Genomic DNA, 56,958 nt, shown 5'->3' on the forward strand with positions numbered 1-56,958 from the left:
CTACCCACCCGCACGCCAGCGGGGCGCCGGCTCGCGGGTCTTCATCGAATGGACGATGGAGCTGTTCGCGAGCCGGCCGGACCTGTGGCGCCATGACGGGTAGCCGCCCACAGGCGCGTCGCTACTCGAAGACGGAGAGCTGCCCCAGCGAGCGAAGCTCTCCCGTCGTATCTCTCGGGGTGGCTCGCACGCGGACGTGCGACACCTGCGTCGTGCCCGTGAGGTCCACTTCCATGAAGAGCCGCACGCCAGCGCCGCCGAGCAGGTTGGCCAGGGGCAGCCACTGGGTGCCGTCGGTGCTGCCCTCCAGCACCAGCTCGGTCATGGTGCCGGACACCTCGAAGTTGCGCAGCACGGCCTTGCGCGGCACCACGGGCCGCGAGAGCTGCACGGCGACTTCCCGGACTCCCTGCTGGAAGAGCACGAGCCCGCTGAGGTCGCCGTTGGTGACGCGGCAGGGCGTCTCCGCGTTCAGGTAGGTACACGCCGCGCCACGGCTCACCGGGACGAGCGCGCGGCGAGGCAGCGCCACGAAGTTGCTGGAGTAGGAGAGGCCGACCGTCACGCCCCCCGCATTCGCCTCGCGCTCGACGCTGACGGAGGCCTTGAGTCCTTGTACGTCCTCGAGGACGTAGTCGCTCAGGTGGACCGGAGAGGTGACCTCGAGCACCTGCCAGGCAGCCCTGAGGGAGGTGGTGTGAACGGAGAGCACGTGGTCGTCATCCCCCGCACCGTGGGTGGCGGACAGGGGCCGGAAGCCCACGCCCACTCCCTGAGTCTCCACGTTGGCCGTCAGCGTGCCGGTCCACTCCTGGAGGGTGGGCAGCGCCACCCCTGACTGCTGGATGAGGAAGAAGGCCGAGAGGCTCCTTCCCTGGGAGTGCTCGGGCGAGCGGGCGACGAAGCAGCGCGCGATGCTCCCGTTGCGGGTGTCCGCGCCCAGCAGGTCGAGTTCGAAGGTGCCATCAGCCCGGGTCTTCACCGACTTCCAGCTCGACGTGAAGCCCGCGAACGCGCACGAGGAGTTCTCGCTGCGGTAGAGCTTCAGCAGCGCTTCCGGGAGGGGTGCGCCGGCCTCGTCGATGTATCGCCCACTCAGGGCGATATCCTGGTCCGCATCCACCTTGCTCTCGGTACAGCCACCCAGCATCACCAGCACACCCAGGGACAACGTGCGCGTCCATCGCATGAGAACCTCCTTCACTTGTGAGCCGCGCTGCCAGTGCAAGACTGGTGCACGGCCCGGCTCCCTCTGAGGACGCGAGCCCGGGCCTGTCCTTTCCGGACAAGGCCGTCGTGGCGCGTCCCTTACGCGGGTGCCACCGCCACTTCGCAGTGCCCTCGAACCCGCCACGGCGACGCGCGTCAGGGTGGCTCGGGACCTCCACGCGCTTCGAGGAGCCGACAAGAAAAAGCAGGGGTGTGTCGATCTCCCAGTGGGTCATTCGTCGCCAGGGTGAAGCAGCGAACCGAACCCAATCAGGGGAGCACCCACCCGATGGCTACCGCGAAGAAGTCCTCGCCCCGAAAGGCGGCGATGAAGACCTCCACGTCGAAGAAGGACAAAGCGCCCAAGAAGGTCGCGCCCCCGAAGAAGGCCCCCTCGGCGAGGAAGTCCTCGTCGAAGGACAGGCCCGAGCGCCCCGTACCGAAGCTCGCGCCGGCGCAGGTCACCCCCCAAACGTCATCCGCGCAGGGGTCGGCGGTGGACGCCTTTGTCGCCAGGATGGAGGGCTGGCAGCAGGACCTCGTGCGCCCGCTCGCGGCGCTCATCGCGAAGGAGGCGCCCGGCGCCTCGGCCTACATCAAGTGGGGACACCCCGTGTGGGACCATGCGGGCCCCTTCGCGCTGGTGAAGGCGGCCAAGGCGCATGTCACCCTCGGGTTCTGGCGTGGCGGGCAGATGCGCGATGCGGACGGCATCCTGGAGGGTGACAGCGACGGGATGCGGTACGTGAGAATCCAGTCGGGCCAGCGGCTCCCGGCTTCGCTCGCGGCGCTGGTGCACGAGGCCTTGGCGCTCAACCAGAAGCACGGCGACCCGCTGAAGCGCTGAGCGCTGGAATGACGGTCCATCCAGTCGCCTCGACAGCTCCCTCCTGGGCACCTTCAAGAGGCGCTGGCCAGGAGGGAGGAATCGAGGCGGGGGTCCCGCGCTCGCTCCGCGCTACTTCTTCGCGGCCTTCCCCTTCATCACCTTCTTGCCCAGGACGACGAGCAGGACCAGCACGGCTCCGGCGCCCAGACCCACCGCGGCATTGAGCAGCATGGGGGCGAGCCCCCCCAGGAGGCGGCCCACACCCGGCACGGTGGTGACCCAATCGGTGAAGGATGTCTCCGCGTGGTGCAGGAGGGAGACGCCGTGCACGAGGATGCCGCCGCCCACCAGGAACATGGCCGCCGTCCCCGCCACGGAGAGGAACTTCATCAACCACGGCGCGGCGCGGAGGATGCCCGCGCCCAGGCTGCGCTGGAAGGCCCCGGACTGGCGGCTGAGATACAGCCCCGCGTCGTCCAGCTTCACGATGCCCGCCACGAGCCCGTACACGCCCACGGTCATGATGAGGGCGATGCCCACCAGGACCGAGACGCGGGTGGCGAAGCTCACCGTCGCCACGGTGCCCAGCGTGATGGCGATGATTTCCGCGGAGAGGATGAAGTCGGTGCGCACCGCGCCCTTGATCTTGTCCTTCTCCAGCGCCACCAGGTCCACGCTCGGGTTCACCAGTGCCTCGCGCAGCTCGGCGCGGTGCGCGGTGTCCTCCTCCTCGCTGTGGAGGAACTTGTGCGCGAGCTTCTCGAAGCCCTCGAAGCAGAGGAAGGCGCCGCCCACCATCAGCAGGGGGGTCACCAGCCAGGGCGCCAGCGCGCTGATGGCCAGCGCCGCGGGGACCAGAATGGCCTTGTTGACCAGCGAGCCCTTCGCCACCGCCCACACCACCGGCAGCTCGCGGTCCGCGTTCACGCCCGTCACCTGCTGAGCGTTGAGCGCCAGGTCGTCTCCGAGCACACCCGCCGTCTTCTTCGCCGCCACCTTCGTCAGGATGGAGACGTCATCCAGGATGGTCGCGATATCGTCGATGAGCGCAATCAGACTGCTGCCTGCCATGGAGTTCTTTCGGGCTGGAGGGTGAAAAGTCGCTGTGCGGTCAGCGCGGATTAGCACAGGGCGGCGCTCGGGGCACGGCCTCGGACGGTCGCCTGCCCCATGGAGCCCTCCGGAGGTCGGGGCACCGGTTCACGGCACTTCGGCTTGACTATTATTATTCGCGAGTAATAACAGCGTCCATGAACGCGGATGAAGGGCTCGTGGCCCTTGGGTTCACCGAGGTCGAGGCGCGGGTGTATTGCGAGCTGCTCAAGGGAGCGCCCGCCACCGGGTACCGGCTCGCGCAGGCGCTGGGGAAGGCGCCGCCGAGCATCTACCAGGCGCTCGCTTCGCTCGAACACAAGGGGGCCGTGCTCGTCGAGGAGGGTGAGCCCCGCTCCTTCCGGCCCGTGCCTCCGGACGAGGTGCTCGCGGCGCTCCAGCGGGGCTTCGAGACGCGCAGCCGCGAGGCCGCGAACGCGCTGCGCAAGCTCCACGCCCCGGTGCAGGACGACCGCATCTATCACCTCAAGAGCACCGCGCAGGTGATGGAGCGCGCACGGACGATGATTGCCGGCGCCACCGAGCGGCTGCTCTTCGACCTCTTCCCTCCCCCCTTCGCATCCCTCACCCAGGCGCTCACCGAAGCGAGCTCCCGGCGCGTGGCCATCGCGGGGCTCGTCTACGACGAGACTCCCAAGGTGCCCTTCGACTGCGTGCGCTCGTCCGAGGCGGACTTCGTGCGGGAGCGCTGGCCGGGCGCGCAGCTCACGCTCGTGGTCGATGCCCGCGAGTTCCTGGTGGCGCTGCTCACCCCGGATGGCACCGGCGTCAAGCAGGCCATCTGGAGCGACAGCGGCTATCTCTCCTGCCTGCAGCACAGCGGGCTGTCCGCGGAGGTCCGGCTGAACGCGCCCCAGTCCGCGCGCGCACGGCTGGCGCGGTCCTTCTCCCTCATCGCCTCGAGCCCACCCGGCCTGCGCCAGCTCGTGGGCCAGACCTCTTCCACTTCCAAGCGCGGAGACACTCCATGAGATTCCTCCTCCCGGGCCTGATGGCCCTGACCCTCGTGCTCACTCCCGTCGCATCCAGGGCGGACGCGCTGCGGTCGCTCGTCGACATGCACCTCGCCTGGCGTGGCGGGGACGCCTTCACGCGACTGGAGAGCATCCACGCCCAGGGGAAGACGGCGACGGGCGGGCTCCAGGGCCCGATGGAGTCCTGGAGACATCGGGACGGACGCGTCCGCATGAACGCGGATTATGGCGTGGTGCGCGAAGCGATGGCCGTCACCCCCAAGGGCGGCTGGAAGGTGAACACCAGCGGCCAGGTCGAAGACGCGTCGCCCACCGACGCGCGCGATGCGCTGCACCGGGTGGCGCTCGACTTCGGAACGGCGCTGCGGGGCGGTGCCGGGGCGAAAATCGCCCTGCAACCCGACGCGCAGCGCGACGGCCGCACCTGGAAGGTGGTGCGCGTCACGTTCGGCGACGAAGACCTCTATGACCTGTTCCTCCATGACGCCGACGGAGCCCTCCACGGCGTGCTCATCCGCGAGGACAACGTCACCCGCTTCGTGCGGCTGGGAGACTGGCGGCAGGTGCAGGGCGTGCGCATGCCCTTCCTGGAGGAGGAGCTCACCGACAACCCGGACTCCGACTCGCGGACGGTGGTGGAGACGCTGGAGCTGAACGTGCCCATTCCGCCCGCCGTCCTCGAACGGCCCGAGGACGTCCGCAAGGCGACCTTCGCGAGCGGCCGACACAGCACGGGCTTCATCCCCTTCGAGTTCTTCAACGAGAACCGCGTCTACATTCCGGCCCAGGTGAACGGCCGTGCGACGCAGGTGCTGCTGGACAGCGGCGCGGAGATGACGGTGGTCGACACGGCGTATGCCCGCGAGCTGGGGCTGAAGACGCAGGGGCAGCTCGCGGCGGTCGGCAGCGGCGGACAGGCGCAGGCCCAGTTCGCCGGCGGCGTGGACATCACCGTGGGCAACCTGCGACTGACGGGGCTGACCGTCGCCGTCATCGACCTGGCGGAGGTCGCGCGGCATCTCGGTCACTCGCTGCCCGTCATCCTGGGCAAGGAGGCCTTCAACCAGCTCGTCGTGGACGTGGACTTCCCCAACCGGCGCGTCGCCTTCCACGAGCCGCGAAGCTTCAAGGCTCCGCCGCGAGCGGTGCGCATCCCCCTGGTCGAGTCCGCGGGCGGGCAGCGCGCGGTCCAGCTCTCCATCGAGGACCGGCCCGCCATCGAGGTGCTGTTCGACGTGGGCAATGGAGGGGCGCTCTCGCTCTTCCCCTCATACTGGCAGCAGGCGGGGCTGCTCACGGGACGGCGCAGCTCCAAGACGCTGTCCGGCGCGGTGGGCGGCATGCGGGAGCGAGACGTGGCGACGCTGAAGCACATCCAGTTCGCGGGCGTCACCCTGAAGAACGTGCCCACGGTGTTCGACGACGCGGGCAAGAGCATGTCCGCCTCGGACCGGGTCATGGGCAACGTGGGGCTCGACGTCCTCGGACGCTTCCGGATGATTACGGACTATTCGACCGACACGCTCATGCTGGTCCCCGACGCCCGCGCGCTGCGGCAGCCGTTCCGCAAGGACCGGTCCGGATTGATTGCCCTCCCCTCGGAGGGTCGGCTCGTGGTGAAGCTGGTCGCCCCCGGGAGCCCCGCCGCGGCCGCGGGCTGGAAGCCCGGCGAGGAGATTGTCGCCATCGATGGACAGGCCATCGGGCCCGACTACTCCAGCACGCAGCTGTCGCGCTGGAGGTATCGCGCCGCGGGCCAGACGGTGGTGCTCACGATGAAGGACGGCGGCAAGCGCAAGCTCACCCTGGGCGACTATTTCTAGAAGGCGGACGCGCCCGCGGTGGCGACGGAATGGTCCTGGTCGCCGGAGCCACCGCTGACGCCGACGGCGCCCACGACCTTGCCGTTCTTCTTCAGCGGGACACCGCCCGCGAAAATCATCACCTTGCCGTCGTTGGACGCGTGGATGCCATAGAACGGCCCCCCCGGCTGGGAGTGCTTCGCCAGCTCCTGCGTGGTGATGTCGAAGGCCCGCGAGGTGAAGGCCTTCTTGATGGAGATGTCCACGCTGCCCAGCCACGCCCCATCCATGCGCACATGCGCGACCAGATTGCCGCCTTCGTCGGCGACGGCGATGTTCATGGGTTGACCCAGCTCCTGGGCCTTCTTCTCGGCTGCGGCGATGATGCGACGAGCGTCTTCCAGACGGACCATGGGGAACTCCTGTGCCCCCGTCTCCAATGGAAGACAAGGCCGCGCTCGCGCGCGCTCGTGGGAGTGTTCTGGACGCAATGAGGGTGGACGGAAGTTGTTCCACCAGGCGACGAAAGTGGGAGTCCGCGAATCCCCCGGGTATGCTGCGGGCGTGGCAAAGCCTGGAGAGCAACGGGACATGTGTGGGACGAGCCTCCCGGACCGCCGGCGCCCGCGTTCAAAGGCAGGTCCGGTGCCATGACGCTCGCGACTGAGTTGGGGATGCTCGGCCGGTACCGGCTGCGCTCGCGGCTGGCGAGTGGAGGGATGGCGGAGCTGTTCCTCGCGGTGCTCCCCGGGGCCGAGGGCTTCGAGAAGCCCGTGGTCATCAAGCGCATGTTGCCGAGGCTCGCCGCGCAGGAGACCTACCGGCAGATGTTCGCCCAGGAGGCCCGGCTCATGGCCACCTTCGGGCACGCCCATGTCGTCTCCGCGCTGGACTTCGGCGTGGAGCAGGACAGCCCATACCTGGTGCTGGAGTACGTGGATGGCGTGGACCTGGGGCGCGTCCTGGGCGCGAGGCGCACGTTGCCGCCGCCGCTGGTGCGCTATGTGGGACTGAGCCTGCTGCATGCGTTGGAGCACGTGCATGGCTTGCGAGACGCGCGGGGCGAGCTGCTCGGCATCGTCCATCGGGACATCAGCCCGGCCAACGTGCTGCTCGGCCGCACCGGGGATGTGAAGCTGACGGACTTCGGTGTCGCCAAGGGCCTGCGGACGCCCTCGCACACCGCGCCGGGCAGCACGCGAGGCAGGCTCCGCTACATGTCCCCCGAGCAGGTCCAGGGAGGGCCGCTGGATGGCCGCGCGGACCTCTTCTCGCTCGCGGTGCTCCTCTACGAGGCGGTGGTGGGCCAGGGTCCGTTCTCCGCCACCAATGACGCGCAGCTGCTGCTCGCCGTGCGCGACGCGCGGCTGGCGCCCACCGAGGACCTGCGGCGCACGGCCGGCCCCGCCCTGGCGGACGTGCTGCTTCGAGCCCTGCGACGTCACCCCTCGGAGCGCTATGCCACCGCGGGAGAGATGGCGCGGGCGCTGGCGGCCGTGGACGGCACGGGGGAGAGCGAGCAGCCCTGGCGCGTGGCGGAGGTGGTGGCGGACACGCTCACCTCGGAGGGCACGGCGCCCGCAGCCTCTCGGGGGGCCGGAAACCGCGGTCCGTTCTCGGCGGCCCTGCTCGAGCTGCGCGAGGACGATTCATGAAGCGGCGGGTCCATCGGGCGTCGGACAGGCTCCGCGCCATGACGAGGGGATGAGCGCGAGCATGTCAGAGCATACCGAGGTCATCTCCCTTCAGGACACGCCAGGTGGGCTGTCTGTCCGGCGAGTGCGACTCCAGGTCTCCACGGGCCCGGACACGAACATCGAGGTGTCCTCTTCCTCGGAGAGGCTCACCATCGGCAGCGCGCCCGGAAACGCTTTGGTGCTGAGCGACCCCACCGTGTCCCGGTTCCACGCCGAGCTTGAGAGGAAGCACGGGGGCTACCGGCTGCGCGACCTGGAGAGCACCAATGGCACGCGGGTGGACCACGTCCGGGTGACGGACGCCTATGTGGTGGATGGCTCCACGCTGGCCTTCGGCAACACCACGGTGCGCTTCACGTGGGTGGCCGAGCAGGACGTGGTGCCGCTCCACCCCGAGCCACACTTTGGCAAGCTGGTCGGCGAGGGCGCGGTGATGCGGGCCTTGTTCGCGCGGCTCGCGCGGCTGGCCGTCACGGATGCCACCGTGCTCATCGAAGGGGAGAGCGGCACGGGAAAGGAGCTCGTGGCGGAGGCGCTCCATCAGCGCAGCCCCCGCGCCTCCGGCCCCTTCGTGGTGGTGGACTGCGGCTCCATTCCGCCGGAGCTGGTGGAGAGCGAGCTGTTCGGCCATGAGAAGGGCTCCTTCACTGGAGCCACCCACGAGCGGCGAGGGGCCTTCGAGGCCGCCCATGGAGGGACGCTCTTCCTCGACGAGATTGGCGAGCTCCCCCTGGCGGTGCAGCCCCGTCTGCTGCGCGCCCTGGAGCGCCGACAGGTCAAGCGCGTGGGCGCGGATGCCTTCCGGCCCGTGGACGTGCGCTTCGTGGCCGCCACCCATCGGGACCTGCGCGCGGGAGTCAACCGGGGGGAGTTCCGGGAGGACCTCTACTTCCGCCTCGCGGTGGGCATGGTGAGCGTGCCCCCGCTGCGGGCCCACCTGGAGGACCTCTCGCTGCTGCTCCGACATCTGTGGGAGGAGACCTTCCGCTCGCTCGGGCTGCCGCCGCGCCCCTACACGCCCCCTGGCGCGGAGACGCTGCGCCAGCTCATGTCGCTTCCGTGGCGAGGCAATGTGCGCGAGCTGCGAAACTTCGTGGAGCGCAGCGTGGCCATGTCCGGAGCGCTGGACGCGGCGTTCGTCCAGGGCACTCCCACGCCGGGCTCCATGCCGAGCCTTCCCTCGGTGCGTGTGGATCTTTCGTACAAGGATGCAAAGGAAGCCTGGCTGGACCACTTCGAGGAGACCTACCTGCGCCAGCGTTTGAACTCCGCGGGCGGCAATGTGAGTCAGATGGCGCGCGAAGCCGAGGTGGACCGGGCCCACGTCATCAAGCTCTTGCGCAAACACGCGGTGCGCTGAGGCACATGCCTGGAATGTCCGCGTGCTAACCTCTCGCCCCACGATGCCGCGGTGCTCGAGGTGCCAGAGCGAGTATGGAGAGGGAGTCGTCTACTGCGCCCAGGATGGCGAGGCATTGCTGCCCATGGTGCTCGAGGGGCGCTACCGGCTCCTGTCCCTCCTGGGCGAAGGGGCCATGGGAGTGGTCTACCTGGCCGAGCACATGGGGCTGGGCAAGCGCGTGGCGGTGAAGGTGCTGCGGGGTGAGCTGTCGCGCGATGCGACCTTCTGTCGTCGCTTCGAGTTGGAAGCCATTGCCGCCAGCCAGATTGGCCACGAGCACATCGTCGACGTGACGGACCTGGGGCGCACCGCCCACGGCGAGCTGTTCTACGTGATGGAGTTGTTGGACGGCCAGAGCCTGGGCACGCTGCTGCGGCGTGAGCGCGTCCTGCCGCTGGCGCGGGCCGTTCCTATTCTCGTGCAGGTGTGCAGGGCGCTGGAGGCGGCGCATGCGCGCGGAATCATCCACCGCGATGTGAAGTCGCAGAACGTGATGCTGGTGTCGCGCGGGGGGAGGCCGGACTTCGTCAAGGTGGTGGACTTCGGCATCTCCAAGATGAACCACCCGGAGGGTGAGAAGCTCACGCAGACGGGCGCCATCCTCGGCACCGCGGACTACATGGCGCCCGAGCAGGTGTCGGGCGGCGCGGTGGACGCGAACGCGGACGTCTACGCCGTGGGTGCGCTCACGTACAAGCTGCTCACCGGCACGCCGCCCTTCCATGGGGAGAACTCCTTCGCCACCATGCTCCAGCATCTGGAAGGGACGGTGGAGCCCCCCGGCCAGCGGCGCCCGGACCTGGGCCTGCCCGCCGAACTGGATGCGCTGGTGCTGCGGGCGCTCGCCAAGGAGCCCCATGCGCGTCCGTCCATGGCGCGCTTTCGTGAGGAGCTGGAGGCGCTCGCCTCGGGACACATGCTTGGGTTGGCGACGGCACGGGCCACGACGCCCTCCCCCACTCCCATCGCCAGGTCGGCACGGGTCCTCGTGAGCCCGGAGGTGACGCCTCCTCGCACCTCGCCCTCGAAGCGAGGCGTGCGGTGGGGGGTGGCGGGTGGCGTGCTGACCTTGCTCGTCGTCGTGGCCGGATTGTTCGCTCAACGCGAGCCTCCGGTGACAGCCCAGGTGGCCGCGCCCCCAGCCCCCGTGCGGGCTCCGGCTCCGACTCCAGCGCCCCGGCTTCGTGTGTCCATCGTCTCCGAGCCCCCGGGTGCCACGGTGAGCGCGGGGGGCCAGGTCCTCGGGACGACGCCGCTGGAGCTGGACCGTTCGGATGACGGAGGACCGTGGGTTCTCTCGCTCGCGGGGCATGCTCCGGCCTCCGTGGAATACCTGCCGCCGAGCGGGCGGGTGGAAGTGACGTTGACGAAGCTGCCCGCGCCGCGTGTCCCGAAACCGCCCGCCTCCGAGCTGAAGAAGGTGCGGGAGCTCAAGCCCAACCCCTTTTGAGACGATGATGATCCGTCCCCCTAGAGCCACGTCTCCCCTCCTCCTCGCGCTGGTGCTGACCTTCACGGGCACGACGGCGGTCGCAGCCAATGCCGCCGCTCGGACCGAGGCGCGTCGCGCCTTCGAGCGAGGAACCCGCCTCTATGACCAGGCCCGCTACGCCGAGGCAGCGACCGCCTTCGAGCAGGCGTATCGCCGGGTGCCCAACGGCGTGGTCCTCTACAATCTGGGTCAGTGCTACGAGAAGCTCGGTGAGCTGGACAAGGCGCTGACCTCCTATCGCGAGTACCTGCGGCTGGTGCCCAAGGCGAAGGACCGCGAGGGCGTCCAGAACCGCATCACCAACCTGGAGACCCGGCTCGAGGCGGCGCGGCGGCCTCGGGTGACAGTGGACAGCGAGCCTTCGGGCGCGCAGGTGCTCCTGGATGGTCAGGCCCGCGGGCAGACCCCCTGGAGCGAGCCGGTGGAGGTGGGCGCTCATGAGCTGGAGCTGACCCTGCCGGACCACCTGTCCCTGAAGCGGGGCCTGGAGGTGCGCGCGGGCGAGCCCATCCAGCTGCGACTGGTTCTCGCGCCGACGCCGGTGATGGCCGCCGACCCCGTGCCAGCCATCGCGCCCGTCGTCACGGAGGAAGCTCCTTCGCGAGGGCGGACCTGGACCTGGGTGGCCGCTGGAGCCACGGGGGCCGCGACGGTGGGGGCGGTGCTGCTCGGGAGCATCGCGCGCGCCGATGCCCGGGAGCTGACCACCCGTCCGCACGACGGGGCCGACGTCCGGCGGCTGCGAGACTCGGCGCAAGGCAAGTCACGGACAGCGAACATCCTCTATGGCGTGGCGGGCGTGGCTGCGGCCACGAGCGTCACCCTCTTCTTCATCGAAGGGAGCTTCTGACATGCGCGCGACCTGGATGCTGCTGGGTGTGTTGTGGCTGGGCTGCTCCGTGACGCTCACGCCGGTGCCGTGTCAGGACGACCTCCACTGCCTCGAATCGCAGCACTGCGGGGCAGAGGCAGTGTGCGTGGAGGGCGCGCGGACAGCGCAGATGCTCGGGGAGTCCTGCCTCGCGGCGATACAGAGCATCGCGGTCCACGCGAGCGAGTGCCTCGGCGGGTCCGTGGCGGACTTTGAGCGGATGTTGGGCCCGACCTTCGTGTGCGGGTCGGTCGAGGCGAGCGTGGCGGCGGGGCGACAGGTGTTCCGGCCCGAGAAGTTTGGCGCCTGCGTGCGAGCCCTTCGGACGAGGTCTTGTGGGGAGGTGAACCCCGAGGGGCTGCGTAACGACGAGGGGAAGCGGAACCTTGAGGCATTCGCGCAGGGAACGTTGCTGGAGGGATGCCAGGCATTCGAGCCCCAAGTGACCGCGGGAGGCTCGTGTGCCAACACCGCAGACTGCCAGGGCGGGTGGTGCAGAATCACGGAGGCGTGTCCCGGCGTGTGCCAGGCGTTCATCCCCCTCAGCGGGGCGTGTACGGGCCTGGACCGGTGTCAGAAGGGCTCATCCTGCTTGGGAGGAATCTGTGTCAGCGACGTGGGGCTGGACCAACGCTGCGGCGCGGTGGCGCGGTGCTCGCCGGACTCGGAAACACAGTGCGAGAATGGCCTGTGTATCAAGCGCAGGGAGGCGGGCCCGTGCGAGAACGACGAGCAGTGCGCACTGCGATTTAAATGCGTGAAGACCGTACCGATCCAGGGCGACCGCTCGCCGAAGGAGTGCAGGGCCGCGAAGGCACCGAATGAGGCCTGTGAGCCTGGCGCAGGGGACTGCGGTCCGCTCTCCTATTGCGACGCAGGCTCAGGGACCTGTCGCTCATTGCCAATTATGGACGAGCGGTGTGGCGACTCCAACGGCACAGGGGACTTCGCCGACTGTCTGGAATCAAGCTGCGAGCTGGTCTTCAGCATCCCCCCTAGGTGCGTATCCGTCGCCTCGATGAAAGGTGTCTGTGGGACTAAGAGCTTGGAGTGCGGTCCTGCCGCAGCCTGTCTGAAGAATCACTGCGTTCCCCGGTGGTGTGGCTGAATTCCTGGAGCACCGCGCTCTCGAGCCGCTCTATCTAAACCAACAGCCACGACTCTCGCGTTTAGCTGATTGTTGAGCCTGTCTACTCCTCCGAGAGAGCCCCTGGAAGCAACCGTCCGACCACTGCCGGAGGATTGAGCGACACCGGCGCGGTTGCTATACCCGCCCGTGGCCTTCGTGCGCAGACACGACGCCCGTAGGAGCCAGCCGGATGCGCACCACCAAATCCGCAGATGAGTGAGCCGCGGCGACACGTCAACCGTTGCCGCGGCCCTCTGTCCCAGCTCATCCCGGTACCCGTGGAGAGGCAGAGCGCCGCCAGATGTTCCTCATTTGTGCGGATGCAATCGTGCCTGACCCTAAAACCCTGTCGTGGAAGCACTCGGTGCCAGCAGCGCTGTGGCTGATGGCCCCGTTCGACCTCCTGGCCTCACTGGCCATGGACATCTACCTCCCCGTGGTTCCGGCGATGACCGGAATCCTCAACACCTCCCCCGCCATCATCCAGCTCACGCTGAGCCTCTACATGGCCGTGCTCGGGCTCGGGCAGGTGGTGTTCGGCCCCGTCTCGGACCGCATCGGCCGGCGTCCAGTCCTGCTGGGAGGCGCGCTGTTGTTCGCGACCGCCTCGTTCCTGCTCGCGGGCACGTCCGATGCCGCGATGTTCGTCGGCCTGCGGCTCCTGCAAGCCGTGGGGGCGTCGGCGGCCCTCGTCGCCACGTTCGCGACGGTCCGTGATGTCTATGCGGACCGACCCGAGAGCGCGGTCATCTACAGCCTGTTCAGCGCCATGCTGGCCTTCGTGCCCGCGCTCGGTCCCATCGCCGGGGCCTTGCTCGCCAAACAACTGGGATGGCGAGCCATCTTCATCACGCTCGGTATCCTGGCGGCGGCGGCCCTGCTGAACGCCTTTCCGAGATGGCACGAGACGCGCCCCTCCGGCGGGACACACCACCGCGTGGCGTTCCGGCCCATCCTGCGCAGCGCCGCGTTCTGGACGTACACCCTGGGCTTCAGCGCGGCCATGGGCGCCTTCTTCGTGTTCTTCTCCACGGCGCCTCGCGTCCTCATCGGACAGGCCGGCTTCTCGGAGCTCGGGTTCAGCCTGGCCTTCGCCACCGCCGCGCTCGCGATGATTCTCACGACACGCTTCGCGAAGCGCTTCGTGGCGACCTGGGGGCTCGCAGGAAGCCTCACCCGCGGCATGCTCCTGTTGTTGCTCGGCGCGGCGTTGCTGACAGCCGGGCAGCTCCTCGCGGCCCCGTCCTTCTGGACGTTCGTCGTGCCGATGTGGGTCATCGCGGCCGGTATCGTGTTCGCCGCGTCCGTCACCGCAAATGGCGCACTCCAGGCCTTTGGCGCCATGGCGGGAACAGCGGTCGCGCTCTACTTCTGCATCCAGAGCCTCATCGTCGGTGTCCTCGGTACGCTGATGGTTGTCCTGCTCGACGGCGACACCGCGTGGCCGCTGGTGGGGTACGCCTCGGTCATGGCCCTGGTGACGTTGACCGCCCTGCGGCACCTCCGACAGCGGCAGCACACCCAGGAGGAGCAGGTGTCAGCGACGAGGCCCGACACGCCCTGAGCAGGGAGCCCAGGGTTCCCCAACAAATTCAGGGGCCACCTCTGTCAGGCGAGTCCCTGATTTGTTCATGAACTTCTGACCCAGGCTGGCCGCGTCGCGAAGGCACTCCCCTTCCGGCGCGGCCGGCTTCCGTCGTGCCCGCGTGGGACGGAGGCCGCGCGGAGAGCGGCCATGGGCAGAGTGGTTCTGGCAGTCGGCGCGGAGACTGAGCGCCGAGCCGCCGCGGCAGCAGCGAGCGACCTTGCGCCTACCGCGCCGAGTGTGTCGCCACCAGACGTGCGCGCCACTTCAGCAAGTCGTCGAACTCTCCCGCCAGGGCCTCGTCACTCCAGCAGCGACGCGTCGCGGGGCCCAAGGGCGGCTCTATCCGCGCGGCCGGGGCAATGCCCTCCAGCACCACGGCCATGGTGACATCCGCATAGCTGAAGCGCCCGAGCAGGTACTCACCGCCCGACGCGCGCAACCCGGCGCGGGTTCGCTCCAGCGCCTGTCGCAGCAAGCCTGGGACCACCAGATGCCGATACTTGCGGTCGAGTCGACGCGCGGCATCGCGTGCGACAAAACGCAGGGGGCGGCGCAGCGGCCGGGGCAGCACCGAGGCGGCGGCTTCGTCGAGCGCCTCCGGGTCGGCCAACACGGAGCGCACCACGCGCGTCCGCGCCTCGGCGAGCGCCGCTTCACTCAATTCGTTCCAGGGAGCAATCACCTCGAAGTCACCCAGCCGCCCGTCACCGGCCCATTGCGCCGCATAGCGGGCGATGTCCCAGGAACCGCGCACGACCTGCGCACCAGCCAGCAGCACCGGCACCGACACCTTGCCCGACCATTGCCGCATGCGCCAACGCAGCGCCGGCTCGCTCAGCGTCGGGGTGTACTCCCGATACACGAACGCAACGCCGCAATGCTCCAGGGCCCAGCGCGCCTTCTGGGTCCAGGGCGAGAACGCTTCGCCGAACAGGATGGTCGATTGCGACATGGCAGGGCTCCGTCTACGCAGGCACTCCAGCGCCGGAGAGTCTCACCCGCCTCCGCGCCGGAGGACAGCGGGAGTCAGCCCCGTGAGTCGGCGGAAGACGGTGGTGAAGTGGCTCTGCGAGCTGAAGCCCACCTCCAGCGCGATGTCCCCGAGGGAGCGGGAGGTGCGAAGCAACAACTCGCGGGCCCGCTCCACCCGCCGCTGCTGCACGAAGGCGTGCGGCGTCATCCCCGTGGACTGCCGGAAGGCGCGGGTGAAGTAGAAGACGCTCAACCCCGAGCGCTGGGCCAGCTCCTCCACGCGAATCGTCCGCGCGAGGTGCGCCTCGATGAACAACTGCACGCGATGGAGCGCGGCGGCGGAGAGGCCTCCACGCCGCCGCGCCGCCCTGGAGCCTCCGGGGGCCTGGAGCAGCTTCGCCACACGGGATGCATGGCGGTCCTGGACCGCCCGTGCCGAGGTCAGGAAGCCCGCGATGACCTTCAGGTCCGCGTCCGGCAGGGACGACATCAGCTGGAACCCATCCGTGCGAAAGGGTCCCCAGAGGGTCTCAATCCATTCGCGCGCGTGTCCGGTGAGCACCAGCCGCGTGCCACTTCCCGCCGACTCCCGTCGCACATAGCCCGCGAGCTCCAGCCGCGCCACGTCTGTTCCCCGGGCGACGGCGCTCAAGGGCGTGGGCCCGCCGAAGTGCAATTGCGCCAGACACACCAGCTCCGCGCGGCCGAGCGCGAGCACTTCCCCGACGGCCGCGTCGAACTCCGCGGTGGCCTCCTGGAAGCGGACGATGTCGGCGCCAATCTGCTCGAGGAGGGAGTGTCGGGGACCCATGAGGAACACCGCAGGAATCAGAAAAACAGCACAAGGGCACGAAAGACGCACACGGGCCCCGGACGCATCCTGCCCGCATGATGAACCTGAAGCCTTCGGCGGCGGAAATCTTCCTGTGGCTCTTCGTGCTCAACCTGGGCGTCTCCCTCGGCGCGGGGCTCTATGAGCACCGCATCGTGCTTCCCCGATGGCTCGACGCCACCGGCGCGCACTGGTTCGCGGAGGCAGCGCGCCAGGACAACGTGGGGCTGCGCTTCTGGGCCTTCGTCAGCACGGGACCACTGACGCTGCTCACCCTGGCGAGCCTCTTCTTCGCCACGCGCGCCACGGGGCCGCTGCGCACCTGGTGGCTCGCGGCCGCCGTGGTGGCGCTCGTGGACAGGCTCCTCACCTTCTCTTACTTCATCCCCACGATGATGCGGCTGATGCAGGCGTCAGACACGCCGGCGTCCGTGGAGAGCGCGATGCTCTGGGCCCGGTTGAACCACCTGCGCCACCTCCTGGTCGCGGGCGCCTGGTTCGCCTCGCTCCAGGCCCTGTCATGGCTCAGGCTGCAAGGAGGGAGGTGACAGCCATCAACGTGCGGGCAACGAACCCATGGGGGACTCGTTCCTCCAGGACGCAGCCGCGTTCCGATGGCACGCGGGAGCTGCCGCGCACTGGCATCCCCACACAACCCAAGCGAGAGGCCCGCCGGCCCGGCGCCTGCCTTGCAATAGGCATACGGCATGGTGCCGCGCCCCGCATTGCTCCCTGGTGCTCCTTCCCTACCCCGGGTCATCGAACCGCACATCCGCCGGGCGGAACCCAGGGATGGAGACGCGATGTACCGGTTGGAGCTGGCCTCCATCCACTCCGCCTGGCGTGAGTACTACGACGGCACCCAGATACGAGCCTGGTGCCAGGCGCTCCATCCGACGTACCGCCGCGACGCGCAGTCCGTCCGCGAGTTGCTCGTCGCGGAGCAGGAGGGCCGGGTGGTTGCCTTTGGCCAGCTCCATCCCCGCAGGGCCCGTATCGAGGCGCTGTATGCCGCGCCTGGCCACATGCGGCGAGGCCTGGGGCAAAGCCTCTTGCGAAGCCTGGAACGCACCGCCTGGGATTTGGGCATGGAGGCCCTGGACGTCACCGCGTCCCTGTGCGCCGTCCCCTTCTACCGAGCCGCGGGATATGTCGCACAGGGTCCCTGGGAATTCGAGTTCGACGAGGTCCGGGTTCCCGCCCTCCTGATGAAGAAGCACAGGCCGTCTCCCCACCCTCTCTCCTTCAGGAGGAGCCCATGGACCTGACGCATTACTGCGTGCTCTGCAAGCGCAACGTCGTCGACTTCCGGGGCGACCCATGCGAGCCCTGCAAGCGAAACCTCTGCATCTCGTGCCACTTGTTCCGTCGAGAATCCGAGGACGGGCTCTGCATGGGTTGTGGGAAGAAGTCGAACAGCTCTCGTGGCGGGCCGAGCCCGCAATCGAACCTGCTGATCTTCGGTCAGGCGCCGTCGCTCTGCTCCAACTGCAAGGGACCCATTTCGTTCGATGATGGCTGGTGTTCTGATTGCGGCTTCAAGGTCGATCAGCCCACGCCCAATGACACCGTGCAAGGGCCCCGCACCCTCTCGCTGGAGCTCGTCCTCTCGCTGATTGATCGATGGATCAACACCTATGACTTCTGGAAGGGTTACGAACTCCAGTCGTTCGAATTGACGAGGAAATACCTTGAGTCGCACTCCTGCGACCTCGCCGTCGTGGTCGACTGTCTGCTGAAAACGCTCGCGCGTCCCATCCCCTTCAGCAACAAGCAGGGCGAGCTGGATATATTCCATCAGGCGCTTCGCAAGGTCACCCTCCTCGCGCAGACGCAGGGGCTCCTGAGCGTCAGCCCGAATGACTTCGACCTGCTGTTCCGGCGAATCTTCCTGGACCGCCTGCACACGCTGACGTACCTGCTCAAGCTCCACGAGAACGGGGCCTCTCCCCCGTCGTCCTCGACGACGCAGTCCATCAGCCTGTTGGACAAATGGCGCGTCGAGCAGCGCAAGGTGTGGACGAAAACAATCCAGGAGAAGATCTACCAGGACTACATCTTCATGCACGGGAAAGCCTACACGCTCGCCATGGAGAAACTGAAGCAGCAGCGCGTGCTGGCGGTGTCGTGCGGTTCGCTTCCGGCAACCCTCATCGAGCTGAGCGAGTGCAACCTCTGCTTCGTCATTCAAGAGTTGAATACGAAGCTCCCGCCCAAGGAGGGGGCCTGCGTCACCAAGGAGAAGTTCTATCAATTGCTGTACAGCGGGGAGATCTACGCGGAGTCAGGGTACTCGGCCTGGAAGATCGACCCCATGGAGGTCAAGAAGACCTATACCCGCCTGTCCGTGGAGGAGGACACACGGGAAATCGTCCTGACGTGCGCGGAGTGGATGCTCTACGAGCACTTCATCAAGCTGCCGATGTACTTCAAGCACGGCACCGAGACCGAGGCCATCAAGAGCAGCCACTCGCTGATGTCACCGACGGTCGGCAACCAGAGCGCGAAGTACACCAGCAAGACGATGGACGCCAAGTTCGGCCACATCGAATACGTGTTCGGCCGACTGGAGTTCACGTACAACGCCATGACGGGCGGCTCTCGCTACGGCGACATCGTCCTGTGCATGAACTTCGATGAGATCGGACCGGAGCTGTGCATCTCCCTTCATGACCAGGGCATCCCCTTCGACAACGAGAACACCCACAAGAGCATCTTGTACGACGAGCCGGTCAGGGTGATCGACTTCAAGGAAAAACACTGCAGCGAGTGGACCCAGGTCTACGGCAAGACCAAACACTACAACTGCTTCCTCTTCGAGGTGTTCTACGGGAACTGGGGCTGCCGGGCGGCGCTCGCGCTCTCCCTCATTCGCGAGCTGCGCCGCTATCAAGGCAAGGTCGACCTGCTCGGGATGCTCATCAAGGACCTGTCAGTCGCTTCCGCCACGCTCGAGAGTCCGGAGGATGCCTCCGTGCTCACCCTCCTCCACAAGACCCTCAAGACGTTCTTCCGCACCGAAATCCGGGTGCCGTGCATCCTCAGCCTCGAGGAGCCGACGGTCGTGACGATCTTCGACCAGACGGTCGACACGAACTCCCAAGAGCGAATCGCGCAAAGCAAATGGGCGAAAGCCAGGGCGCTCCCGTACGTGGATTACGGCCCCGTGATGTCAGTCGAACGCCTCACCTTCTGCATCCTGCGAATCTCGCAGATCAACCTCGAGGACGCGGGCTTCGACTTCGCGAAACATGTCCAGCCCAAGTTCAACCTATTGGAGGAGCTCTGCGCGAGGGCGGCGAAAGGCGAGAACGTCCCATTGCGCGACGTGCAGGACTACTTCAAACCCTACAAGGGGAAGCTGGACAAGCTGGACAGCAAGAAGAAGGTCAAGAAGACCAAGAAGCAGACCTTCATCATGAATTGCGACACCCTGTGCGGGGTGATTCATCGGATGTTGCAGACCATGGCGGAAATCGCAAACACGGGACACAGCAACCTGCTCGCGCCTCCGGAGTTGCGCTCGAAGTTCTCCTTCCAGTGAGGCGTGCCCCAGGCTCGGGGAGCAGCGGCGTCAGAACGCGACGCCGACAGCGACCCGATAGTCCGCGGAGAGCCCCAGCTGAGGCCTGCGCGGGCCCATGTCGATGACGATGGGGTGCCACATTCCGTCTTCATTGACGTCCCGCGCCGTCGAGAAGGCGTTGCCCACGCCCACGCCCAGGGACAGCACGAGCCGGTTCCAGAGGAAGAGCGAGTAGCCCACCTCGAGCGCCTGGTGCAGCGTGAAGATGGTCCTGTTGGCCCCATCATCCTTGACCCCCAGGATGCTGATACCCAGCTTCCCTCCGACGAAGAGTCCCTCCGGGGCATTGCCGAAGAGATGGTAGCGGGCGCCCGCGTCGAACCCGCCCATCGTGTAGCTCGTGACGCTGGTCTCCTGCCAGTACGAGGGCTCGAGCGTGAACGCCCAGAACGGGGTGAGGGCGTGGGCGTACTCCATCCGGAACGTCACCGCGAACGCGAGTGCCAAGGGGTGGAGCAACACCATCCGGTGCGGCGTGACCTGGGCCCAGGTCGTGGCGGGGTCCTCGGCCCCCTTGGTCACGATGGGGGCGAAGCTCGCCGGCACCATGTCCTCCTCGTCGAGTTGGAGCGACTGCGCCGCCTGGATGCTGAACTCGCGCACGGCCGGGCGGTCCGGGCCCTTGCGCACCAGCAGGTAGCGCCCCGGGCGAAGTGCCACCTTCATCTGCCGCTCGCCAGCGGGGGTCTCGATGACGCTTTGCCCCGTCGACGTGAGCACCACCTCCAGCGGTCCCCGGCGCTGGACGAGCACGACGACACTGTCGCCCGAGTCCACACGGGTGAGGGCCAGGTCATCGCGCCCCCGGAGGTTCATGTCGAAGCTGGGGTGCTGCAGGCGCTCCACGAACACCGACGTGTCGCGGATGGTGAGCTGCTTCGCATAGGTGAAGGCCTCGACGAGCGACACCTCGCCATCTCCGGCGATGTCGGCGGCGCCGCGCAGCCCCGCCACCAGATGATGGGTGAAGAACGAGCCCTCCAGGGCCTGCGTCTCGTGCGCGTTCTCCAGGCCGGAGCTGGAGGCGATGAGCACCGAGCCCGTGCTCTGCACATGGAGGGGCACCTCCAGCGCGAATGGCGCCTCCGCGTGAAGCCCCTTGGCCTGCGTCCACCCTCCACCACGGCACGCGTCGATGATGCCCACCCGCACCGTGGCATCCGGGCTTTCGATCCGCTGCTTCAACGCGGCGAGCAGGAGCGGTGCACCCTGGGGATACAGGGCCTGCTGGTCCGCGTGCCCGGAGTAGTAGAAAAGCAACATCGTGTCCCCGGACGTCGAGCGCAGGCGCGCAAGCTGCCCGTCGAGCGCCGCGAGCACCGCCGCAGGGGTGGGGTCCAGGAGCAGCGCGACATCCTCCGCGCGGACCTCTCCCACCTGCACGAGGACGTCCGCCACCCGCCTCGCATCATCGTGCGCATAGCGCAGGGCGGCCCGGCCGGGCACCGCCGCGTTGGAGCCCACGATGACGGCCATCCGCCTCGACGCGGGGGGCGTGGCACGCGCCTCCTCGGCCCGGGCCGTGGCGGCCATCAGCCACGAGAGCAGGACGACGAGGCACGCGCGGGTGAATCCATTCATGGCGGAGGACCCTTGGGCAGACGCAGCTCGGTGGTCCACAGCTTCTCAGTCCTGGGCGCGTCGGAGAAGAGCGCCTCGGTCTGGGACGTGGGCAGCGGCTCGCGGCTGAAGAGGACGCGCAGGACCTCTTCGCCCCCCGCCTCGTCCACCCGCCAGCTCGCGGGCAGCGCCATGTCTGGCCCCTCGGAGAGCGGCCCCGCGAAGAGCACCGCCCACCCCGACGGCGCGCGCGCGGCCACGGCGACGTACCGGTACGACTCCGATGACACCTGCAACCGGATGCGGTCCTCGGGCACGAGCGGCGTCTGCCCATCCCAGAGGAAGACCTGCTCGCCGCGCTTGAGATGAACAGCGACAGCGGGCGCGCCCTTGGGGGCCACGTACGGCGTCCCCGGGACGACCACGAACACCAGACAGGCCAGCGCGGCGGTGGCGACGAGGGGCAAACCCCATCGCCTCCACTCCAGACGCCACGTCCCACGGGGCGGCTCGGTGCCGAGCGTCCGCGCCCACGCGGGCACGGACTCGGGCTGCTTCACGCGCTGGAGGTAGGAGTCACATTCGGCGCAGGTCTCCAGGTGCCGCGCGAGCGACGGTGCTGGCGGGCCGAGCGCCGCGCGGTCCAGTTCGAGGAAGGAAGGATGCCGTGGGGTCGTCGTCATGGTCCGAGCGTCCTCCTCAGGTGCTCCACCTGCTCATCGAGCCGCTGGAGGAGTCGCCGCACGGTGCGCTCCGACACCTGGAGCACCTCGGATATCTCCTGCTGCGTCAATCCATCCAGCCGGCTCAGCAAGGCGGCCTCCAGCGCATCCGCGGGCAGGTGCCGCGCATAGGCTTCCAACTCCTGACGCCGCCACAAAGTCGCCTCGGCGGAGCGCTCATCCGACAGCTCCTCCGAACGATGGGCGGATGCGCTGCTCGGGCGCTGGCGGAGCCGGTCCACGGCCAGGTTCGTGCTGGTCCGGTAGATCCACGCGGTCGCATGGCGGGCGTCCTTGGGGAGCCCCGTCCGCCACAGCCGGATGAAGGTCTCCTGCGCGACGTCCTGCGCCTCGTCGGAGTCCCCCAGCATCCGGCGGCACTTCTCCCGGATGAGCGGGAAGTAGCGCAGGTAGGCGCTCTGGATGTCGGTGTCCAAGGCTCTGGGAGGCTCCGGAGGGATTCTCCGAGGGAAACGAACAGGGGCCAGAAAAGCGGACAGGAAATCCCGCGACGAATCTCCGGACGAAGGCCTGGCCGGTTCCGGGCCCCCGCCCCGTTGTTCTGGCGGACCGGAGGGATTCATGTCTCGACTGCCGTTGTACCTGACCATGTGGGCCTTCACCCTGGGGCTCCTGCTCGCGCCCCACGCCACGCTCGCGCAGGAGCCTCCCGAGGCACCGCGAGAGGGACAGGTGCGGGGCACGGTGCGCGCCCGGGGCACGCGCCGCCCCCTGGCCGACGCCGCCCTCCAGGTGTCCGGAGTGTCGGAGGTGGTGCGGCCCGACGCGGAAGGCCGCTTCGTGCTCCAACTCCCAGCCGGCACCCACTCCATCGAGGTGCGTGCCCCCGGCCACAAGTCCGCCACCTTCCTGGAGACTGTCAGCCAGGGCCAGCAGGTCGAGGTCATCTACCGGCTCGACCCCTTGAAGGTGAGCCCCTACGAGACGGTGGTGAGGGAGGACCGGCCGCGCACCGAGGTGACTCGCATCCGACTGCACGCGCAGGAGGTTCGCGAGGTGCCCGGGACGCAGGGAGACCCCTTCCGCGTCATCATGGTGATGCCGGGCGTGGCGAGCCTCGCCTCCGGCCTCGGCTATCCCGTGGTGCGAGGCAGTCAGCCGGCCTCCACGGGCTTCTTCGTCGATGGGGTCCGCCTCCCCATGCTCTATCACTTGATGCTCGGGCCGGCCGTGGTGCAGCCCGAGTTCATCGACGCCATCGACTTCTTCCCCGGGACACCGCCCGTCCAGTACGGGCGACTGCTCGGCGGCATCGTCGAGGGCCGCGTCTCCCGCCCGCGCGAGGACCGGGTCCACGCCTCGGCCACCCTGGACCTCATCAACAGCGCCGCCTTCCTGGAGGTGCCGTTCGCGTCCACCGGCACCAGCATCAGCGTGGGCGGCCGGATGAGCTACACGGGCCTGCTGAGCTCGCTCCTGGTCAACAGTCTCTCCAAGCCAGGCTCGAACGCCGTCGGCGCCGAGTTCTGGGACTACCAGGCCCGCGTCGACCAGAAGGTGGGGCAAGGACGGCTGCGCCTCCTGGCCCTCGGGAGCTCCGATGTCCTGGCGTCCTACGCTCCCGAGGAGGAGGGGGAACTACCGGGCATGCCTGGCATGCCCAAGGACCCCACGAATGGCGGCGGCGGAATCACGCGCTTTCACCGGATGGACCTCCGCGGCCTCCACCCGCTCGCCGGCGGGGAGCTGGAGGTGGGCCTCACGGCGGGCATCGACACGGTGGGCATCTTCTCCGAGCGAGGCCCTCCCCGCGTCCGAATCGGTGAGTTCACCCTGCGGCAGAAGAGCCTCGCGGGGCGCCTGCGCTGGAAGCGGGAGCTGGGGTCGACGATGCAGCTCACCGTGGGCGCGGACGTGGAGCAGCGCCGGGGGACGGTGGTCGCCACCGGGAGCGAGGCCCCCGCCGGCTCCCAGTACTTCTCCGAGGACGACCCGCTCACCCGCCCCACGTCGGACGCCCGAACGAGCGGCGCCTACGCCGAGCTGCAGTGGAGCCCATCACCGCGATGGAAGGTCGTCCCTGGCGTGCGCGCGGACGTCTATCAACTGCTCGGGGAAGTCACTCGCACGGCGCTCGAACCCCGGCTGACGGTGCGCCACGCCCTCACGGAGGCCCTCGTCCTCAAGGGGGGCGCGGGCCTGTTCCACCAGCCCCCCACCGTGCTGCTCCAGCTCCCGGTGATGGAGGCGTCCGGCCTTCGCTACGGGCTGCAGGAAGGCCTGCAGTTCGACCTGGGCGCTGAGTGGAGGCCTCATCCCGCATGGGAGCTGAGCGCCGACGCCTTCTACAATCCCTTGCGTCGCACGGTGGAGTTCAGCCTCCAGCAACTCCTCGACCTGCGGCGGCGGGGTGGCGTCGCGGCGTCGGACCCGGCCGGCAGCGGCCACGCGTATGGCCTCGAGCTGATGGCCCGCCACGCGCTCGGCGGAGACTGGTTCGGATGGGCGTCCTACAGCTTCCTCCAGAGCCGGCGCCGGGTGCGCATCGAGCGCTACGATGACCAGAACCAGTTGCTGGGCACCGACCACGCCACCGTGCCCTTCGCCTTCGAGCAGGAGCATGTCTTCAACGCGGCCCTCAGCCGCAAGTTCGGCAATGGCTACACCGTGGGGGCCGTCGTCCACTTCAACACGGGCCGCCCCGAAACAGGGGAGCTCACGCCGCAGCCCATGCGCGCCTCCCAGGACAGCGAGGGCAATCCCCAGTGGGTGCGGCAGGAGCGGAGCCAGGCGGGGCGCCTGCCCTCCTTCTGGCGCGTGGACCTGCGCGCCGCCAAGGCGTGGGCCCTGGATGACCTCGTGCTCGAGGCCTCCCTCGACCTGCTGAACGCCTCCTTCCAGACGGAGGTCCTCTTCTACGAATACACCTCGGAGCCAGCGGGCACGGACAAATCCTCTCTCGTGCGCAAGGCACGGGGCTTCCCCATCGTCCTCCCCATGCTGGGGCTGAAAGGAACGTACTGACATGCGCCTCACCCTTCGTGCGGGCCTCCTCTTGGTGAGCCTGGGTAGCGCGGGCTGCGAGCCCTTTCCCGACTCCCCCATCTTCTTCTACGGCATGGCCCTGAGGGCCGACGGCTCCCCTTTCCACGCGACAGCGTTGCCACTGGACGGGGGACGACACGGCAAGCTCTACGGCGACCCGCTCGACTTCTCGCCGTATGGCATGACGACCACGCGCGACAATGGCGCCTTCGTGCTGGAAATCCTCTCGGGAGACATCGGGTCCATCGCGACGGTCAGCGGCTCCGCGCCAAGACCGAACGCCCGCGCCCGTTTCCGGGTGGCGACGCCCCTGGAGGACGGCCCGGCGGCGTTCGTCTCGTTCACCCAGGTCAACGGAGGAGGAGACTCCGAGTTGCCGGTGCTGCGTGTCTGGGATGCGGACCTCGCCTGGAGCGATGCCCCCACCGGATGGTGGCTGACCTTCGCACCGCCACCGTCCGCGCCCGAGGCGCCCCGAGGCGTGGTGGTCGATCTCGACGACACCACACCGCAACCCGGAAGCCCGAGCGGTGACCTGGAGGACCCCTCGATTCCGCGGCCCGTGTTTCAGCTCCACACGAAGGAGGGCCTCGTCTGGAACGAAGAAGCCGTCACCTCGCCGAGGCTCCTGTCACCCTGGCTGCTCGAGGACTTCGCCACACTGGAGGCCCAGGTGCGAGTGGTGAGCGCGGGCGCCTGGCGCCGCGATGCCCTCACCAGCGACGAGGCCTGGCTCCACTTCCGACTCGAATGGCGCAGCGAGCGACTGCCATTGCCGGCGGGTGCGTTGCGCCCACTCAGCCGGGGGGCCCGGTGCCATCCGGTGACTGACGTGCCCTGCCCGTTCACGGATGGGCTGCTCGCCGAACAGCGCCTCTCCGAGCTGTGGCCGAGGGGGGAGCCCTCCTCCAGCCCACGGCGCGTGGGCGTGCAACTGGAGACGCCAGCCCAGCTCTCGCGCGTGGTCATCCGAGGCCTGAGGACATATGGACAGGAGGTGGTCATCGAAGGCAGCGAGGACGGAGTGCAATGGTCCGAGCTCGCCAGGCGACCGCTCGCCGAAGCACCCACGACAGGGAACAGCCGGCTCTTTCGCGACGTGAGCGACGCGGACAGTCCATGGGACCCACCGTTCCCGGGCCATGACTACGCCTTCCTCGACATTGCCCTGCCTGGAGGACCCCGGGTCCGGTACGTCCGCCTGCTGTCCTTGTGGTACGAGGCCCGGGAGATAGAGGTGACCTCCATCGCGGAGCTGTCCCTCTTCGAGTGAGACAACCCGGCTCCCAAACTCCTTGCCAGATGGGCGGCCGGACTTGGTGGGTGGAGGGAAATCGATAAGCTCGTGGCCTGCCCAAGCCCATGCCAATTTCCAACTGGGAGCAGGACGGGTCGAGGGAGGGACGATGAGGTATCTGGCCCCGTGGCTCGGAGTGTGGCTGTCTGTCCTCGCGGGCTGCAGCGTGCCAGGACTGGAGGAACTCAAACGAGGGCGCGCCCTCCCTGTTTCCATCCATTACACGGCGAGCTTCAGGACGGGCTGTATCCGTGTGGTGGCGCAGGGGGCACAGGACGCCACGACAAGGATGGAGGAGACAGCCTCGAACCTGGCCTCCATTTCCCCCCCATTGAAGTGGGTGCTTCTGCGCAAGCCCCATTGGGGCGGGGACGTAAGTCTTACCGTCACCGCGCACGAGCAGACTTGTAATGGGCCGGAGGTGGACCGTCAGGTGGTCGTCTTCGCGGCGGGAGTCGAGGATGAGCAGTCAGTGATGCTGGAGACGCCGGACATGGACGCGGATGGCTACGTCCCCCTCGCGAACGGCGGCACGGACTGCGACGACAGCATCGAAACGGGCGCAAGTGCCTTTCCTGGCCACACCGAAGTGTGTGACGCCGTGGACAATGACTGCGACCAGGTACTCAACGAGGGATTCACCGTCCTCTATCCCGACGGAGATGGTGATGGAGAGGGTGATTCGTCCAAGCCGTCCTGCGAAGGCGCCTTACCACCCCCGGAGTTCGTGGCGAACGGCCGGGACTGCGATGACTCGGACCCTGGAGTGAAGACGACGGCGGCGGAGGTGTGCGACGCCATCGACAACAACTGCAAGGGAGGGGTGGACGAGGTGGGGGACTGCGGGGGCACGCTGCGAGAGGTCGCCGACTTTCATCTCCAAGGTCCGGGTGGCGACGCCCCCTGGAGGACGGTGGCGATGTCCCCAGCGAATGGCGGGTATCCCGTGTGGATCGCCGGCCTCGGGGGACAACTGGTCGTGCGCAAGGCGGCGAACGAGCGGTTCGAGAGCTTCAGCTTTGGAGCCTCGACGACGACGCCGCCTCCAGATGGGAGTCCGCCGGCCAGTCCGAACCATTGCGGCAACTACGGTTGGTATGCCTCGTGGGTTGATTCCGAGGGGGCTGTCTACCTGGGCGGAGCGTCCGGCCGGGTGGCGATCCATGACGGGGAGACGTGCGCCTTCGCGTCGCAACTTCCCGTCAATGACAAGGTGGTGGGAATGGTGGGCTTCGAGAATGGCTCCGACACCATCGTGTACATGGCCACCGACGCGGGCCAGCTCTTCTACTGGAGGACCTTTGAATGGAACCTCGGGAGGCCTCCCCAATCAACCGCCAACAGCTCTCGGGAGGGTCACCGCTACACGGGGCTGCACGGCTTCTCCGCGGACCTCACTCAAGACGATAATGAAGAACTGTGTGTGTCGGCGGTCACGGGAGGCAAGCAAGCGGTCTTGAGCTATTTCACGAGGAACGACAGCCTGCATGTGCAGTCTCTGGACAATCCTGGCGACATCAGCGGAGCCATGAATGCGGTGTGGGCAAGGTCCTCCACCACGGCATGCGCGGTCGGTGACCGGGGAGGCGTCTGGCGGAAGATTGAAGCGGACAAGTGGGCGCGGAAATCGGCGCCCCCTGCTGGGGCGGTCGACTTCAGCAGTGTGGTGATGTTGTCGAACGATGACTGCTACATCGTGGACAAGAGCAACAATGGCAGGCTGCATCGGCTGACCGGGAAGGGCTGGGCCAAGGGGCCAGCCCTTCCCGAGCACCTGACGGACAAACCCTTGCACGACCTCGCGATGGAGACGGCGGCGAACTTCTGGCTTGTCGGAGACGGTCGCGTGCTCCACTACCCGGAGCCGCCGTAGCCGCCGGTTCGCGGTGTCTTCGAGCCGGGAGGCCGTGACAGCCCGTGCCATTCCGCCGCGCGGCTCCGCGGAATGGCACGAGCAGCGAACAAGCGACCTACAAGGTGCTCTCGGGTGCCATCACGGACGGGTCCACCGGGAATGGCGCACCGAAGCCGGGGATGTCGGAGACCAGGTCATAGACGAGGTCCGCGAAGATGCTGTGCCCGTAGCTGGTCGGGTGCGCGAGGTCCCAGAACAGGTACTTGTCCGGGTTGACTGACTTGCCTTCGCACGAGTCCTTCACGTTCGTCAGCCCATACGTGGACGGAGACGCGATGATGAGGTTGAGGTGCTTGTGAGCGTCCACGCCATAGAAGGTCACGGTCGGGTAGTCGATGCGCAGCCGCTTCAGCGCCTGAGCCCACAGGCTGTTGAAATGTGTCACGGGGGGCGCGAACACGTACGTCCCCAGGCCGCCCGGAATGATTCGCGCCTTCGGCGTCTTCTCCAAGGGGGGAAGGTTCACCCAGACAATCTTCTTGGCGCCCGCGGCCACCAACTTACGAATCTGCGCCTCGACGTTCGAAGCAGCCTGGGCCGCCGCGGCCTTGATGGCCGTCGAGTTCAGCGGGTTGTCTTCCACCTTCCGGCTGATGTCGTTGGCGCCGCCCCACAACGTAAACAGCGTCGTGGGGGTGATGAGCGGAGCCTTGTTCAGGTAGGAGTTCACCTGGGTCGTCATTCCGCTCGTAAGCGCCCCTCCTCGTGCGTAGTTCGTCCCGCCGTCGTCGGAGGCCGTGAGCGGCAACCCGAGCGCGGTGGCGAGCTGTTTGACCCAAACCCCGTAAATCTGACTGGCCGGTTGAGTGTTCGGACCGCTGGTGGAGACCCCGTTGTTTCCGTTGTCGCTCAGGCTGTCGCCGAACGCGACGATGGCACTCTGCGCGCTGGCATGCAGGGGCGCGAGCACGGCCAGGGTCATCCACCCTGTCAAAAATGACTTCTTCATCCAGAGACTCCGAGTCGAGGGGTACCCAAGCGAACCTATCCCCGGATTCTCTGCTTATCAATATTTGCTAGTTTTCTTGCCTGCACTCGCGGGGAGGGCGCGCGCGGACGGACGGTCCGACCTGGCGCCTCCTCGCCGCCGCCCTCCGGCAAAAATAAATCCCGTGTCGATCTCCCCGAAATACGTTCGTCGTGAGGATGAAGGCGACGCTCACCTCATCCAACCCTCTGAAGGAGACGCACCATGGGCACCAAGATCTTCGTCAACCTCCCCGTCGAGTCGCTGGACCGCGCCGTCGGTTTCTTCACGAAGCTGGGCTACACGTTCAACCCCCAGTTCACCGACGCCAACGCGACGTGCATGGTCATCAGCGAGGACATCTACGCGATGCTGCTGGTGAAGCCCTACTTCAAGGGCTTCATCAAGAAGGAGGTCGCGGATGCCACGAAGACGACCCAGGTCATCATCGCCCTGACCGTGGACAGCCGGGCCGCCGTCGACTCGCTGCTGGAGAAGGCGCTCGCGGCGGGCGCCAAGGAGTCCAAGGAGAAGATGGACCAGGGCTTCATGTACCAGCGCAGCTTCGAGGACCTGGACGGGCACCAGTGGGAGAGCTTCTGGATGGACCCCTCCGCCGTCGCGCCGCAGCAGTAGGCACCTTGGAGGAGAGTGCCGCCCTTCGAGAGAGCCTCGAAGGGCGCGCGCCACCTCTCGCGACAGCTATTGCGAGAAGGTCTCGATGGCGCGGAGCAGCGTCTCCGGCTGGACGGGCTTGGCCAGAAAGCCCGAGGCCCCACCCCGAGTCAGCTTCACGGCGGTGGCGGCATCCGCGGAGAGAATCAGCAGCGGAATCGAGGAGAGCGCGGGGTCTTCACGACAGGCGTTGTAGAACGTCTCGCCATCCATGACGGGCATCCGGATGTCCAGGAGGATGAGACCGGGGCGCAGGCCCTGTCGGAGCAGCTCGAGCGCCACCTGGCCGTTCGACGCGGGAACCACCTTGTAGTCCCTGCCCTCCAGAATCTCCGAGATACCGAGCCGGACCTCGTCCTCGTCCTCGACGACCATCACCGTGGTTGAACCGGCGTTCCCACGCTCCATGGACGCAAGCTCCTGCCCATGACTCGCGCTCCGCGCGGGAGCATCCTCACTCGCACGCTGACTCGTCATCGACCGGGGGAGCACCACCGTGAAGGTCGTCCCCTCTGCTTCAGAAGAACGCACGGAGACCGTTCCTCCGTGGCTTCGAACGATCTGCTCGACGATGTAGAGCCCGAGGCCCAACCCTCCGCCCGCCACGCGCCGCTGCGCGTGCTGGCCCTGTCGGAAGGGATTGAACAGCACCGGCACCAGGTCATCCGGAATCACGGGTCCCCGGTTGTGCACCGCGAAGACGACCTCGTCAGCCTCCGCCCGGAGTGTGACGCGGACGGGCGCTCGCTCCGCTCCGTACTGCAGGGCGTTGGTGATGAGGTTGGTGGCCACCTGCGTGAGGCGGCCAGGGTCCCAGTCGCCGAGGACGACCACCTCCGTCGCCACCAACTGAATCTCCCGCCCGGGATGGGACAGGCCCAGGTCGTCAAGGGCCTCCTTGAGGAGCGCCAGGAGGTCGATGCGCTGCCGGGACACGGGCAGGTGACTGGTCACTCGAGCATGGGTGACATCCAGGAGGTCGTTGATGATGAGGTTGGCTCTCTCCGCGCTCCGCAGGGCGCGCTCGATGGCCTTCGCCCGCTGGGGGTCTTCCGTCTTGCGCAGGAGGTGGGAGGCCACGGTGGTGATGACCGAGAGCGGATTGCGCAGGTCATGGCTGACGACCCCCACGAGGATCTGCTGGAAGTCATGGGCCGCGGCGAGCTCCCGCGTCCGCTGCGCGTCCTCGTCGCGAAGCTTGATCATGGTCAGGTAGGCGCCGAGCTGCGCCGTGATGACCGAGAGCAACCGGAGATGCTGCACGTCGTAGGAGATGTCCTCGGAGGGCTCCATGCGAACCAGGCCGATGACCTCGTCCAATCCCATCAAGGGCAAGGTCAGGTGAGGATGCGCATCGGACGAGCGGCCAATCTCGTCGGCGTGCGCGATGAGGCGGAAGAGCCGGGTGAGGGTCGACAGCAGCGCCCCCCGCTCCGAGGCGGGCGGCTCCGGCACCACGACCAGCGTGTACGAAGTGCCCGAGAACGCCTTCAAGAGCGCACATCGCCGGTAGGGAATGAGCACCCGCGTCAGCTCCAGCGTGCGCTGGACCCGCTCATCCGCCCTGTCGGCCGATTCGAGCGTGCGCGCAATCTCGGAGAGGGTCCGCGCGATGCGACCAAGCTCGGCGTCGTACTCCGCGCTCATGGGCTCTCCCTCGGCTCCCGGGTGGGAAGGCCGGTGAGAACACCGCGCAGGTCCTTGAAGCGCCCCGAGGTCACCTTCAAGCCGTCCGAGCCCACGGTCATCGACCGAAGCTCGGAGTTGTGCTTGATGCCGCGCGCCTTGAGCACCGAGATGGCCCGCTCCAGCTTGTTGCCTATCTCCACGTAGCGCAGCTGGATGAGGTTGTCGGCGATGAAGGAAACCCCGTGCCCCGAGATGACCGCTGTGCCCAGCAGTTGCTCGGATTCGACGGTCATCAGGAGCGTGACGCCCGCGCCGCGCATGTGTTTCGCGATGGCGTAGACCATCTCTTTATAACGACGGTCCGAGGGCACCCCCAGGGACATGGTGGTCAGGCTGTCGAACACCGCTCGGGTGGCCCCCAGCGCGCTCACCTCCTTGCGAGCCTCATAGAGGAAGCGGTCCGTCGACAGCTCCACGGGTGACGTGTACTTGATGACCAACTTGCCCTGCTCCTCGAGCGCGGACAGGTCCCAACCCACGCTGCGCGCAATCGAGCGGAGCTGGTCGGGAGTCTCCTCGAGCGTGAAGAGGACGCCTTTCTCACCCCGCTGAGCCCCCTCGATGAGGAACTGGAGACTGAGCAGCGTCTTTCCGCTGCCCGTTCCGCCCTGAATCACCGTCGCGCTCCCGCTCGGGAGTCCGCCACCCAGCAGGTCATCCAGGCCCTCGACGCCCATGGTGGCGCGCGCCCCCGGGTCCGCGCTGGGCTGGACCTGGGTGTCCGAAGGAGTGCTCACGCGAGGGTAGAACGAGACGCCCGCCTTGCTGATGTCGAAGAAGTGCCGGCCCGACGTGTAGCCCGCGCCCCGCAGCTTGAGCACCTCCAGCTCGCGCACCGAGGTGAGCTCCTGCCGCTCGCTGCCCAGACGGATGATGCCATCGGCCACCGCGAACTCGGCGAAGACGGGGAACTCCTCCCGCGTGTATTCGCCGACGAGCAGCGTCGTCGCGCCCCAGCTCGCCGTCTGGACCGCCAGGTCATAGATGAACGGACGCGCTCCCCCACCCTGGTTCTGGAGGAGCTCGCCGATGGCGCGAAAGCTGTCAATGGCCACGAAGTCCGGCTCATGCTTCTCGACGCGCGCCTCTATCTCCGCGAGCGTCCGCTCCGCCCCCTGGCGCACGCACGCACCGAGGTCGACGAAGATGACCTGCTTGTCGAGCAGCTCGACATCGAAGAAGTCGAACAACTGCATGTAGCGGATGACCTTGAGGGCCGGCTCGGAGAGCGTGGTGAAGTAGAGGCACTTCTTTCCCTGACGCGCCGCATGGAAGAGCATCTGGAGCGTCAGGACCGTCTTTCCGGACCCCGGCTCGCCGGCGATGACCACCATGGAACGGGCGGGAATCCCGCCTCCGAGAATCCGGTCCAGCGCCACGTCACCCGTGGTCTCGGACTCGAGAGAGGTCTTCTTGGCGATCATGACTCATCCTCTGGAGGAAACAGACGACAGCGCTCGATTTCGGGAATCCCGCGGAGCCTGCGCAGGACCACGGGGCCCGTGAGTTCTTGTAGGAGCGGCTGCAGCTCGCGCGCGACTTCGCGCAGGCCGTCCAGCGTTCCGGCGGTGCCGGCCTTCCATTCGGGGGGAAGGAACAGGTGGTACTCGAAGCGCTCCCGGCTGACGGAGATGCCTTGGAGTTCGGGCACGGTTCTCGCGGCGTGCTTCAAGCTGCGACGAATGAGGGTCGCCGTGGCCGGCGTTCCCAGCAGGTCGGCCAACGCCGACCAGAGGACCTCGAAGAGCACCGCCGCCTCACAGTCGGGCGGATGGACGGTCTCGGTTCTCTGAGGCTGCTCACGCTTCTCGGTCACGGGCCATCCAGTCCGGGCGCATGCGAGCAGCCCCAAGCCAATCCGCTGTCACTCGCTTCGGCGTCCTCGTCCCGCCATCCCATGAGGTGACGAGAAGCAGGGCGTCACACTTCGCGGCCCCGAGCCTTGGGCCGCGCATTGCGCTGACGCTCTTCCGCCAGACGCTCGACGTCGCCTCGGCGCACGAGCCGTCGCCCGCTCATGGTGCGCAGCGCCGGCAGGCGGCCCTTGTCGCAGAGCACGCGCACCGTGTCGGGCGAAAGGCCCAGGACATGCCCGGCTTCGCTCGGCGTCAGAAGCTCTTCGGGGTCGCGATTCGACAAAAATGCCTCCCGCTCACGGTACGAAGATCCAGGTTCCTGGATCGCCGGAGGGAGTTAGGCATTGAACTGCGGTCCTGCAAGGGTGGGCGTGAACCACCACGGCCGCGGAAGGGCCCACGCCTCAGCCGACGGGCACGCCAGGCATGTCGCGGACGACCTTCTCGAGCTCCGCGCGGGCCACCGACTCCGGCGTCCACGCCATCGCCACGTCGCGCAGGCTTCGCGCGAGGCCGCTCTCCCACTGGGCGACCTTCCCGAGCATCCACGAGCGGTCGCGGATCCGCTCCGCGCGCGGGCGACGGAGGCTCTCGTAGCGGGCCAGCGCCGCGTCCGTGGGGCCCTGCGTCACGAGGAGCTGCGCGAGCGCGGCGGCGTCCTCGATGGCGAGCCCCGCGCCCTGCCCCAGGTTGGGCGTCACGGCGTGGGCTGCATCCCCGAGCAGCACGACGCGGGGACTCCACCAGCGCGGCGCGGAGCAATCCTCGATGTCGTTGTGCCGCAGCCCCTCCAGCCGCTCGAACGCCGCCAGCGCGGAGCGGGCCGGGTCCGCGAACTCGGCGTACAGGGCCCGGAAGCCGGCGAGGTCCTTCCACGGCGGAGGCGTGCGACGCGGAGCATTGAGCGTGAGGAACACGTACGATTTCCCCGCTCCCAGCGGCACCACGCCCGCGCGCTTTCCCCGGCCCCACATCTCGACCACGCCGTCCCCGAAGTGCCCGTCGACCACGAGGCGCCAGCACGTGTAGCCGGAGTAGCGCGAGGGCACGTCGGCGCCGGGGACCTGGGCCCGCACGGTGGAGCGGATGCCGTCCGCGCCGACCACGACGTCATAGCGACCCGCCGTGCCGTCGGAGAACACCACGTCCACGCCGTCCGCGCCGCGCTCCAGGCTCGCGACCGTCACGCCGTGTCGCGGCGCGGGGGACGCGGCACGCAGGACCCGAAGCAGCTCGTTGCGGTGGATGGCCGTGGCCGGGAGCGGCATGTCCGGCATCGCGTAGGCCGTCTGCTGGAGCACGCGGCCAGAGGCGTCCGTGATTCGGGCCAGGCCCACCGGATGCCCGGCGGCGACGACGGCCTCGTGCAACGCGAGCCCCTTCATCACCGACATCACATTGGGGCCGAGCACGATGCCCGCGCCCTCGTCCTCGTAGGAGGGCCGCCGCTCGACGAGGTCGGCCTCCACGTCACGACGCGCCAGGGCCGCGCCCAGCGCGAGCCCACCGATTCCACCGCCGACAATCAGCACCTTCACGACGACCTCCTGGAGCCCAGTCCGACGAGCAGCGTGGCCAGGGTGCGGCGCAGGACGTCCCTCGCTTCGGCCACGGTCGAGTTCGTCAGCGGCGAGAGCATGCGCAGCACCGCCGCGTGGTACACGGAGAAGACAAGCTCCGCCGCCAGTTGGAGCTCCACGTCCGCTCGCAGCTCTCCGCGCGCCTTCGCCTCGTCCACGATTCGCGCCAGCGCGCCGACCAACCTCGCCAGCGCGGGCCGGTGCAGCGACTCGGCGGCGCCCGTGAGCCACGGCAGCTCCTTCACCACGGCGCGGGCCAGCTCGGGCTGCGAGGCGTAGTGCGCCAGGAGCGGTGTGAACAGGTGCATGCACCGGTCCACGAAGGCGCCGTCCGGCAGGGACGACACCGCCTGCTCGACCAGCGGCATCGCCTCCGCGCGCCACAGCTCGTGCAGGAGCGCGTCCTTCGTCTCGCCGTACACCAGCACCGTGCCCGTCGCGACGCCCGCCTCCTCGGCGATGGCTCGCACCGTCGTGCCCGCGTACCCGCGCTCCACGAACAGCCGCTTCGCCGCGGCGCGGATCCGCTCCCACTTGTCGCTCTTGGCTCGCTCACGCAGGGACATATTGAACCCGTTCAATTTTGAACGCGTTCAATATTCGACGGGTCTTTCCTCGTCAATGGGGTGATGTCCACCCCCCATGGCCTGCTCAAGAGTTCAATAATTCCAAGGGTCTGCGGACTCGGGCCCACCGCGTTCGCGGGGTTCGCGATGAAGGCCCGACCGACGCAACTCTTGCCCGGTGATCCCGATAATCCCTGCAGGTTCCATCCAATTTATCGTGAGGCCCCCCATGGGTTTCGACATCCGCAAGACGCTCAACACCGTCCGCACCAACGTCCAGAAGACCGTCCAGGACGTGCAGAAGACCGTCCAGGAGAACAAGGAGCTCATCAAGGGCGGGACCGCGGTCGCGACCCAGAGCGCGAAGGCCTTCGGCTTCGGCAAGGACGCCTTCCAGCAGATCAAGAACATCAAGAAGGGCGCCGAGGGCCTGCTGACGGGCAAGAACCTCGACTTCGTCAGCAACCCCACCTACGCCAAGGGCGAGTTCAAGGGCCTGACCAAGCTGGGCGCGAACATGAAGGCCTTCGCGCGCTACGCGGGCATCCCCGGCGCGGTCATGGCCGGCTCCACGGCCGTCAAGGACATCCGCCAGGCCATCCGCACCGGTAGCAAGGACGACATCATCAGCGCCACGCGCTCGACGCTGGACGCGACCAAGGCCGGCCTCACCGCCGCGACGGGTGGCATCGTCGGCGGCAAGGTGATGGGCGGCGTGCTCGGCGGCACCGTCTTCAAGGACAAGCTGGAGGCCGGGAAGAAGGCTGTCGACGCCTTCAAGAGCAAGCTCCCCAACGCCAGCGACGACGTGCTCAAGGCCGTCAAGAACGTCGCCACCAAGGGCGTCTTCGAGGGCGCCACGGCGAGCGGCATCACCAAGGCCGCCAAGAACGTCGCCGCGGACGTGGCGAAGACGGGCGGCACGCTGGCCGAGGGCATCCTGGGCAGCGGCACGCGCCAGGCCGCCAAGGCCGCGCTGAAGGAGGTTGGCACGGAGGTCGGTGAGGCCGCCCTCAAGCAGGGCGCGAAGGCCGCTGGCACCACCGCCGCCAAGGCGCTGGGCCGGTTCGCTCCGGGCGTCAACGTGGCCATCGCCGCGGTCGACGTGGCCAACGCGGGCGCGACGCTGATGGACAAGAACGCGAGCACGGGCAAGAAGGTGACGTCCGTCATCACCGCCGTGGGCTCCATCGCCGCGGCCACCAACATCCCGATTGTCAGCCAGGTCGGCGCCGCGGTCTCCACGGTGTCCAGCATCGTGGGCGCGTTCTTCTAATCAGCGCCCCGCCCTTCGGGGTTTGTCAGAGCGGCTCGGCTGGACTATGCCCTGGTCCATGCCGAGCCGTCGCTTTTCCCCCCATTGGCGCGGACGCTGGCACGCCTATCTCCCGGGAGCATTCGTGAGCAGCAAGCAACGGACTCAAGGACCTGGTCGGGGAGTCGAGCGGCTTCTCAAGATGAGCCCGGTGGTGAGCACCGTCTCCGAGGAGGCCCTCACCCTTCCCAGCGTGGCGGCCCCCTCCCTGGAGGGAATCTCGGTGCTCGTCCCCACCCCGGACGACCTGACGCAAGAAGACCTCCTGCGCGCCTTCCACGAGAAGCGCCGCGCCCTGGCCACCACGCGCGAGCGTCAACCGGGCGAATCGCTGGAGATGGGCGACGAGGTGCAGCTCAACATCGTGGGGTACTGCGATGGGCACCTCATCCCCTTCTCCGCGCGCTTCGGCATGAAGACGGAGCTGGCGCCCATCGAGGCGCTGCCCGGGTTCTGCGAGGCCGTGGAGGAGGGCGGGAAGGTGGGCGAGTCCATGCAGATCGCCCTGGAGCTGTCGGACACCTATCCAGTGGAGGCCCTGCGCGGCAAGCCCGCGCGCTTCCTCGTGGACGTCGTCGGCGCGCATCAGGTGACGATGCTGCCGGAGAGCAGCCCGGAGTTCCTCGAGCAGCTCGGGATGGGCGGCACCCTGGAAGAGGTGCTGCTCCACCTCCGTGACACGCTGGAGGACGAGGGCGCGGCGGAGCTCTGGGTGCGAGCCCGGGACATGGTGCTGGACGAGGTGGCCCGGCGTGCGCCGGTGGAGCTGCCCCGCGCGCTGGTGGACGAAGAGTTGCGCCGCCGCTGGGTCCAGGCCGAGGGACAGTCCCTGGTCGAGCACCAGTTCGACGTCGACGAGCAGCGGGAGGCGCTCCAGGGCTGGCTGACGGACCCCACCACGCGCGCGGACGCCGAGCGCCGGCTGCACATTGGCATCGTGCTGAAGGCCGTCACCGAGGCGGAGAAGCTTCAGCTCACGCCGGAGAAGCTGGAGCAGTTGATCCGCGACCACACGGCGCCCTTCGGGCTCACCGCGGAGGACACCCACGCCGCCCTGCGCGAGTCGCCGGAGACGACGAAGCGACTGACCGAGCTGGCCTGGTACCTGCTCGCCGTGGAGCACGTGATGAACAAGGCGAAGCTCACCTTCGAGGGCGCGGAGCAGGGCTGAGGCGTCTTTCGCGCGTCCTCAGCTCTCGCTGAACCAGAGGCCCACGCCGCCGAGCAGGCCCAGTCCCAGGAACAGCGCCGCGAGCCCCCACGTCTGGCCGCGCGACCACCGGAGCGACTCGCCATACCGGTGGCCGCACACCAGGATGAGGAGGGCCAGACCCAGGCAGATGGATGCGGGCCCCAGGGCCACCAGCATCTTGCGGGGCGTGCCGCTCACGTCGAGGACCGCCAGCAGCAGCAGCGGCCAGAATCCGATGATGAGCAGGCCGACCACGAGCCCCAGTCCCCACCGTCCCTCGGGCGAGTCCAGCTCCATGAAGTCCAGGAACCGCGACCACCATGAGCGGTGCGGCTCCAGCGGCTCTCGACGTCGGGGGGCAGTGGGCTGCACGCGTGGGGACTCCTGGGAGTCGTGACGTTCTAGTGCAGCGCGACGCTGATTTGAAGAAGGCGCGGGCGATGCGTGAACGGTCAGCCCTGGCCCTCGGCCAACCTCGTCTCCCGCCGAGCCCCGTCACCGGGAGCCCCGACGGGACGCCGCGCTTCGCCGCGCAGCTTCTGCATCAGCACATAGAGGCCGGGGATGAAGGCGAAGTTCACCACCGTGGACACGAGCATGCCTCCGAACACTGCCGTCCCCAGCGAGTTGCGCGAGGCGGCGCCCGCGCCCTCGGCGGTCATCAGCGGCACCACGCCCAGCAGGAAGGCCAACGACGTCATGAGGATGGGGCGCAGACGGACCTCCGCCGCCTCCACCACCGCGTCGACGGCGCTCTTGCCGCTCTCGCGCAGCTGCTCCGCGAACTCCACGATGAGGATGGCGTTCTTGCTTGCCAGGCCCACCAGCATGACGAGCCCCAACTGACAGAACACGTCGTTGGCGAACCCTCGCATCCACTGCAACCCCAGTGCCCCCAGGATGGCCAATGGCACGGAGAGGATGATGACCAGCGGAAGGGTGAAGCTCTCGTATTGCGCCGCGAGCACGAGGAACACGAACAGCAGCCCCAGTCCGAACATGACCAGCGTCTCCCCACCGCTCTGCCGCTGCTCCAGGCTGATGCCCGTCCACTCCGCGCTCATCCCCTGCGGAAGGACCTGCGCGGCCAGTGACTCCATCGCATCCATGGCCTGACCGGAGGACACCCCCGGCGCGGCCTGACCGCTCAGCTCCACCGCGCGGAAGAGGTTGTAGTGGCGGATGCCCTGCGCGGAGACCGTGGGCGCCACCTTCACCAGTGACTCCAGCGGAATCATGTCTCCGCTGTCGCTGCGCACGTAGAAGGCGCCAATGTCATTCGGGCTGTCGCGGAACTGTTGCTCGGCCTGGACATAGACGCGGTACGAGCGGTTCGCGTAGTTGAAGTCGTTGACGTACTGGCTGCCCATGTAGACCTGCATCGTGCTGAAGATCTGCTCGATGGGGACCCCCAGCGCCTTGGCCATCTGCCGGTCCACCTCCACGTCCAGCAGCGGTGTGTCCGCGTTGAAGCCTGTGAAGACGCCGCGCAACCGGCCCTCCTCGTTGCCCTTCGCCATCAACTCCTGGACCGTGGCGGCGAGCTGGTCCAGCGAGGAGGTGCCGGCGACGTCCTCGACCATGAACTGGAAGCCGCCGACGCTGCCCACGCCCCGGATGGCCGGAGGCTGGAAGGGCATCACCCGCGCGCCGTCGATGCGCCCGAACGGCCCGCGCAGCCGCTCCACCAGCGCGGCCACGGACTGGTCCTTCCCCGGCCGCTCGTCCCACGGCTTCAGCGGGACGAAGATGCTGGCCATGTTGGGGCCCGTGCCCTGAGAGGAGAAACCACCGTTGGCGAAGATGGCGCGCACCTCGGGCTGCGCCTTCAGCACCGCCTCCACCTGCTCCATCACCTTCTCCGTCTCGGCCAGCGACGTCCCCTCCGGCCCCTGCACGGAGACCAGGAGGTAGCCCTGGTCCTCGTCGGGAATGAAGCCCTTGGGCGTGGCTCGCACGAGCGCCAACGTGGCGCCGAGGCACAGGAAGAACGCCACCAGGATGATGACCGGGCGCTTCAGCAGCCTTCGCAGGTTCCGGCCATAGGCGACTCGAATCCCGTCGAGCACCGTGTCCACCTGCCGGAAGAGCCACCACTTCTCCCCTGTGTGGTGCACGAGCATCCGCGCGCTCAAGGCGGGGGTGAGCGTGCAGGCGCAGAAGGTGGAGAGCGCCACCGAGGCGGCGATGGTCAGCGCGAACTGGCGGTAGATGGCGCCCGTGGTGCCAGGAAAGAGCGCCACCGGGACGAACACCGCCACCAGCACGATGGAGATGGCGATGACCGCGCCCGACACCTCCTTCATGCCCTCGCGAGCGGCCTCCGCGGCCGACAGCTTCCGCTCCACCATGAGCCGCTCGATGTTCTCGATGACCACGATGGCGTCATCGACGACGAGGCCCGTGGCCAGGGTGAGGCCGAACAAGGTGAGGGTGTTGATGGAGAAGTCCATCAACCGCACGAAGGCGAAGGTGCCCACCAGCGAGACGGGGAGCGTGAGGGCGGTGATGAGCACGCTGCGCCAGCCATGCAGGAACAGGAAGATGACGAGGATGACGAGGACAATCGCCTCCACCAAGGTCCGGAGCACCTCATGGACGGTGGCGCGCACCGCGAGCGTGGTGTCCGTGCCCGTCCGGTACGTCATGCCCGGAGGGAACTGCGTGGACAACCGCTCCAGTTCCTTGAAGACGGCGTCACGCACGTCCAGGGCATTGGCGGTGGGCAACTGGAAGGTGACGATTCCCACCGCCTGCTTCCCGTCGAAGCGCAAGAGCGTGCTGTAGTTCTCCGCGCCCATCTCCACGCGGCCCACGTCCTTCACCCGGACGCTCTTGCCGTCATGCTGGCGCAGCAGGACGATGTCACCGAACTCCTCCGGCTCCACCAGTCGTCCTCGGGCCCGCACAGAGAGCTGGTAGGGCTGGTCCGCCGCGGACGGAGGCTGGCCCACCTGGCCCGCGGCCACCTGGAGGTTCTGCTCCTGCAACGCACGCGTCACGTCCTGCGGGGTGAGCTTGCGCCGCGCCAGCTCCGTGGGGTCCAACCACAGGCGCATGGAGAACTTGCGCTCGCCGAAGATGCGGACTTCACCGACGCCTCGCACGCGCTTGATGGCGTCCTTGAGATTCACGTCGGCGTAGTTGCTGAGGAACTTCACGTCGTAGCGGTCGTCCGGGCTGAAGAGCGCCACGGACAGCAGAATCTGGCTGGAGGCCTTGTTGACGACGATGCCCGTCTGGTTCACCTGCGAGGGCAGGCGCGAGGCCGCGCGGCTGACCCGGTTCTGCACGTCGACGGCGGCCACCTCGATGTCGCGCGTGGACTCGAAGGTGATGACTATCTGGCTGGAGCCGTCGTTGCTGCTGGTGGAGGTGATGTAGCGCATGCCCTCCACGCCGTTGAGCTCCTGCTCCAGCGGGATGGTGACGGCGCTCTCCACGACCTCGGCGCTGGCGCCGACATAGTTGGCCGTCACCGTCACCTGCGGGGGTGCCAGGTCCGGGTATTGAGCGATGGGCAGCGTCGGGATGGCGATGGCACCCACCAGCGTCAGCAGGATGGAGCAGACGATGGCGAAGACGGGCCTGCGGATGAAGAAGTCGATGAACATGGTGCGCTTGAGTCCCCTGGGTTCAGCGACGGCTCTCGCGAAGGTCGTTCTTCACGGCCTCCGCGCGCGGTGCGGATGCGGTGGCCTTCACCGTCACGGGCATGCCATCGCGCAGGGCCTGGATGGCCGAGACGGCCACGAGGTCTCCCGCCTTGAGGCCTCCTTCCACGACGTAGGTCCTGTCCCCCAGCGCACCGAGGGTGATGGGCCGGCGCGCCACCACCGTCCGGCCCTCCTGCTCCTGAACCACCAGCGCGAAGGGCTGGCCGCTCTGGCGCACCACCGCGAGCGCCGGAATCTGCAGGGCGTCACGGTGGGAGTAGACGATGCGCGTGCGCACCAGCTCGCTGGGGCGCAGGCCGACGGTGTTGCGGAAGGCCGCCTTCACCTCCACCAGTTGGGTGCGCGGGTCGGCCTGGGGCGCGATGAAGAAGACGGAGCTGGTGAGCACCACCCTGCCCTGGGCGTCGAGGACCTCCAACACCGTGTCCGGCTTCATCGAGCGCGCGCGGGACGACGGCACGGAGACGCTCACCTCGAGGACGTCCGCCTGCGCCACGCTGGTCAACTCCGTGGAGGCGCTGACGAAGTCTCCCACGCGCACCAGCACGTCACCCACGGTGCCGGCGAAGGGGGCACGCACCACGTTGAGCTGGAGCTGCACCTGACGCTGCGTCACCTGCGCGACGGAGGAGCGCGCGGCGGCCTCGGCGGCCTGCACCTGGGCCCGGGCGCCCTCCAATTCCTGCACACTCGCGAGGCCCTCCCCATGGAGCGCCTCCGTACGGGCCAGCGTGCGGCGCGACAGCTCCAGGCTCACCTGTGACGCGCTGAGCTGGGCCTGGGCGCTGTCGAGCGCCGCCGACTCCTCTCTCGCGTCCACCTCCACCAGTGGCGCGCCTTCCGCGACCTGCTGTCCGGGGCGCACGGGGATGCGGCGCACGGAGCCCGCCACCTGCGGCAGCACCGTCACGCTTCGCCGCGACAGCAGTGAGCCCAGGTACTCGCTGGTGTCCCGCACCTCCTGGGGCGCCACCACCACCACCGCCACCTCGCGAGGCGGAGGCGCCGCAGGAGCCGCCTTCTGGCCCGAGCAGCCCGCCACCGCCGACAGCACCACCACACGCCACACCGACTTCTTCAGCGCCTTGAGGGGACGCACCCACTTCACCAGTCGCACCGGGCCTCCGTCAGGAATGCGGCCAGGCGTGCCTGGACTCGCTCGAATTCACGCAGCACCAGGTTCAGCTCCGCCTGGCGGAGGGCCGCTCCGCTCTGCACCAGCTCGAGGCTGCTGCCACGGCCCACTTCAAAAGAACGGCGGGTGAGCGTGTCGGTCCGCTCCGCGAGCGCTCTCGACTCGACAGCCGTCTTCACCAGCGCCTCGGCGACCTCCACACCGCGCCGTGCCTGGGCCACTTCCAGGGCCACGTCGCGGTGCGCGCCCTCCAGCGCCGCGGCGGACTGCTCCTCTATGCCCGTGCGCTCACGCACCAGGCCCTCGCGTCCGCCTCCCTCCCAGAGGGGCACCGACAGCACGGCGGCGACATTCCAGGTAGCGAACCGACCGAAGCCCGGGTCCGTGGTGAGACCGAAGAGGGTGCTGGAGACGCCCAGCGTGGGCAGGTAGCCCGTGGAGGCCTGACGCCGGCTGTCGCGCGCGGACTCCACCTGTGCCCGCGCCGCCAACACATCCGCGCGCGCGTCCAGGCGCTCCAGCGGCGCGCAGTCCTGGCGTGTCTGCTCCACCAACCCCTGGAGGTTGAAGGTCGGGTCGACCCCCACCGCGTGGCCGAAGCCCAGTGAGAGCCCCAGCGACTCGCGGGCCTGTCGCAGCTGCTCGTCACCGGCGATGAGCACGCTCCTCGCCACCGCCACGTCCTGACTCACACGCACCACGTCCAAGGGTGTGCCCGCGCCCAATTCGAAGATGCGCTGGGTGAGGGCCTCGCTCTCCAGGGCCCGCCGCAGGCCCACTCGGTTGATTTCGGCGGCGCGCTCGGCGGCGACGGTGGCCACCAGCGCCTGGGCCAGGCCCAGCGTGAGGCGACGCCGGACGTCCTGGAGGCTCGCCACCGCGCCCGCCTCCGAGGCCCGGGCCGACGACAGCCCTCGCCACGCGCTCAGGTCCACCAGCGACTGCGTCAGCGTCGCGGTGACGGTCCCCAGTGGCACCGTGGGCGTGCGCCCGCTCACGCCAGTCCCCGTCCCCTGTCCCGGATTCACCGCGGGAGTGTCGGGGTTGAGCCCGTCCAGGGCCACGCTGGCCTGGAGGCGTGCGTTGGGCAGCAGCACCGACAGCGCCTGGCGCCACCGGCCACTCGCGCGCCGCACCCCTGCCTCCACGCCGCGCAGGTCCGTGGACCGCTCACGCACCAGGGCCAGCGCTTCGTCCCAGGTCTTCACCTGCTGCGCGGCGGGTGGAACAGGGGCGAGCATCGCGTCCTCCACCCTGGGTGGCGCGGCGACGGGAGGGAGCTCGGACTGAACGGACGTGGCGATGAGCGCGAGAAGGAGGACGGAAGAAGTGGCCATACGCCAGACATGGATGAGGGAGGTGGAGTGCCCAGACCGGGCGCTCCCGAGGGCGCGCTGAGCACCCTCGGGAGCACGGGCATGGGGAACAGCTAGCTGCGCGGGGGCGACAGCTTGAAGACGGAGGCTTCGATGGGCGCGTCATAGCGAGCGCCCTGGATGACCTTCTCGCCCTGCTGGCCGTCGCCCTCCCACTTCACGCGGTGGCTCACCATGATGCCGTCCACGCTGCGGAAGTCGGAGAAGGTGATGGCCTTGTTGTACGCCTTGCCCTCATGGACTCCGGCGTAGGTGCGGCGCACTTCCAGGAAGGACTTCTGGTCGATGAAGCGAACCTGGGTGGTGGTGCCACGGGTGAGGACCAGCTTGAACGTGGGAGTGCCGTTCACGTCGTCCGCGCCGTCCATCGCCAGCGAGACGCCCTGGGCCTTCGGGTCCAGCAGCGCGTCATCGAAGTGCGCGCCCTCGGCCAGCGCCGTGTTCTTCTCCTTGTCCAGCCGCTGTGGCGCGGCAGAGCCCTCCACCGTCCAGCCCTGATTGCCGTCGAACATCTTGGTGAAGGATGTGCCGTTCTTGTCCGTGTCGTGGCGCATGAGGTTGGGGCGGGCACGCCGCACGTTCGTGGTCGTGACGGTGCTGCCCTCCGTGGCGACGACGGTGAACTGGTAGGTCTTCGCGGCCTTGAGGCGCGCCTTGCCGCCCATGGCCTGGAGGTGCTTGTCGACGACGGACTGGAGCGACAGCTTGCCCTGGGCGCATTCGGCACCTTCGCCAGCGCTTGCGAGGGCAGGAGCGAACGTCAGACCAAGGGCGAGCAACGAGGAAACAAAGGACCTGCGCGGCATGGGGTGCCTCCGTGGGTGACTGGGTGACGGAAAGCACAGTGCCCGCGCGAGCGCCGCTCGGCCGGAGTGTTCAGCCGGTGGGGACGAACATGCGGCGAACCGGCACCACCGTGCGGCGAACGGGCCACGTGCGGGGCGCGACGACGCCCCGGTGAGTCACGACACTCGATGGAGTTGCGGTGAACGGGCCACGTGTCGGGCGACGACGCACCGACGAGTCGCCGTTCGGCGATCGCGCAGGGAGACGACGCGCCGACGACTCTCGACACATGACGGCGGGCGGCGAACGAGCAACGCGGCTCGCAAGCAGGGCGAGGGGGGCCATACCGCGAGCAGCGCGGCTCAGCGCAGGTGTTGGAACTTCTCGCGGTGACTGCGAGCGACGCGCAACTCCGTGCCGCCGGTGAGCACCACGACCAAGTCCCTGCGCCCCTCGCTGCGCAGCTCACGGATGCGACTCGAGTTGACGATGGCCGAGCGGTGGATGCGCATGAAGCGCTCCGGGTCCAGGCGCGCCTCCAGGCCCTGCATCGTCTCGCGATGGAGGTAGGCCTTCCCGCCCGCGTGAATCTGCACGTAGTAGTCGGCGGCCTCGATGTATTCGATTTCGTCCACGTCGAGGAACACCACGCGGCCCGAGTCGCGGATGGCGAGCCGGCGCACCCACCGCTCGGGGGGCGCGAGATTGGGCGCAGGGACGGGAGTGCCCTCACGCTCGCCGTAGGTGGAGAGCACGGACATCAGCCGCTGACTGAGGTCGGACATCCGCGTCAGGCGAATCTGGGCCTTGGCGCGGCCAATGGCGTCGTGGAAGCGGTCGTCTCGGAAGGGCTTGAGGAGGTAGTCGAGCGCGTGGATGTCGAACGCGCGCAGGGCATAACGGTCATACGCGGTGACGAAGATGACCGCGGGCACCTCGCCAGGCCCCAGGTGGGAGAGCACCTCGAAGCCATTGAGCTCCGGCATCTGCACATCGAGCAGGACCAGGTCCGGCCGCTGCTCGCGGATGAGACGCACGGCCTCCGGGCCGTTACCAGCCTCGCCCACCACGCTGACGTCGGGGTCCGTTGCCAGCAACAGGCGCAGGCCCTCGCGAGCCAGGGGCTCGTCATCCACGACGAGCGTGCGAATGGCGGCGGCCGCGTTCATGACGCGAGCGCCTCTGACGAAGCGGCCTGGAAGGGCAGCTCCAGACGGGCGCGCACGCCGCCTCCGGAGCGGTTCTCCAGCGTGAAGACATGTCCTTCGCCGTAGAGCTGGTGCAGGCGAGCGCGCACATTGGCGACCCCGATGCATCCGTCATGCTGGTCCCAGCCAGGAGCCAGCCCGGGGCCGTCGTCAAGCACCTCCAGCACCAGCCGCGCGCCCTCACGCGAGGCACGCAGCTCCACGCGTCCCGCGCCGGAGCGGGTGGCGAGGCCATGCTTGATGGCGTTCTCCACCAGCGGTTGGAGGATGAGGCTCGGCACGAGCGCACTGAGTGTGGCGGGGTCGATGGCGCGCACCACCTGGAGCCGGTCCTGGAAGCGCGTCTGCTCGATGTCGAGATAACGCTCCAGGAAGTCGACGTCCTCGTGGAAGGGAACGAGCTGGCGGCCCGTGCTGTTGAGCGCCATGCGCAGCAGCTCGCTGACGCCGGTGAGCATGCGGATGGAGCCCGTGGTGTCCTGCTTGCGCACGAGGACGGAGATGGCGTTGAGCGTGTTGAAGAGAAAGTGCGGATGGAGCTGGGCGCGCAACGCGTCGAGCTGCGCATGGACCAGTCGCGTCTCGAGCTGGGACTGGGCCAGTTCGCCCTCGCGGTAGCGGCGGTGGTACTCGACGGCGGAGCCGATGGCGACGATGCCTCCGTAAATGAGCAGGCTCGTGACGACGTACTTGGCCATCAGCAGTGGCAGCAGCTGGCCCAGTGTGCCGTCGCTGATCAACCTCTCTCCCACGGCCCGGGAGAGGAAGTAGATGAGCGTCGCGTAGGGAACCATGACCGCGGCGAGGGAAGTCAGATGGACCGCGAGACTCCGGTGCCAGACGCCGCGCTCCAGGCGAAACCGCCGTCCAAGCGCGAGGATGAGCGGAGTGACGAACGCCCAGTACTGCCAAGGCGGCACCTGCATCACCAGCGCCCGGGTAAAGGGGTACGTGGGGTCCTTGGCCTGAGCGTAGAACCACGTGTGGCTGGCGGTGATGATGCCCGGCACGGCGAAGATGAGCATCAACCACGGCAGGCTGCGCACCAGCTCGCGCAGCGCGGGCAGCGCGGACGCGGAGGGAGCCGGCCGGCGTGTCGCGGCGGAGGACAACAGGACGGGACTCGCGACGGGAGAGGTGGATTCCACGGCCAGTGGATTCTACGCTCGAACCGGGACCACGTCCGAGCGGGAGCAGCCAACGGGCTCCGGCGTGCAGCGAACGGGCGCGCTCGCATCCTTGCCTGGAGAGCGGGAATCCTGGTCGCCTGGCAGGTGGCGCGTCGGCGCTCGAGGCCTGTGGTAGTGGAGGAGCATCCGTGAGCGTCGCGACCCTCGATGAAGGCCCCCTGCGGGGGCCCAGCTTCTTTCTCAGCCGGACAACCCTCCGAGCGCTCGCGCTGGCCCATCGGGACCGCTACGGCGGTGCTCGACCCCATCCCCACGTCGTCATCGACGGCTTCCTCGGAGAGCCGCTGGCGACCGGACTGGCCGACGTCTTCCCGGGAGCAACCGAGGCCACCTGGAAGCGCCGGGACCACCCGGAACAGGCGGCTCGCCTGGGACAGCTTCAGCGCAAGGCGTTCGAGGACGTGCCCGGTGCGCTCCGGCATCTGCTCTCGGAGTTCTCCAGCATGTCGTTCATCGACTTCCTGGAGACCCTCACCGGCGTGCAGGGGCTCATCGCGGACCCACACTTCCGGGGCGCCGGGCTGCACCTCACGTTGCGCGGGGGCCACCTCGCGCTGCATGCCGACTTCAACCGCGACCGCTTCCGCGCGCTCTCACGGCGACTCACCGTCCTCTACTACTTGAACCCCGGCTGGGAGGCCGCGTGGGGCGGCGACCTCGAGTTGTGGAGTGCCGACCTCTCCCGATGCGAGACGCGCATCGCGCCGCTCCTGGACCGCCTGGTCGTGATGGCCCATGGCGACACGCACTGGCATGGCCACCCCGCCCCACTGGAGTGTCCGGAGGGCCGGGGGCGCGCCGCGGTCGCGGCCTACTTCTACACCGCGCAGGAATCCCCCGACGCACCAGAGGCCCACAGCGCCATCTGGGCACCGCCTCGTCCCTAGCTCGCCAAGACATCCTCCGCATGCACGGAAGGAGAGTAGGCCTCATGCAGGACCCGCGAGAACTCGCACGTGAAGTCGCGGAGCGTCTTGGGCGAATCAACGGCGTCCTCGCCGTTGTGCTCGGAGGCTCCCAGGCACGGGGAGACGCGGACGCGACGTCCGACATCGACCTGGGCATCTACTACCACCCGGAGCGTCCTCCCTCCCTGCTCGAGCTGCGCGCGCTCGCCCTGGAAGTGGACGACCACCACCGTGCTGATGCCGTCACCGACCTGGGTGGCTGGGGCCCGTGGATCAATGGGGGCGCCTGGCTCGACATCCGAGGCGTTCGCGTGGACTGGCTCTACCGGGATGTGTCGAAGGTGGAGCAGGTCATCGCGGACTGCCGGCAAGGCATCTGGACCTCGCACTATCAGCCGGGCCATCCCCATGCCTTCCACAGCCACATCTACATGGGAGAAGCGCACCTCGCGCGGCCCCTTTTCGACCCTCACGGAACCTTCGCCAGACTCCAAGCGCTGACGACGCCGTATCCCGAGGCGCTGATGAAATCCATCCTCCAGCGCGCTGTCTGGGAAGCCGGCTTCGCGCTGGAGACGAGCCACAAGGCCATCGGGCGCGGTGACGTCTTCTACGTCTCCGGATGCTTCTTTCGCTCCGTCGCCATGATGGTCCAGGCGTTGTTTGCCCTCAACGCCCGCTACTGCATCAACGAGAAGCGCTCGGTCCCGTTGGTTGCTGACTTCCCGGTCGCTCCCGCGCACTTCTCAGCCATCGTCACTGAAGTCCTCGCGTCCCTTGGGGCGGACGCCAGTCACTTGCGGCCTCGCCTTCACGCCCTGGAGAAACTGGTCGCGGAGACAAAGGCCCTGTGCCAGGCGAAGTTCCCGGAGCTGTAGCGCGGCGCACGTCACGGCTTGGGCCCCGACGTGATGGGCGACGTGGCGGGGACGCCCAGCCCTCGCAGCCAGCCCTGCGCGAGCGGCCCGGGGTCATGGCCCGTCTCTGATTTCACGAAGTCGAGCAGTTGCTGCATGCGCGCGGCCTTGCCCACGTGGAGCTGGTAGAAGCGCGCCAGGACGCTGTCCAGCGCGGCGGTGCCCACCTGCTTCTCCAGCTCATGGAAGAAGAGGCTTCCTTTCAGATAGGGCAGCCCAGAGGCGAGCGGGTGCGTGCTCATGTCAATCGCATTGCACGTGGCGTCAGGCAGGACCACCGTGTCGCGCCGGACCACCAGCGCCTCGAGCGTCTTGCGCCTCGACTCCCACAGCTTCGCCTCCGCTTCCTCGCCCTCGGTGGCGCGCACCGCGCGGGCCGTGAGGTAGTCCGTCGTCCCCTCCGAGAGCACGAAGTCCTCCCAGCACTGGATGCGCACGCCATTCCCATACCAGCCATGCGCCGCCTCATGGTGATGCACCAGACTGTCCCCCATCGACTCCGAAGCCAGATGCCAGAACGGATGGTGCTCCATGCCCCCCTTGGCCTTGGGCCCCCAGTTCGCCGACACCGAGCCGACCTTGTCGCCAAAGGTATACGGCCCATACCGCGTCTCGAAGAAGTCCATCGCGTCCCGCAGGTGGCGCGTGCCCGCCAGCGCGGCCTCTTCCTCGCCCGGCAGATACCAGACGGACACCTGCGTCCCCGCGCGCGTGGCGCCCAGCGGTCGCTCCGTATAGGCCCCCACGGCCCATCCCAGCATGTACGCCGGGACATCGCCCGCGACCTGCTTCGGATACACCGCCACCTGCCCCTCCGGCAGGTCTCCGAGCCGCAACGAGAACTTCACGCCGTCGTCGGGTGACGGATGGCAGGGAAACAGGTTCCCGCAGAAGGCCGGCCACGTGTACGTGGTCCCCGTGCGCCGGTACCCGTCGGTCTTCTCCGTCGAGGTGAACGTGTAGTCGACGACCACGGTGGTCGCCCACTCCGGCACACCGATGTCGAGCCGCCCGTCCTTCACGGTGTACTTCAGGTCGCCGCAGCGCCCCCGCACACCGGTGATGTTCAGCGTGCCCACCATCAACGACAGCCCCGGCTCCTTCGACTCACCCACCTGGAGCGTGGCCGTGCCGCGCATCGCGCCCAGCTTCACGTCCAGCGCCGTCGCGATGAGGTCGCGCGTCAGCCCCTCCCGAGGTGGCGGCGCGGGCAGCTGTCCCACGGCGTCGCAGAGCCGGGGACACGCGGAGAGGGCCCCGCCCTCCCCAGGCGTGGAACAGACCTGGGCTTCCCGGAGCCCGGCCCTGGACAGGTCCGAAGGCTCCCCGCACTTGCACGCGCCCATGCCACCCATGAGCAGCAGGAGAATGGCGGTACTCGGAATGACACGCTTCATGATGTGAACCCCCTGAAGACGGAGAGCGCCCTCCGTCAGCTCACCAACACCCTGCTGGACATGACACACATCGCGGCGAAACCGCGCACGCGGCTCCTCGAAGCAGACATCCTCCGGTAGCACCTCCACCCACTGCCCGGATGTCAGACCACCGACGTGGAATGCCTCGGGCCAGGACTTGGACCGGAGAGATATCCTCTCACAACAGGAGCATGAACATGGCGGGGCGCGGATTGGGCAGTGCCGTGGTCATCGGCGGCAGCATGGCGGGACTGCTCGCCGCACGGGTGCTCGCGGACCACTTCGAGAAGGTCATCCTCGTGGAGCGGGACCTCCGAGCGGAGGGGCCTGTCCCCCGGAAGGGCCTCCCGCAGGGGGTGCACCTCCACGTACTGCTGGATACGGGCCGACGCATCCTCGACCAGTCCTTTCCAGGCCTCTTCGAGCAGCTCCAGGAACAGGGAGCCGAGCTCATCGATTCGAGCCGCGACGTCGCCTGGCACCACTTCGGCGTCTGGAAGAAGCGCTACACCAGCGGCATTCCCCTGTTGCTCTGCACGCGAACCCTCCTCGAGTGGAACGTGCTGCGCCGGGTGAAGGAGCGGCCCAACGTGGAGTTCCGCGAGGGGTGCTCCGTCGAGGGCCTGCTCGCCGACGAGCGCGGCGGTCGCGTCACGGGCCTCCGCGTGAAGTCAGCCCAGGGCGATGAGTCCTGGGAGGCGGACCTCGTCGTGGATGCGAGCGGTCGGGGCTCGCGCATGCCTCAATGGCTGGAGGCACTCGGCCATGCGCGTCCGGAAGAGGAGCAGGTCCAGGTGGACCTCGCCTATACCTCGGGGCTCTATGCGCCCCCTCCCCGCTTCCACCGCGAATGGAAGGCGCTCATGCAGTACCCCCGCCCTCCCTCGACCTGGCGCGCGGGCTTCATCTCCAGCGTGGAGGGTGGCAGGTGGCTGGTCACCCTCAATGGCTACTTCGGAGACCACGCGCCCACCGAGCCCGAGGGCTTCCTCGAGTTCGCCCGCTCGTTGAGCCGTCCGGACCTGTACGACTACCTGCGCGACGCCAGGCCCCTGGGGCCCCTCTCCACGCACAAGGTGAAGGACACCCGCTGGCGGCACTACGAGCGGCTGGCCCGGTTTCCCGAGGGACTGGTGGTCCTGGGAGACGCCGCCTGTGCCTTCAATCCGCTCTTCGGCCAGGGCATGTCCGTGGCGGGACTGGGCGCGGAGTTGCTGGACACCTGCCTGCGCGAGCAGGCCCACCGCGGTGACCTCACCGGCCTCGCCCAGCACTTCCGGCGGCGACTTCCCGAAGTCATCCGGCTGCCCTGGTTCATGAGCACGAGCATGGACCTCCAGTATCCACAGGCCACGGGCGAACGGGCCCCTGGCCTGGGCGCGCTGCATTGGTACATCCGTCAGTTGATGGAGCGCTCATCGACCGACGCGGGCGTCCATCGCCGGTTCAACCGGGTGCTCCATCTCCAGACCGGATTGGGAGCGGTCCTCCACCCCTTCGTGGCCCTGCCCGTGCTGACCCATGGGGCCCGGTCACTCGTCGTGCCGCTCCAGCGACTGGCGAATACCGAGACACGACCGCCACCTCCGGAGCCCATGAGCCCGAGCCCCTCGCCGCGCGATGAGTGACGCGGTGTGCAAGCTGGCGCCCTCGGAAAGCGGCACGACGCTGCTCCCTCTCCTGAGCCAGCACCGCCTTCGCCGGACGCGATATCCAGCGTGTCCGATATGGGGACATCCGCGAGGCATTTGAACGGCACCTCGACCCCCCAGGTGCATCGCATGATGAAGATTCATAGGACGCCATGGCTGCTGGCCATGAGCGTGTTGCTGCACGCGTGTGGTGATTCATCTCTCGCGGAGCCTGACGCCCCGGAGCCAGCGGAGCAGGCGTCGGCCACTCAGGAGGCCACGGCACAGCCCGAGGACATCCTCACCCAGCTCCAGTCCATCCCCGGGCTCACCGTCGTCCTCGAGCAGCCCTCTCCCTTCCCGGGCACACGTTTCTTCGTGCTGAGCTTCGAGCAGCCCCTGGACCACGAGCGCCCGTTCGGAGAGCGCTTCCAGCTCCGGATGACGCTCCTGCACCGCTCGGTGGACGCGCCCATGGTGCTCTCCACCGAGGGCTACATCGTCGCAAGCACACCCTCGCAGGCGGAGCCCACCGCGCTGCTCGGCGCCAACCAGCTCTCCGTGGAACACCGCTTCATGGGTGTCTCGCTACCCGAGTCCCGGGACTTGCGGATGCTCACCCTCTCCCAGGCCGCGAGCGACAGTCACCGCGCCGTCCAGGCCTTCAAGCCCCTGTACCCCGCGCGCTGGCTCTCCACGGGTGGAAGCAAGGGCGGCGTCGCGGCCGTGTATCACCGCTACCTCTACCCAGATGACGTGGACGCCACCGTGCCGTACGTCGCGCCCAGCAGCCACGGGCTGCGCGACGGTCGCTATGTCCACTTCCTCGCACAGGTGGGGGATGAAGCCTGCCGCGCGAAGCTGGAGGCCTTCCAGGTGGATGTGCTGCGACGCCGCGAGGAGCTGCTCCCCTTCGTGGAGGCGCTGGCCACGCAGTTCAACACCACCTTCACGGTGGTCGGCGGCGCGGACCGCGCGCTGGAGTTCTCCGCGGTCGAGACGTCCTTCTACTTCTGGCAATACGGCACGGCGTCCACCGCGTGCCCGCGCATTCCCGCGCCAGGCGCGCCGGCGGCGCAGACCTTCGCCTTCCTGAACGCCGTCGTCGGCGTGGCCTACACCTACTCGGACCGCTTCATCGCGCCACTCGAGTACGCCTACTACCAGGCCGCGACGCAGATTGGCTGGTCACGCTTCCCCGCCCGACACCTGCGCGGGCTGCTGCGCTACCCCGGGGAGAACACGCCGGACCTGTACTTGAGCTTCCCCGTGACGGAGCCGTTCGATTGGGGCGCCATGCTCCGCGTGGAGCACTGGGTCCGCAACCACGGCGAGCGGATGCTCTTCATCTACGGGGAGAATGACCCCTACTCCGCGGCGGCCTTCTCCGTGCGCGCGAGGAACGACTCGTTCCGCTACTTCGCCCCGCAAGGCAACCACGGCTCCAGCATCAGCCGCCTCGCCGAGCCCGAGCGGACGCTCGCGCTGGAGCGCCTCTTCACCTGGATGGGAATGAGCACGCCCTCCCCATCTCACCTCCAGGGTGAGGTCCCAGACAGGCTCCGTATGAATTCACTCGGAGAGTGAGTAGAATTGGCATGAGCCTTCCTGGAGGGCCTCATGTTCGCGTTCGACCGTAAGCCCCAGCCGTCCGCGGCTCGGGCTCCCGCCGCGAAGACCGAGCCGCGGCGCTCCTCCCAGGCACGACAGGCGGAGCCGACAGACACGGGGCCCCGGTTCGACTTCGCCCGCATCAGCGTCATGCCCCCGACGCCGCGAATCCAGCCCAAGCTTCGCATCGGAGCCCCCGATGATGCCCTGGAGCGCGAGGCTGACGCCGTGGCGGACCGCGTGGTGGGGGGAGGCGACGCACAAGCCTCCCAGCCCACGATGCGAGACCGCATCCAGCGCAAGTGCTCGACGTGCGAGGACGAGGAAGGACCCTCGCCTCTCATCCAGCGCAAGTGCGGCAAGTGCGCGGAAGAGGAGACGGAAGGAACCCTTCAGCGCAAGGCCGACTTCGGAGCCACCGCGTCCGCCCCCGACTTGCAGAGCCAGCTGAGCGGGTCGTCGGGAGGGCAGCAGCTCCCGACGGCCCTCGGAGGACAGCTGGGCGCGGCGATGGGCACCCCGTTCGACCGGGTCCGCATCCACACGGATGACCACGCGGCCCGGATGAACAGCTCCCTGGGAGCGCGCGCCTTCACCCACGGAACCCACATCTACTTCAATCAAGGCGAGTACAACCCGGGCACGCGCGCGGGCCGGCATCTGCTCGCGCACGAATTGGCGCATGTCGCGCAACAGGGCGGTGCGGGGCACACGCTGCGGAGGAAGGGGGGCGCGCCCGCGTCCGGCGTGTCGCTCGTGGAGATCGCCTGCGCGGACAACACGATTACGTTCCACGCCAGCACGGGGCCGGTCTCCTACCAGCTCACCCAGTGCGACATCGTCGACGGAGAGTTCGATGCCAACGTCGTCATCGACGCGGCGAGCAACAGCGTCCGCTTCGACATCCAGTCGAACGAGGTCGCCGCCGAGGCCTTCCAGTTCGGCTTCTCCATCGCCCCCGGCCAGCTGAACCCCGTCACCCTCTTCCGCGGCCAGAAGACGGTCAAGCTCTCCGCGAAGAGCGGCATGACGACGCTGACGGCGGCGACGTCGCTGGGGGAGTTCAAGCAGCGCGTGAAGGAGGCGGGCAAGCTGCGGATGGACAGCAACAAGGCCCGCCTGGAGGAGTGGAAGAAGTTCTTCACCGAGAAGCTCAGCGCCAATCAGGTCCAGGGCCAGGTGATGGCCAGCCGGGCCAACGAGCTGGGCATGCTGGCGGCCAGCGAGGGGGGCATGACCATGCTCACCTTCGACAAGTGGGCCAGGACGGACAACCCGCTGCTCGGCTGGGTCTACGAGCAGCAGATTGAAGGCCGGTACCGCGCCTGCACCGGGTGCCACGCCCTGGTGCAGGCAGAGGACCGGTGGCGCAACCGCCCCGCGTTCGTCGCGCCGGCGCGCAGCCCTGTCTCATCGCTCCAGGAACACGCCCAGGCGGAGTCCGCGAACCCCGCCCCCCGGCTCCACGAGGGGCCCGACGCGGAGAGCACGGTCGCCGACCCGAACAAGTTCACGGGCTACGAATCCGCACAGCAGGCGATGCAGGCCGTCAAGACTCTCAGGCCCTATCTGGATGAGCTGGGCCCGGCCCGGTACGACATCCTGCCGCTCGACATCTTCTCGACGAACCGGTCGCCCGCCGCGCTGCTGGCGAGAATCATCTCCAGCATCGACAAGCGTCAGGCCGACTACGACCTCTTCAAGACGAAGATCGACTCGGCGGACTTCGACTACCTGCTCCTGCGTCCCATCGTCCAGGACCTGATGGTGCTGGCGACGCCGGAGGTCCAGCAGCAGGTCCTCGACGAGATTGCCTCCGCGCAGCGGTGGGAAATCGCCCAGGCCATCGTCATGGGCGCGGCGACGATTGGCCTGCTGGTGCTCACCATCTTCCCGCCCACCTCGGCGGTGGGTGTCGCCGGAGTCATCGCGCTGGAGACGTCGCTCGCGACGTATGGCGCCGTCAGCGGCCTCAAGATGTATCAGGAGGGCTCGATGCTCTCGCTGACCCAGGGCGCGAACAACGTCGTCGACCCGGCGCAGCAGAAGGCGGCCGACACGATGATGGCCATGGGCCTGGTGTCGGTAGGCTTGTCGGCCCTGTCACTGGGGACGACGGGCATCCGGGCGGTCACCATCATCCGTGGCGCGCGCACCGGCGAGAAGACCGTGGGCGCGGCGGTGGCCATCGAGGCTCAGCTGCAGAACGGCGGCACGGTCAAGATCTCCGAGCTCGTGGGAGGCAGCCCCCGGGTCGTCGTGCTCGGGAAGGATGGCGAGCTGCTCGCGGAGGGAGTCCTCACGGACGCCGCGCTCTTGGGCTCCAAGCCCACGAAGCTGGCCCAGCTCCCCGACCAGGGCATCCAGGGCGTCACGCCGAGGGCCGCTTCGCCCGGCAGGCCCCTCTCCTTCCAGGGGCCGGCGCCGACCTGCGGCCCGGTCTCCTGCGAGATGATTGCCAGCATGGGCGGGCCCGTCAGTCCGACCCTCCTCAAGGACATGCTCAAGGGGGCGGGCCCCTCGGGCACCACCATCGAGAAGATGGTGGAGATGCTGAAGTGGAACAGGGTCGCCGCCGAGGCCAAGACAGGCTGGAAGGTGGCGGACCTCGCGTCGGCGACACAGGGTGGCAACCCGGCCATCGCCGTCATCAAGACCAACAATCCCACCCATCCACTGCATGCGGTGGTCATCGACGGCGTCACCGTCAGAAGTGGGGTCAAGGTGGTGGCGGTGCGAAACCCCTGGGGCATCCAGTACTTCCAGTCGGAAGCGGAGTTCTCGCAAATCTTCACCGGTCAGGCCGTCAAGGTGCTCCACTGGTACTGACAAACCCCATGGAAACTCCCATCTCGGTCGAGGCGCTCCTCGCACAAGCCCAGCGGTACGACGGTCAGCCCGTCGCCGTGGAGGGACAGTTCATCGCGATGTTCTCCAAGGCGTTCATCAGCGCGCCGCGAGAGTCGCTGGAGCTGACGCCCGAGCGGCCCCGAATCCGGCTGGAGTACCCGAACATCGAGGACCGCTGCTTCCAGGTCGTGTCCGCCTACGTGGGGGGGCCCTGGTACTACAACGACCCCGCCGTCGTGCGCGGCCGGTTCCTCGCGGGGCCGGAGCCTCGGCTGGTGGAGCTCTCGGAGCTCATCATCCGGAGGCCGGACGCCGAGCATCGGGTGACACTGTAGCGTCGGGCCGGACTCGATGATGCGGTCGGGTGGGCAGGCCCGGTGCGCTCAGGCCGCGCGCTGCAACCGGCGCTTGTACT

The 56,958-nt window shown here is 68.2% G+C and carries 49 protein-coding genes (2 of these 49 cut by a window edge); 24 read left to right on the top strand and 25 right to left on the bottom strand.

Annotation, left to right across the window (positions count from 1 at the left end; all coding sequences use genetic code 11):
* A protein-coding gene (locus HUA75_RS22145; RefSeq protein ID WP_174487524.1) for a LysR family transcriptional regulator crosses the window boundary here: on the top strand, positions 1–103 show its 3' portion. It extends 821 nt beyond the left edge of the window; 103 of the gene's 924 nt are visible here — the last part of the coding sequence; its start codon lies beyond the left edge, outside the window; the stop codon is at positions 101–103.
* A gap of 18 nt (positions 104–121) precedes the next feature.
* Here HUA75_RS22145 and HUA75_RS22150 read toward each other — a convergent pair whose 3' ends face one another.
* Both HUA75_RS22150 and HUA75_RS22155 read right to left on the bottom strand, forming a co-directional pair.
* A complete protein-coding gene (locus HUA75_RS22150; RefSeq protein ID WP_254627703.1) occupies positions 122–1,189 on the bottom strand; it encodes a hypothetical protein in 1,068 nt (355 codons plus the stop codon).
* Between the two features lie 290 nt (positions 1,190–1,479).
* A complete protein-coding gene (locus HUA75_RS22155) occupies positions 1,480–1,674 on the bottom strand; it encodes a hypothetical protein (RefSeq protein WP_174487525.1) in 195 nt (64 codons plus the stop codon).
* A gap of 31 nt (positions 1,675–1,705) precedes the next feature.
* Between HUA75_RS22155 and HUA75_RS22160 the strand changes: the two genes are divergently transcribed.
* A complete protein-coding gene (locus tag HUA75_RS22160) occupies positions 1,706–2,056 on the top strand; it encodes a DUF1801 domain-containing protein (protein WP_174487526.1) in 351 nt (116 codons plus the stop codon).
* A 111-nt stretch (positions 2,057–2,167) separates the two neighbouring features.
* Here HUA75_RS22160 and HUA75_RS22165 read toward each other — a convergent pair whose 3' ends face one another.
* Positions 2,168–3,109 (bottom strand): DUF808 domain-containing protein, encoded by a 942-nt coding sequence (locus HUA75_RS22165; protein ID WP_141640311.1) that lies wholly within the window; start codon positions 3,107–3,109, stop codon positions 2,168–2,170.
* 179 nt (positions 3,110–3,288) lie between these two features.
* Between HUA75_RS22165 and HUA75_RS22170 the strand changes: the two genes are divergently transcribed.
* Together HUA75_RS22170 and HUA75_RS22175 are read left to right on the top strand one after the other, a co-directional pair.
* Positions 3,289–4,122 (top strand): TrmB family transcriptional regulator, encoded by an 834-nt coding sequence (locus HUA75_RS22170; protein WP_141640312.1) that lies wholly within the window; start codon positions 3,289–3,291, stop codon positions 4,120–4,122.
* Positions 4,119–5,948, top strand: coding sequence for a retropepsin-like aspartic protease (locus tag HUA75_RS22175; protein WP_174487527.1), 1,830 nt, complete (start codon positions 4,119–4,121; stop codon positions 5,946–5,948). The genes HUA75_RS22170 and HUA75_RS22175 overlap by 4 nt, the downstream gene beginning before the upstream one ends.
* On the opposite strand, the gene HUA75_RS22180 is transcribed toward HUA75_RS22175, so the two are convergent.
* A complete protein-coding gene (locus HUA75_RS22180) occupies positions 5,945–6,340 on the bottom strand; it encodes a heme-binding protein (RefSeq protein ID WP_174487528.1) in 396 nt (131 codons plus the stop codon). The two genes, HUA75_RS22175 and HUA75_RS22180, sit on opposite strands and share 4 nt — an antisense overlap.
* Positions 6,341–6,577: 237 nt before the next feature.
* On the opposite strand from HUA75_RS22180, the gene HUA75_RS22185 reads away from it, so the two are divergent.
* From HUA75_RS22185 to cml, 5 genes are all read left to right on the top strand, one after another.
* On the top strand, positions 6,578–7,582 hold the full coding sequence (locus tag HUA75_RS22185) for a serine/threonine-protein kinase (protein ID WP_174487529.1): 1,005 nt from the start codon (positions 6,578–6,580) through the stop codon (positions 7,580–7,582).
* A 61-nt stretch (positions 7,583–7,643) separates the two neighbouring features.
* On the top strand, positions 7,644–8,984 hold the full coding sequence (locus HUA75_RS22190) for a sigma 54-interacting transcriptional regulator (protein WP_174487530.1): 1,341 nt from the start codon (positions 7,644–7,646) through the stop codon (positions 8,982–8,984).
* Between the two features lie 22 nt (positions 8,985–9,006).
* Positions 9,007–10,476, top strand: a complete 1,470-nt coding sequence (locus tag HUA75_RS22195) for a serine/threonine-protein kinase (RefSeq protein WP_217446227.1) — start codon at positions 9,007–9,009, stop codon at positions 10,474–10,476.
* Between the two features lie 4 nt (positions 10,477–10,480).
* Positions 10,481–11,368 (top strand): tetratricopeptide repeat protein, encoded by an 888-nt coding sequence (locus tag HUA75_RS22200; protein ID WP_174487532.1) that lies wholly within the window; start codon positions 10,481–10,483, stop codon positions 11,366–11,368.
* A 1,451-nt stretch (positions 11,369–12,819) separates the two neighbouring features.
* Entirely contained in the window at positions 12,820–14,082 is a 1,263-nt protein-coding gene (gene cml / locus HUA75_RS22205; protein ID WP_174487533.1) for a CmlA/FloR family chloramphenicol efflux MFS transporter, read from the top strand.
* A gap of 247 nt (positions 14,083–14,329) precedes the next feature.
* Here the strand turns inward: cml and HUA75_RS22210 are convergent, their stop codons facing one another.
* A complete protein-coding gene (locus tag HUA75_RS22210) occupies positions 14,330–15,058 on the bottom strand; it encodes a glutathione S-transferase family protein (RefSeq protein WP_174487534.1) in 729 nt (242 codons plus the stop codon).
* Between the two features lie 42 nt (positions 15,059–15,100).
* The gene (locus HUA75_RS22215; protein ID WP_141640321.1) at positions 15,101–15,889 is read right to left on the bottom strand and encodes an AraC family transcriptional regulator; all 789 of its coding nucleotides are present in this window, start codon (positions 15,887–15,889) and stop codon (positions 15,101–15,103) included.
* A 77-nt stretch (positions 15,890–15,966) separates the two neighbouring features.
* Between HUA75_RS22215 and HUA75_RS22220 the strand changes: the two genes are divergently transcribed.
* The 3 genes from HUA75_RS22220 (at position 15,967) to HUA75_RS22230 (ending at position 19,454) form a co-directional block, all read left to right on the top strand.
* Positions 15,967–16,458 (top strand): DUF1772 domain-containing protein, encoded by a 492-nt coding sequence (locus HUA75_RS22220; RefSeq protein ID WP_174487535.1) that lies wholly within the window; start codon positions 15,967–15,969, stop codon positions 16,456–16,458.
* Between the two features lie 255 nt (positions 16,459–16,713).
* On the top strand, positions 16,714–17,178 hold the full coding sequence (locus HUA75_RS22225) for a GNAT family N-acetyltransferase (RefSeq protein ID WP_174487536.1): 465 nt from the start codon (positions 16,714–16,716) through the stop codon (positions 17,176–17,178).
* Complete coding sequence (locus HUA75_RS22230; protein WP_174487537.1) at positions 17,169–19,454, top strand: hypothetical protein; 2,286 nt, start codon at positions 17,169–17,171, stop codon at positions 19,452–19,454. Before HUA75_RS22225 ends, HUA75_RS22230 begins: the two co-directional genes overlap by 10 nt.
* A gap of 30 nt (positions 19,455–19,484) precedes the next feature.
* Here the strand turns inward: HUA75_RS22230 and HUA75_RS22235 are convergent, their stop codons facing one another.
* From HUA75_RS22235 to HUA75_RS22245, 3 genes are read right to left on the bottom strand one after another with little or no spacing between them, the layout of a single operon-like run.
* Positions 19,485–21,077, bottom strand: a complete 1,593-nt coding sequence (locus tag HUA75_RS22235) for a caspase family protein (RefSeq protein WP_174487538.1) — start codon at positions 21,075–21,077, stop codon at positions 19,485–19,487.
* Positions 21,074–21,739, bottom strand: a complete 666-nt coding sequence (locus HUA75_RS22240; protein ID WP_174487539.1) for a hypothetical protein — start codon at positions 21,737–21,739, stop codon at positions 21,074–21,076. The genes HUA75_RS22235 and HUA75_RS22240 overlap by 4 nt, the downstream gene beginning before the upstream one ends.
* The gene (locus HUA75_RS22245; RefSeq protein WP_174456299.1) at positions 21,736–22,215 is read right to left on the bottom strand and encodes an RNA polymerase sigma factor; all 480 of its coding nucleotides are present in this window, start codon (positions 22,213–22,215) and stop codon (positions 21,736–21,738) included. The genes HUA75_RS22240 and HUA75_RS22245 overlap by 4 nt, the downstream gene beginning before the upstream one ends.
* A 145-nt stretch (positions 22,216–22,360) precedes the next feature.
* Between HUA75_RS22245 and HUA75_RS22250 the strand changes: the two genes are divergently transcribed.
* From HUA75_RS22250 to HUA75_RS22260, 3 genes are all read left to right on the top strand, one after another.
* Complete coding sequence (locus HUA75_RS22250; RefSeq protein WP_254627704.1) at positions 22,361–24,763, top strand: TonB-dependent receptor; 2,403 nt, start codon at positions 22,361–22,363, stop codon at positions 24,761–24,763.
* A 1-nt stretch (position 24,764) separates the two neighbouring features.
* Positions 24,765–26,057, top strand: coding sequence for a hypothetical protein (locus tag HUA75_RS22255; protein WP_174487541.1), 1,293 nt, complete (start codon positions 24,765–24,767; stop codon positions 26,055–26,057).
* A 364-nt stretch (positions 26,058–26,421) separates the two neighbouring features.
* Positions 26,422–27,954 carry a putative metal-binding motif-containing protein gene (locus HUA75_RS22260; RefSeq protein WP_217446228.1) on the top strand — a complete coding sequence of 511 codons (1,533 nt, stop codon included), beginning with the start codon at positions 26,422–26,424 and terminating at the stop codon, positions 27,952–27,954.
* A gap of 97 nt (positions 27,955–28,051) precedes the next feature.
* On the opposite strand, the gene HUA75_RS22265 is transcribed toward HUA75_RS22260, so the two are convergent.
* Entirely contained in the window at positions 28,052–28,945 is an 894-nt protein-coding gene (locus HUA75_RS22265; RefSeq protein ID WP_174487543.1) for an SGNH/GDSL hydrolase family protein, read from the bottom strand.
* A 243-nt stretch (positions 28,946–29,188) separates the two neighbouring features.
* Between HUA75_RS22265 and HUA75_RS22270 the strand changes: the two genes are divergently transcribed.
* Positions 29,189–29,599: a VOC family protein gene (locus HUA75_RS22270; RefSeq protein WP_141640332.1), complete on the top strand. Its 411-nt coding sequence runs from the start codon at positions 29,189–29,191 to the stop codon at positions 29,597–29,599.
* Between the two features lie 66 nt (positions 29,600–29,665).
* On the opposite strand, the gene HUA75_RS22275 is transcribed toward HUA75_RS22270, so the two are convergent.
* The 6 genes from HUA75_RS22275 to HUA75_RS22300 form a co-directional block, all read right to left on the bottom strand.
* Complete coding sequence (locus HUA75_RS22275; protein ID WP_141640333.1) at positions 29,666–31,285, bottom strand: ATP-binding protein; 1,620 nt, start codon at positions 31,283–31,285, stop codon at positions 29,666–29,668.
* Positions 31,282–32,751 (bottom strand): ATPase domain-containing protein, encoded by a 1,470-nt coding sequence (locus tag HUA75_RS22280; RefSeq protein WP_174487544.1) that lies wholly within the window; start codon positions 32,749–32,751, stop codon positions 31,282–31,284. The genes HUA75_RS22275 and HUA75_RS22280 overlap by 4 nt, the downstream gene beginning before the upstream one ends.
* On the bottom strand, positions 32,748–33,143 hold the full coding sequence (locus HUA75_RS22285; RefSeq protein WP_174487545.1) for a hypothetical protein: 396 nt from the start codon (positions 33,141–33,143) through the stop codon (positions 32,748–32,750). The genes HUA75_RS22280 and HUA75_RS22285 overlap by 4 nt, the downstream gene beginning before the upstream one ends.
* A gap of 104 nt (positions 33,144–33,247) precedes the next feature.
* The gene (locus HUA75_RS22290) at positions 33,248–33,466 is read right to left on the bottom strand and encodes a helix-turn-helix domain-containing protein (protein WP_217440864.1); all 219 of its coding nucleotides are present in this window, start codon (positions 33,464–33,466) and stop codon (positions 33,248–33,250) included.
* A gap of 121 nt (positions 33,467–33,587) precedes the next feature.
* Positions 33,588–34,721 (bottom strand): FAD-dependent monooxygenase, encoded by a 1,134-nt coding sequence (locus HUA75_RS22295; protein WP_174487546.1) that lies wholly within the window; start codon positions 34,719–34,721, stop codon positions 33,588–33,590.
* Positions 34,718–35,329: a TetR/AcrR family transcriptional regulator gene (locus tag HUA75_RS22300; protein WP_217446229.1), complete on the bottom strand. Its 612-nt coding sequence runs from the start codon at positions 35,327–35,329 to the stop codon at positions 34,718–34,720. The genes HUA75_RS22295 and HUA75_RS22300 overlap by 4 nt, the downstream gene beginning before the upstream one ends.
* Before the next feature lie 229 nt (positions 35,330–35,558).
* On the opposite strand from HUA75_RS22300, the gene HUA75_RS22305 reads away from it, so the two are divergent.
* Both HUA75_RS22305 and HUA75_RS22310 read left to right on the top strand, forming a co-directional pair.
* Positions 35,559–36,605, top strand: a complete 1,047-nt coding sequence (locus tag HUA75_RS22305) for a hypothetical protein (protein WP_141640338.1) — start codon at positions 35,559–35,561, stop codon at positions 36,603–36,605.
* Between the two features lie 181 nt (positions 36,606–36,786).
* Entirely contained in the window at positions 36,787–37,815 is a 1,029-nt protein-coding gene (locus HUA75_RS22310; protein ID WP_174487548.1) for a peptidylprolyl isomerase, read from the top strand.
* Positions 37,816–37,833: 18 nt separating this feature from the next.
* Here the strand turns inward: HUA75_RS22310 and HUA75_RS22315 are convergent, their stop codons facing one another.
* From HUA75_RS22315 to HUA75_RS47960, 7 genes are all read right to left on the bottom strand, one after another.
* Complete coding sequence (locus HUA75_RS22315; protein ID WP_371746166.1) at positions 37,834–38,208, bottom strand: hypothetical protein; 375 nt, start codon at positions 38,206–38,208, stop codon at positions 37,834–37,836.
* A gap of 80 nt (positions 38,209–38,288) precedes the next feature.
* Complete coding sequence (locus HUA75_RS22320; protein ID WP_174463920.1) at positions 38,289–41,450, bottom strand: efflux RND transporter permease subunit; 3,162 nt, start codon at positions 41,448–41,450, stop codon at positions 38,289–38,291.
* Between the two features lie 22 nt (positions 41,451–41,472).
* Entirely contained in the window at positions 41,473–42,621 is a 1,149-nt protein-coding gene (locus HUA75_RS22325; protein WP_174487880.1) for an efflux RND transporter periplasmic adaptor subunit, read from the bottom strand.
* The gene (locus HUA75_RS22330) at positions 42,618–43,985 is read right to left on the bottom strand and encodes a TolC family protein (RefSeq protein WP_174487549.1); all 1,368 of its coding nucleotides are present in this window, start codon (positions 43,983–43,985) and stop codon (positions 42,618–42,620) included. Before HUA75_RS22330 ends, HUA75_RS22325 begins: the two co-directional genes overlap by 4 nt.
* 92 nt (positions 43,986–44,077) lie before the next feature.
* Entirely contained in the window at positions 44,078–44,830 is a 753-nt protein-coding gene (locus HUA75_RS22335; RefSeq protein ID WP_174487550.1) for a hypothetical protein, read from the bottom strand.
* 342 nt (positions 44,831–45,172) lie between these two features.
* On the bottom strand, positions 45,173–45,979 hold the full coding sequence (locus HUA75_RS22340; RefSeq protein ID WP_141640343.1) for a LytTR family DNA-binding domain-containing protein: 807 nt from the start codon (positions 45,977–45,979) through the stop codon (positions 45,173–45,175).
* Positions 45,976–47,166: a histidine kinase gene (locus HUA75_RS47960; protein ID WP_174487551.1), complete on the bottom strand. Its 1,191-nt coding sequence runs from the start codon at positions 47,164–47,166 to the stop codon at positions 45,976–45,978. Before HUA75_RS47960 ends, HUA75_RS22340 begins: the two co-directional genes overlap by 4 nt.
* 170 nt (positions 47,167–47,336) lie before the next feature.
* Here HUA75_RS47960 and HUA75_RS22350 point away from each other — a divergent pair, with 170 nt between their 5' ends.
* Positions 47,337–48,095, top strand: a complete 759-nt coding sequence (locus tag HUA75_RS22350) for a 2OG-Fe(II) oxygenase (RefSeq protein WP_174487552.1) — start codon at positions 47,337–47,339, stop codon at positions 48,093–48,095.
* Positions 48,096–48,139: 44 nt separating this feature from the next.
* Positions 48,140–48,994 (top strand): nucleotidyltransferase domain-containing protein, encoded by an 855-nt coding sequence (locus HUA75_RS22355; protein ID WP_174476607.1) that lies wholly within the window; start codon positions 48,140–48,142, stop codon positions 48,992–48,994.
* 11 nt (positions 48,995–49,005) lie between these two features.
* On the opposite strand, the gene HUA75_RS22360 is transcribed toward HUA75_RS22355, so the two are convergent.
* The gene (locus tag HUA75_RS22360; RefSeq protein ID WP_141640347.1) at positions 49,006–50,430 is read right to left on the bottom strand and encodes a M1 family aminopeptidase; all 1,425 of its coding nucleotides are present in this window, start codon (positions 50,428–50,430) and stop codon (positions 49,006–49,008) included.
* 218 nt (positions 50,431–50,648) lie between these two features.
* On the opposite strand from HUA75_RS22360, the gene HUA75_RS22365 reads away from it, so the two are divergent.
* The 4 genes from HUA75_RS22365 to HUA75_RS22380 all read left to right on the top strand — a co-directional run bounded on the left by HUA75_RS22365 (position 50,649) and on the right by HUA75_RS22380 (position 56,878).
* Positions 50,649–52,079: an FAD-dependent oxidoreductase gene (locus HUA75_RS22365; protein WP_371746167.1), complete on the top strand. Its 1,431-nt coding sequence runs from the start codon at positions 50,649–50,651 to the stop codon at positions 52,077–52,079.
* Between the two features lie 153 nt (positions 52,080–52,232).
* A complete protein-coding gene (locus HUA75_RS22370) occupies positions 52,233–53,669 on the top strand; it encodes a S28 family serine protease (protein WP_174487554.1) in 1,437 nt (478 codons plus the stop codon).
* A gap of 33 nt (positions 53,670–53,702) precedes the next feature.
* Positions 53,703–56,522 (top strand): DUF4157 domain-containing protein, encoded by a 2,820-nt coding sequence (locus HUA75_RS22375; protein WP_174487555.1) that lies wholly within the window; start codon positions 53,703–53,705, stop codon positions 56,520–56,522.
* Between the two features lie 8 nt (positions 56,523–56,530).
* The gene (locus tag HUA75_RS22380; RefSeq protein WP_174487556.1) at positions 56,531–56,878 is read left to right on the top strand and encodes a hypothetical protein; all 348 of its coding nucleotides are present in this window, start codon (positions 56,531–56,533) and stop codon (positions 56,876–56,878) included.
* A gap of 48 nt (positions 56,879–56,926) precedes the next feature.
* Here the strand turns inward: HUA75_RS22380 and HUA75_RS22385 are convergent, their stop codons facing one another.
* A protein-coding gene (locus tag HUA75_RS22385) for a helix-turn-helix domain-containing protein (RefSeq protein WP_141640352.1) crosses the window boundary here: on the bottom strand, positions 56,927–56,958 show its final stretch. The gene runs 313 nt beyond the window's last position; the window shows 32 of its 345 coding nt (coding positions 314–345); its start codon lies off the right edge, out of view; it ends in the stop codon at positions 56,927–56,929.

It is taken from the genome of Myxococcus sp. CA040A (assembly GCF_013336725.1).
GTDB lineage: Bacteria > Myxococcota > Myxococcia > Myxococcales > Myxococcaceae > Myxococcus > Myxococcus llanfairpwllgwyngyllgogerychwyrndrobwllllantysiliogogogochensis.

What these genes read in the sequence shown, in the direction of transcription:
- HUA75_RS22150 (WP_254627703.1), bottom strand. Translation starts at nt 1,189, where the DNA reads ATGCGATGGACGCGCACGTTGTCCCTGGGTGTGCTGGTGATGCTGGGT.
- HUA75_RS22165 (WP_141640311.1), bottom strand. Translation starts at nt 3,109, where the DNA reads ATGGCAGGCAGCAGTCTGATTGCGCTCATCGACGATATCGCGACCATC.
- HUA75_RS22170 (WP_141640312.1), top strand. Translation starts at nt 3,289, where the DNA reads ATGAACGCGGATGAAGGGCTCGTGGCCCTTGGGTTCACCGAGGTCGAG.
- HUA75_RS22175 (WP_174487527.1), top strand. Translation starts at nt 4,119, where the DNA reads ATGAGATTCCTCCTCCCGGGCCTGATGGCCCTGACCCTCGTGCTCACT.
- HUA75_RS22180 (WP_174487528.1), bottom strand. Translation starts at nt 6,340, where the DNA reads ATGGTCCGTCTGGAAGACGCTCGTCGCATCATCGCCGCAGCCGAGAAG.
- HUA75_RS22185 (WP_174487529.1), top strand. Translation starts at nt 6,578, where the DNA reads ATGACGCTCGCGACTGAGTTGGGGATGCTCGGCCGGTACCGGCTGCGC.
- HUA75_RS22190 (WP_174487530.1), top strand. Translation starts at nt 7,644, where the DNA reads ATGTCAGAGCATACCGAGGTCATCTCCCTTCAGGACACGCCAGGTGGG.
- HUA75_RS22200 (WP_174487532.1), top strand. Translation starts at nt 10,481, where the DNA reads ATGATGATCCGTCCCCCTAGAGCCACGTCTCCCCTCCTCCTCGCGCTG.
- cml (WP_174487533.1), top strand. Translation starts at nt 12,820, where the DNA reads ATGTTCCTCATTTGTGCGGATGCAATCGTGCCTGACCCTAAAACCCTG.
- HUA75_RS22210 (WP_174487534.1), bottom strand. Translation starts at nt 15,058, where the DNA reads ATGTCGCAATCGACCATCCTGTTCGGCGAAGCGTTCTCGCCCTGGACC.
- HUA75_RS22215 (WP_141640321.1), bottom strand. Translation starts at nt 15,889, where the DNA reads ATGGGTCCCCGACACTCCCTCCTCGAGCAGATTGGCGCCGACATCGTC.
- HUA75_RS22220 (WP_174487535.1), top strand. Translation starts at nt 15,967, where the DNA reads ATGATGAACCTGAAGCCTTCGGCGGCGGAAATCTTCCTGTGGCTCTTC.
- HUA75_RS22225 (WP_174487536.1), top strand. Translation starts at nt 16,714, where the DNA reads ATGTACCGGTTGGAGCTGGCCTCCATCCACTCCGCCTGGCGTGAGTAC.
- HUA75_RS22230 (WP_174487537.1), top strand. Translation starts at nt 17,169, where the DNA reads ATGGACCTGACGCATTACTGCGTGCTCTGCAAGCGCAACGTCGTCGAC.
- HUA75_RS22235 (WP_174487538.1), bottom strand. Translation starts at nt 21,077, where the DNA reads ATGAATGGATTCACCCGCGCGTGCCTCGTCGTCCTGCTCTCGTGGCTG.
- HUA75_RS22240 (WP_174487539.1), bottom strand. Translation starts at nt 21,739, where the DNA reads ATGACGACGACCCCACGGCATCCTTCCTTCCTCGAACTGGACCGCGCG.
- HUA75_RS22250 (WP_254627704.1), top strand. Translation starts at nt 22,361, where the DNA reads ATGTCTCGACTGCCGTTGTACCTGACCATGTGGGCCTTCACCCTGGGG.
- HUA75_RS22255 (WP_174487541.1), top strand. Translation starts at nt 24,765, where the DNA reads ATGCGCCTCACCCTTCGTGCGGGCCTCCTCTTGGTGAGCCTGGGTAGC.
- HUA75_RS22265 (WP_174487543.1), bottom strand. Translation starts at nt 28,945, where the DNA reads ATGAAGAAGTCATTTTTGACAGGGTGGATGACCCTGGCCGTGCTCGCG.
- HUA75_RS22270 (WP_141640332.1), top strand. Translation starts at nt 29,189, where the DNA reads ATGGGCACCAAGATCTTCGTCAACCTCCCCGTCGAGTCGCTGGACCGC.
- HUA75_RS22275 (WP_141640333.1), bottom strand. Translation starts at nt 31,285, where the DNA reads ATGAGCGCGGAGTACGACGCCGAGCTTGGTCGCATCGCGCGGACCCTC.
- HUA75_RS22280 (WP_174487544.1), bottom strand. Translation starts at nt 32,751, where the DNA reads ATGATCGCCAAGAAGACCTCTCTCGAGTCCGAGACCACGGGTGACGTG.
- HUA75_RS22300 (WP_217446229.1), bottom strand. Translation starts at nt 35,329, where the DNA reads ATGTCCCTGCGTGAGCGAGCCAAGAGCGACAAGTGGGAGCGGATCCGC.
- HUA75_RS22305 (WP_141640338.1), top strand. Translation starts at nt 35,559, where the DNA reads ATGGGTTTCGACATCCGCAAGACGCTCAACACCGTCCGCACCAACGTC.
- HUA75_RS22310 (WP_174487548.1), top strand. Translation starts at nt 36,787, where the DNA reads ATGAGCCCGGTGGTGAGCACCGTCTCCGAGGAGGCCCTCACCCTTCCC.
- HUA75_RS22320 (WP_174463920.1), bottom strand. Translation starts at nt 41,450, where the DNA reads ATGTTCATCGACTTCTTCATCCGCAGGCCCGTCTTCGCCATCGTCTGC.
- HUA75_RS22330 (WP_174487549.1), bottom strand. Translation starts at nt 43,985, where the DNA reads ATGGCCACTTCTTCCGTCCTCCTTCTCGCGCTCATCGCCACGTCCGTT.
- HUA75_RS22335 (WP_174487550.1), bottom strand. Translation starts at nt 44,830, where the DNA reads ATGCCGCGCAGGTCCTTTGTTTCCTCGTTGCTCGCCCTTGGTCTGACG.
- HUA75_RS22340 (WP_141640343.1), bottom strand. Translation starts at nt 45,979, where the DNA reads ATGAACGCGGCCGCCGCCATTCGCACGCTCGTCGTGGATGACGAGCCC.
- HUA75_RS22355 (WP_174476607.1), top strand. Translation starts at nt 48,140, where the DNA reads ATGCAGGACCCGCGAGAACTCGCACGTGAAGTCGCGGAGCGTCTTGGG.
- HUA75_RS22360 (WP_141640347.1), bottom strand. Translation starts at nt 50,430, where the DNA reads ATGAAGCGTGTCATTCCGAGTACCGCCATTCTCCTGCTGCTCATGGGT.
- HUA75_RS22365 (WP_371746167.1), top strand. Translation starts at nt 50,649, where the DNA reads ATGGCGGGGCGCGGATTGGGCAGTGCCGTGGTCATCGGCGGCAGCATG.
- HUA75_RS22370 (WP_174487554.1), top strand. Translation starts at nt 52,233, where the DNA reads ATGATGAAGATTCATAGGACGCCATGGCTGCTGGCCATGAGCGTGTTG.
- HUA75_RS22375 (WP_174487555.1), top strand. Translation starts at nt 53,703, where the DNA reads ATGTTCGCGTTCGACCGTAAGCCCCAGCCGTCCGCGGCTCGGGCTCCC.
- HUA75_RS22380 (WP_174487556.1), top strand. Translation starts at nt 56,531, where the DNA reads ATGGAAACTCCCATCTCGGTCGAGGCGCTCCTCGCACAAGCCCAGCGG.